This is a genomic window from Streptomyces sp. NPDC126497, from assembly GCF_040302425.1.
Lineage (GTDB): Bacteria > Actinomycetota > Actinomycetes > Streptomycetales > Streptomycetaceae > Streptomyces.
Map to the genome: position 1 here is coordinate 1 of NZ_JBEORT010000046.1, position 48,775 is coordinate 48,775.

Consider the following 48,775-nt stretch of genomic DNA (forward strand, 5'->3'; position numbering starts at 1 on the left):
CGCCCGGTTACATTCCGAACCCGGAAGCTAAGCCTTACAGCGCCGATGGTACTGCAGGGGGGACCCTGTGGGAGAGTAGGACGCCGCCGAACAATTCTTGAGGGAAACCCCGCACCTTTCGGTGCGGGGTTTCCTGCATTTCAGGACGGCTCCACCAGTTTCGTGTCGTACGCCAGGATCACCGCCTGGATGCGGTCCCGTGAGCCGGTCTTCGCGAGTATGCGGCCCACATGGGTCTTCACCGTGGACTCGGCGAGGTGGAGACGGGTGGCGATCTCCGTGTTGGTCCAGCCCTTGCCGATGACCGTGAGGATCTCGCGTTCGCGATCGGTGAGGGAGGACAGGCGGGGGTCGGCGTGCGGGACGGCCGGCGTGCCGGAGTCCGCGGTGGCCGCCGGCAGGTGCTGGACGTAGGCGTCGAGGAGGCGGCGGGTCAGACTGGGGGCGACGACCGCGTCCCCGGTGGCCACGGAACGGATGCCGGAGAGGAGCTCCTCGGGCTGGGCGTCCTTGATGAGGAAGCCGGAGGCGCCCGCGCGGAGGCCGGCGTAGGCGTACTCGTCCAGGTCGAACGTGGTGAGGATGAGGACGCGGGTGCGGTCGCCGGCGGCGACGATGCGACGGGTCGCCTCGATGCCGTCCAGACCGGGCATCCGGATGTCCATCAGGACCACGTCGGGGTGCAGCTCCGCCGTCATGCGGATCGCCTCGGCGCCGTTCGCCGCCTCGCCCAGGACGGTGAGGTCGTCCTGGCTCTCCAGGAGCATGCGGAAACCGAAGCGCTGGAGGGGCTGGTCGTCGGCGATGAGGACGGTGGTCACTGCGGGGATTCCTCCGGAAGGTGCAGACGGACGCGCCAGCCCTGCTCGGGCCGTGCTCGGGGGCCGGCCTCAAGTGTGCCGTCGTACAGAGCGGTTCGTTCCCGCATTCCGGGGAGACCGCGGCCGTCGGCGGGGGCGGCCGTCGCCGGGGCTCCCGTGTCGGTGACGGTGACCGTGACGGAGCCCCGGTCGCCGTGGACGAGGGCGATCTCCGCGGTCGCGTCGGGGCCGGCGTGCTTGAGGGTGTTGGTGAGGGCTTCCTGGACGACGCGGTAGACGGTGAGCTGGCGGCCCGGGGGAAGGGAGGACCGGCCCTCGACGGTGAGGCGCACGGGCAGGCCCGCGTTGCGGACGCCGCCGATGAGCCGGTCCAGGTCGGTGAGGGCGGGCTGGGGGGCCAACTCCGCGGACCCCGCCCCTTCGTCCTTCAGGACGTCCAGGAGGCGGCGCAGTTCGCCGAGGGCCTGACGGCTGGTGGCGGCTATGGCGTCCAGGGCCTGGGCGGCGCGTTCCGGGGACTTGCCGGCCGCGTACCTGCCACCGTCGGCGAGGCCCGTGATGACGGAGAGGTTGTGGCCGATGATGTCGTGCATCTCGCGGGCGATACGGGCGCGCTCGGCGGCGGCCGCCAGCCGGGCCTGCTGGTCGCGTTCGACCTCCAGGCGGCGGGCGCGGTCCTCCAGGGCCTCGGTGTAGTTCTGGCGGGTGCGGACCGTGACGCCGATGAGGACGGCCACGAGGACGGACGTCAGGTACGAGCCGATCTGCTGGCTCCATTCGCCCTCCCCGTACCGGGCCGCGGAGACCAGGACGGGGATGAGGAGCAGGACCGTCGCCCACCACAGGCTGCGCAGGGGCAGGCGCAGGACGATGTGGTAGAGGACGACGAGCTGGAGCAGCGCCGCCTGGAGCGCGGTCCCGGACCAGCTGTTGACCAGGGCGAACGAGGTCATGACGAGCAGGGCCGCGGCGGGGTGGGTACGGCGCCACAGGAGGGGGACGGACAGGCCGAGGCTCAGCGCGAGGAGGAGCGGGCCGGGGGCGTCCGGGTTGTGGGTGATGCTGCGCCAGCCGCCGCCGGTGTAGTCGATGAGGGCGGCGGTCACCCAGAAGCCGGTGAAGGTCGCGTCCCACAGCAGCGGACGGCGCCGGTCGAGGGCGTGCGCCCGCTGGTTGAGGCGCTGCACGTACGGGATGAGGGGCTCCGTCGTCCCCACCCCCGTCGATGGGGCCTCTCGGTCGTTCGTCACGGGGTTCATGGTGGTGGATCCGTCCGCCGTCGGGTGCCGTCCTCCCGCACCGATGATCGCCCGTGCGGGGGCGGCGGACGTCGTACCGCGGGCCGTAATCGGGGTGAGGGCGGTGGTACTCCGGTACTACGGTGGCGGGCATGAGTGCCAGTGCCATGCCCTTCGAGGACTGTGTGATCCGGTCGGTGCGCGCGGAGGAGTGGAAGGCGGTGAAGGAGCTGCGGCTCGCCGCGCTGCGGGATCCGGTCGCGCATCTCGCCTACCTGGACACGTACGAGGCGGCGGTGGCCCGGCCCGACTCGTTCTGGCAGGAGCGCACGGCGAACGGTGCGCGGCAGTTCATCGCCGAGACGGCGGACGGGAGCTGGGTCGGCAGCGTCGCCGTGCTGGTCGAGGAGGCCGGGTCGACGGACTGGGCCGGTTTCCCCGTCGAGCGGCGGCAGGGGCATCTGGTGGGGGTGTACGTGGCGCCCGGGTACCGGGGGAGCGGACTGACGAAGGCGTTGTTCGACGCCGCGGTGGAGTGGGTGCGGGGGCGCGGGGCGGAACGCGTGCGGCTCGTCGTGCACGAGGAGAACGCGCGGGCACGGGGTTTCTACCGCAAGGCCGGGTTCGTGGAGAGCGGGACGGTCGTGCCGCTGGCGGACCGGCCGGAGGAGCGGGAACTGGAGATGGTCCTCGAGCGCTGACCCGTCTACACCGGTAGCTCGGCGTGCGGCCAGCGGGTCCTGGCCTGCTCGCGGGAACGGAGCAGGGCCAGGGTGGGCAGACCGGTGTCCGTACCGGTGGCGAGCAGTTCCGGGAGCCGGGGGAGTGGGGCCACGGCCGCCACGTCGTCCAGGACGAGGGTGAGTGGTGGGTCGAGCCGACCGGAGGATGACCGTTCGGCCATGCGCCGGCCGCGCTCGACCACGTGTGAGACGAGGGCCGTCAGCAGGGGCATCGCGCCCGGGCTGGTGCGGGGGTCCTCGATGGATTCACCCACGACGTAAAGCGTTCCCCCTTCATGGATGAAGGAATCCAAGGCGAGGGCATCATTTCGGTGGGGAGTACAGGCCTCGCGGACGTTGACCGTGGAGAGCGCGGCCAGGGCGCGGGTGGTCAGCTGCTGGGCCATGTCCCGGCGCTCGGGGTGCGCCGTGAGGGCCGCCTCGAGTTCCCCGGCGGCGCCGGGGGCGGCCTTGGGGTGGGTACGGAGGACGCGTACGGCGTCGTGGACCTGGAGGCCCTGGGCCCAGCGGTGGACGTGGCGGATCGTACGGCCGTCGACGGCGGCGGCGTGCACGTAACTGCGGAGCAGGGTTTCCGCGGTGTCGCCGATCGCCTGGTCGAGGCGGGAGGTGGGGCGGACGGGACTGAGGAGGGCGGCCGCTCGGGACGTGGCCGTGTCCTTGTCCTCGCAGCCGGCTGTCGGGGACCAGTGGAGGCGGGCCGGGGTGTCGCAGAGGTGGGTGGGGTCGTAGAGGTGGGTGGGGCCGAGTTTGGCCCGGGCGTCCTTGGTGTCGTACCAGAGGGCGGGGTGGGAGGTGAGGACGAGGACGGGTCCCTCGGCGTCGCGCACGGCTTGGGTCGCGAGGGTGTGGCGGGTGGCCGGTGAGCCGTAGTGGAGCCCCGCGCCTTCGACGCGGGGGGCTTCCCGCCCGCTGGTCCGCTCACCGCCGGCCGCGGGCACGGAGGCTTCCCGCGTGGGGGCTTCCTGCTCAGGTGCTCTCGGGGCCGGTACCTCGTGGAGCTGCTTCGGCTCCGGTTCCGGTCGTCGTCCGGGTCGTCGTCCGGGTCGCCGTCCGGGCTGTGGTTCCGGGGCCCCGGCCGCCCGCTCCGCGCGGCGCCGTGCCCGTACCGCTCTCCAGCGGGCCACGGTGCCCATGACGAACACCGCCAGGACGGTCAGGATCATCAGCTGGCCGATGAACAGGCCCCAGAAGAGGCCGTAGCCCGAGAGGTCGGACGCGGGGGTGTCGGGCCAGGCGCCGGGGACGTCGTGCGGCCGGGCGACGAGGTGACGCATCGCCAGGGGCGTGCGGGTGAAGGTGACGTCGGACGGCCAGTGGCCGTGGGCGAAGAGGCCCGCGAGGCCCGTGGCCGTCCACACCATCGTGGTCATGCCGAGGAGGAACGCGAGGACGCCGATCAGCAGCCCGTCGGGGATGCCGCCCCGGCCGTCGGCCCGGCCGTGCTCACGGTGATCGTCCGGTCTCACGTGTGCTCCCCTACGCCACCGTCGATTCGGAGTCGCCGACGTGCTGCTCCACGAAGGCCGCCGCCCTCTCCTCCGCCTCCCGTTCGGCGGCGCGCAGGGCGTCGTCGGCGAGGTCGGCGGAGGACTCGGTCATCGCGCGGTCGGTGAAGACCAGCGGGCGCTCGGTCTCCGTGACCAGGTGCTTGACCACCTGGACGTTGCCGTTGACGTCCCACACCGCGATACCGGGCGTCAGCGTCGGAATGATCTCCACCGCCCATCTGGGCAGGCCGAGCACCCGGCCGGTCGCCCTCGCCTCGTCCGCCTTCTGGGCGTAGATGGTCCGGGTCGACGCCATCTTCAGGATGGCCGCGGCCTCCTTCGCCGCCGCTCCGTCCACCACGTCGGACAGGTGGTGGACGACCGCGACGAACGACAGGCCGAGCCGCCGTCCGAACTTCAGCAGCCGTTGGAACAGCTGGGCGACGAAGGGGCTGTTGATGATGTGCCAGGCCTCCTCGACCAGGAAGATGCGCTTCTTCCGGTCGGGGCGGATCCAGGTGTGCTCCAGCCACACGCCGACGATCGCCATCAGGATCGGCATGGCGATGGAGTTGCGGTCGATGTGGGACAGGTCGAAGACGATGAGCGGCGCGTCCAGGTCGATGCCGACGGTCGTGGGGCCGTCGAACATGCCGCGCAGGTCACCGTCGACCAGGCGGTCCAGGACCAGGGCGACGTCCAGGCCCCAGGCCCGCACGTCGTCTATGGCGACGTTCATCGCCTCCGCCGACTCCGGCTCGGGGTGGCGCAGGCGCTCGACGATGTCGGAGAGGACCGGCTGGCGTTCGACGACGGACTCGTTGACGTAGGCGTGCGCGACCTTGAGGGCGAAGCCGGACCGTTCGTCCAGGCCGTGCCCCATCGCGACCTCGATGATGGTCCGCAGCAGGGCGAGCTGGCCGGTCGTCGTGATCGACGGGTCGAGCGGGTTGAGCCGGATGCCGTGGTCCAGGGCGGCCATCGGGTCGAGGCGGATGGGGGTGATGCCCAGCTCCTGCGCGACGAGGTTCCACTCGCCGACGCCGTCCTCGCCCTGCGCGTCCAGGACGACGACCTGGCGGTCGCGGAAGCGCAGCTGGCGCAGGACGTACGTCTTCTCCAGGGCCGACTTGCCGTTGCCGGACTCGCCGAGGACCAGCCAGTGCGGGGCGGGGAGCTGCTGGCCGTAGAGCTGGAAGGGGTCGTAGATGTAGCCCTTGCCGGAGTAGACCTCGCGGCCGATGATGACGCCGGAGTCGCCGAGGCCGGGAGCGGCGGTCGGGAGGTAGACCGCCTGCGCCTGGCCGGTGGACGTGCGTACCGGCAGGCGTGTCGTCTCGACCTTCCCGAACAGGAAGGACGTGAAGGCGTCGGTGACGACGGACAGCGGATCCCGCATATCGGCTCAGCCCCTACCTTCGAATGCCGGTGGCGAACGGGAGTGTGTTCACGAACGCGCGGTGGTGCTCGCGGTCGCACCACTCCACCTTCAGGTACGACTTTCCGGCCGACGCCCGTATGGTCCGCTTGTCGCGGGCCAAGGCCTCGGGATTGCGGGAGGAGACGGTGATGTAGCCGACCAGGTTGACGCCGGCCGCGCCGCTGGCGAGGTCCTCGCCGCGCTGGTCGAGGCGGCCGTGGGCGGCGATGTCGCGCGGGTCGACGGTGCGGTTCATCTTGGCGGCGCGGGACGCCTCCGCCTCGTCGTTGGTCTTCTCGGTCAGCATCCGCTCGATGGCGACCTCGGTGGGTTCGAGGTCCATGGTGACGGCGACCGTGCGGATCACGTCCGGGGTGTGGACGAGCAGCGGGGCCAGGAAGTTCACGCCCACCGGGGTCATCGGCCACTCCTTGATCCACGCCGTGGCGTGGCACCAGGGGGCGCGGGTGGCGGACTCGCGGGTCTTGGCCTGCAGGTAGGTGGGCTCGGTGGCGTCCAGCTCGGCCGGCCAGGCGTTGCGCTGCGTCATCGCCTGGATGTGGTCGATCGGGTGGTCCGGGTCGTACATGGAGTGGATCAGGGAGGACAGTCTGCTCTGGCCGAGCGGCTGCCGTACGCGGATGTCGGCCTCCTGGAGCCGGGAGCAGATGTCGGTGAGCTCACGGGCCATGACGACGGCGAGCCCCGCGTCCCGGTCCACCTTGCCGCCGCCCTGGCTGCGCATCGCGCGGGCCATGGTGTGGGCCTCGGCGGCCAGGTCGCGCGTGTAGTGCATGCAGGCGACCAGGTAGGCGCGGTGCTGCTCGCTGCTGGTCGACACCATCGACTGGAGCTGGTCGTACGACTGCTGCAGCCACGCCGGCGAGGTGGCGTCCCCGCGGACGGCGACGTCCTTGGCGTGGGCGTCGGGGTCGGCGGGCAGGGTGCGGGCGAGCATCTGGATGCGGGTCACGAAGCCGTCGCCGTTGGCGACGTGCTTCAGCAGCGTGCCGAAGCGGTCGACGAGGGCTTCCTGGTCCTCGGAGTCGCGCAGGCCGACGCCCGGGCCCTCGATCTCGATGGCGGCGGTGACGGTCTTGCGGTCCGCGTGCAGCAGCACGGCGATCTCGTCCGGGCCGAAGGGGGCGGCGAGCCAGGTGATCCGCCCGATCCCGGGCGGCGGCCCGATCTCCACCTCGCGTCCGTCCAGCCGGGTGCCCGCCTCGACGGCACTGGAGCGGTAGGTGGCGTTCCGGCGCACGGTGCGCTTGTAGCTGCGGTTGATCTCGAACCACTTGTAGAAGGTGCGGCCCTTGTAGGGCACGTACACCGCGGCCAGCGCCAGCATCGGGAGACCCGCGAGCAGCACGATCCGCGCGGACAGGACGGGGACGAGCAGCCCGCACATCATGCCGAGGAAAGCGCCCACGACGATCAGCGCGATCTCGCCGGTCTCGCGATTGCGGCCGACGATCGCGTTCGGCCGGGCGCGGCCGATCAGATACGTACGGCGGGGCGTGACCGGATGGGACAAGTGGGCCTCGGTCGTCAACGCCCTTCACCTCCCGTGCTGTTGGTGCTGCTGTTGCGGGTGTTGCCGGCGTGGGGGGTGTTCACCGGGCTGCTCGAGCGGGGTGCCGGGGCGGTGGCCCCGCCGCTGTTCGACGGGCGCGAGCTGTGCGCGGCGACTCCGCCGGAGGCCGGGTTGGAGGGGCGGGGTCCGGTGGACTGGCCGCCGCCTCCGCGGTGGTTGTCGGTGCGGCTGCTGTGGGTCTTGATGCCCTGGGCGACCAGGGTCGCCGGGGAGCTCATGACGGCGGCGGCCTTGCCCTCGGCGCCCTGCATGAGGCGGTTGTTGCGGGAGTTGGCCAGTTCGTCGCCGAAGCCGGGGACGAAGCGGTAGATCATCGCCGAGGCGAAGATGGCGAGCAGGATGATCGACAGTCCGGAGACCACGGCGGAGAAGGCGCCGGGCCCGTCCTCGGCGGACAGCGCTCCGGCGAGGCCGAGCACGATCACGATGACGGGCTTCACGAGGATCACGGCGATCATGATGCCCGCCCAGCGGCGGACGTGGCCCCACAGGTTCTTGTCGACCAGGCCGGCGTAGACGACGGTGCCGAGGAGGGCGCCGACGTAGAGCAGGGCGGCGCGGATGACGAGTTCCAGCCACAGGACGCCGGCGGCGAGGATCGAGACGAGCGAGACGACGATCAGCATGATCGGGCCGCCGCCGATGTCGTCGCCCTTCTCGAGGGCGCCGGAGAACGTGCCGAAGAACGTGTCCGTCTGGTCGCCGGTCGCCTTCGCCAGCACGTCGGTGATGCCGTCGGTCGCCGAGACGACCGTGTAGAGGATCAGCGGGGTGAAGGCGGAGGCGAGGACGGTGAGCCAGAGGAAGCCGATCGCCTCGGAGAGGGCGGTGCTGAGGGGGACGCCCCGCACGGCGCGCTTGGCGACCGCGAGCAGCCAGAGGAGGAGGGTGAGGATCGTCGACGCGGCGAAGACGACGGCGTACTGCTGGAGGAACGTGTCGTTCGTGAAGTCGACGTTCGCGGTCTCCTGTACGGCGTCGCTGAGCTTGTCGACGGTCCAGGAGGCGGCGTCGGCGCAACCCTTGGCGAGGGAGGCGAGTGGGTCGAGGGTGGTGGTGGGGTCGTCGAGGGTGGAGGAGCCGCCGTTGCGGCTGCTTCGTTCGCCTTGTTCGCAGTAGTCCTTGGCGGGGCCGACGATGAGGTCGCAGTTGTCGTCCGACGGCGCGGGCGACGGGGTGGGTGCCGCCACGGCACGAGTCGCCAGCAGCAGGACAGAGGTCTGTACGACTGTGAGAGTAGCGGCGATCCTGAGTACGCGGCGCGGGCTACCGGGCATAGGTGAAGCCTCCGTACTCCTGGACGGCCTTGGCCATCTCTTCGGCGTTGGACGCCTTGTCATCTCCGGGGACGGGGGCGGGGCCGTCCTTCTGTGAGAAGCTGTCGACTTTCCAATCGTCGTCCGCCCAGTGCAGCTGGAGTGACATGGTGAACCAGTCGCTGGTGACCGGGTTGGTCGTCTTCTCGCCGGCTGTACCGAACACTCCCGTGCACCAGACTTCCACGGCGGCGGTGGTGTCCGAGTAGCTCGTGACCTTGGTGCCGATCGGCATGGTGCGTGAGACGTAGGGACTGTTCGCTGCCGCGTTGCCGTTCTCGTCGAGACCGAGGTTGCTCAGGAACTCCTTGGTGTACGCCTTGTCGAAGCGTTCCTCGAGGGAAGCCTGCTTGTCGGAGACGAAGACCTGCCGGACGATCTCCGTCCGCCGAGCGGTCTTGAGGATGTCGGCGGAGACCAGGACCACCGCGTAGTTCGCCGCCGCGCTCTCCGCTCCCTGTCGGTCGTGGGCGAAGCCCGAGGGGATGCCGGCCGCCTTCGCGTCCACCGGCTTCTCGCCCGAGGGAGCCGTCGCCGCCGACGTGGGGGAGGCGCCGGCGGCGCCTCCCTCCTCCGTGGCGGAATCGCCGCTTCCGCGGTTCGCGAAGGCGATCGCGGCGATCAGCAGGACCACCACGCCGACCACCGTCACCATGCTGCGCGAGGACGAGCGGCCGCCTCTGCGCGCGCCGCCGTACGGATCGCCGCCCCGCTCCGGCATGCGGGTGCGGGTCTGACCCGTGTCGTCTCCGAGACTCATACCCCGTACGCCCCCTCAGCGTCGTGCGGAAGCACCTCGTACCCCGCGTACTCCACGTACGACGGTAGCCGTGCTGGTCCCCGCGCGGACGCGGTGTGGTGACTGGACATCAGGGAAACGCAACCTCAGCCGGTGGGCGCGACGGGCGGGTGGGACGGAGGGAGTGCCGGGCGCACCCGGTCGGGAGCGGTGGGAGGGGCTACACGGCCATGCCGTACACGATGGTGAACAGCGTGCCGAGCGAACCGATGATGAAGACGCCCGTGAGCCCCGCGATGATGAGGCCCTTGCCCTGTTCGGCACTGAACGTGTCCCTCAACGCGGTCGCGCCGATGCGCTGCTTGGCCGCCCCCCAGATGGCGATGCCCAGGCAGAGGAGGATGGCGACGGCCATGACCACCTCGATCATCACCTTGGCCTCGTTGCCCAGGCTGCCGAAGGGGCCCCAGTCCGGGGCGATCCCGCCGATAATGGTGTTGATGTCTCCCTCGTCGGCCGCGAAGAACATGTAAGTCACCGCCCCTGTATGGGTAGTTCTGCACCCCCTGCGTTCTGCAGAGGTCAGGCCTCATTGTCGCCGAAAATGACGCTGTCGCATGTCGACTTGGCGTCATCCGTTGGCGGGTTTCGTACGAATAGCTTGCCACCGGCGCGCGCCGGACTACGGGAGAGGCGCGTTCCGACGGGTGAGAAGTCGTATCGTCACTCTGTGTATCACGCAGGGTGACGTAGGGCAATGATGTGCGTCTCCTTCCCGAGGGCGGGGAGGCGGAAGTGGAATGCGTCACGAATGGTGGCGGGCGCGGCTTGGCCGGGGCCGGCGGAGCCGGCTGTGACGACCTGGCGAACGGCGACCGGGCGTGATCGTCGGTCCGGAACGGCCCGGGGTGTGGACGGTGACGGAACCGCACGCGTGGGCGGTGTGGTGTTCGAGGGTGCCCACCGGGTTCGGCTCGGCGGCCGAGGAGCTGCCGGCCGACGCCCGTCAGCACACCGGCGGGCCGCGCGCGGCCCCGGTGCGGGGCCTCGCCGCGCCCGTGGCAACCGCGCCAAAGTCCCAAGTGATCATTCCGAAGGGCGGGCGCCGCCTCTACACTGACGTGCGGCGGTGGACTGCCGGACGGTGAGGGGCGGCTGACGGTGCGTAAGGCATGGGTCGTGACGGGGATCGTCGTCAGTTCCGCGCTCGCCTTCGTGATGCTGCTCGTCGTCGGGGTCTACGTCGTCGCCGGGAACCTCGTCAACGGGGGCGGCGGCGGGACGGCCAAGGCGCTGGCCAAGGGGAGCGTGCCGGCCGCGTACCGGACGCTCGTGCAGAAGTGGGGCAATCTCTGCCCGGCCATCAACCCGGCGCTGCTCGCCGCCCAGCTCTACCAGGAGAGCGGGTTCAATCCGAAGGCGCAGAGCCATGCGGCGGCGCAGGGCATCGCCCAGTTCATCCCCGGCACCTGGGCCACGCACGGGATCGACGGGGACGGGGACGGGGACCGTGACGTGTGGGACCCGAAGGACGCGATCCCGTCGGCGGCGACGTACGACTGCACGCTCGCGTCCTATGTGAAGGACGTCGGCGGGAACCTGACCGAAAACATGCTCGCCTCGTACAACGCGGGGGCGTACGCGGTGATCAAGTACGGGGGTGTTCCGCCGTACGCGGAGACGCGGAACTACGTCAAGCGGATCCGGGCACTGGAGGAGAGCTTCGCCGCGCCGGTGGGGCGGGTGGATCCGTCGAGGCAGGCGGCCGGGGCGATCGCGTACGCGCAGAAGAAGCTCGGCACGCTGTACCTGTGGGGCGGCAACGGCACGCCTGAGCAGGGCGGACGGTTCGACTGCTCGGGGCTGACCAAGGCGGCGTACGAGAGTGTGGGGATCACGCTGCCCCGGGTGGCGAACGACCAGTACAACGCGGGGCCGCACCCGGAGCGCGACGAACTGCTCCCGGGCGATCTGGTGTTCTTCTCGGACGACCTCACCAATTCCCGTGCCATCCGGCATGTGGGCATTTACGTCGGCGGCGGGTACATGATCGACGCGCCCCGGACCGGGGCCGTGATCCGATTCGACCCGATCGACACGCCTGACTACTTTGGTGCCACCCGTGTCACCGAAGATGGCGCGAAAGCGCTCCCCACCACGGTGTGAGCGGAGCGTTAACCCTCCCCCTGAGCTGCGGAGACGTATCTCTCTTCGATAACGTCTGCGTGATCATTCGGTGGAGTGTGGAACGTATCGACGGGGGCCGTGCGTTCCTGTTCTCGTAGCCGAGCGAGCGAGCGGATCTACACACCACGGGGGTGGCAGGAGCGGCGTGCGAAAGGTGCGCCGGGAGATATGACGAAGGGGCCGCAGCACCATGGCTGGACTCGCCGAATCCGGGTCGAACCCCGACGTCGACCTGCTCTATGACATCAACGGCCTGGCGAAGGCCGCACCGTCGTGGGTCGACCACCTCATGGAGTTCGTGGGCGAGTACGGCCTGCTGTTCGCGCTGCTGGCGCTGCTGGCGTGGTGCTGGTGGGGCGTCAGGCGGCGGGGCGGCGAGGACGCGGCCCCGACCGTGGCGGCCCTGGCGTGGGCCCCGCTCGCGGCGGGCGTCGCGGTCCTGGTGAACGTGCCGATCCGCGGGTTCGTGGAGAGACGCCGGCCCTTCCTCGACCACGAGGGGCTCGAGGTCCTGGTCGACGGCAAGGACGACTACTCGTTCGTCAGCGACCACGCGACGCTCTGCATGGCGCTGGCGGTGGGGCTGTTCCTGGTCAACCGGCGGCTCGGGATCGTGGGCCTGGTGCTGGGACTGCTGGGCGGGTTCATCCGGGTCTACATGGGCGTGCACTACCCGACGGACGTCGTGGGCGGGCTCGCGCTCGGCACGGCCGTCGCACTGCTGCTCTCGCCGCTCGCCATGGCGCTGCTGACGCCGCTGATGCGGGCGATCGAGCGGTCGCCGCGGGCGGGGTGGCTGGTGTCCGCGCGGCGGCGGGCCGAGCGCGGGCGGGTCGCTCCGGGCGTCGCGCGGAACGGGACGGCCGGTGCCGAGGAGCGGGACCTGGCGGCCTGACGCCGCTGTCCGCGGGCGCACCGCTTCCGCCGCCGGAGGGCGGGCGCGGGCCCGGAAGCTCCGGGACGTCTTCCCACCGCCGCCCGTGCCGCCCGGAGGCACGGGGGCCCGCGGCCTCCGTCACTCGCCGGCGTGGTTCCGGGCGTCCGTCCTGGCCTGGCTCCTGGCTCGTCTGGCCGGTCCTCGCCAGCCGCAGGTGCAGCGGGCCGCGCAGAAGGGACCCTGCTCGACGGTGGTCGTGGTGTGGGGGGCGGGGGTCTGCCCGTCGTCCTGGTGCGGCACGCCGACCACGGTAACGCCCCGCTCGCCGGCGTGACGGGGCCACTTACCGGTCGTTAACCGGGCATGGCTCGGATGCGCGGCGTGGTGGCTGGATTCGGGGTGGTGTGCTGTCTGGGGCTCGTTGGCGTGAGCTGCGCGGGGGACGACGCCGTGACCGGGGGCGCTCTCGCCGGGGATCCGGTACGGGTGCTGCGGGGAGCCGCCGACGCGCTGGTGGACGCCGGGAGTTCGAAGGCGACCACCTCCCTGGAGATGGCGACCGGCGGCACCCGGGTCACCATCCGCGGCCAGGGCGTCTACGACTACCGCAAGCGGCTCGGCCGGCTGAAGGTGCTGCTGCCGCGGGACCCGGCGGGGAAGGTCGTCCGGCGGCCCATCACCGAGCTGCTGGCTCCCGGGGCGCTGTTCATGAAGAACCGGGGGGCCGGGGTGCCCGCCGACAAGTGGGTGCGGGTGGACACCGGGACGCTGTCCGACGGGAACCTCGTCACCGGAGGGGCCACCGATCCGTTCGCCGCCGCCGAGGTGCTGCGCGGGACGCGGTCGGCGGCGTTCGTGGGGCGCACCGAGGTCGCCGGGACGAAGGTGCGCCACTACCGGGGGACCGCCGACCTGCGGCACGCCTCGCGGGACGCCTCGGAGGCGAACCGGGAGCCGCTGGGCGCGGCGGCGCAGGGGTTCGCCACCGCGCGGGTGCCGTTCGACGCCTACCTCGACGACGAGGGGCGGATCCGCAAGCTCCGGCACCGGTTCAGCTTCGTCAACGGCCGGCAGGACCGGCCCGTCGCGGTCGCCTCGACCACGCTGCTGTACGACTTCGGGGTCCCGGCCGACGTACGGCTGCCCGAGGACGAGGACATCTACGCGGGCCGGATCGCCGAGGAGTAGGCCGGGAGTGACCGGCCCGAACTAGCCCTTCCGTGCCATGCGCGGTGCGCGGGGCGCTCCCTACCCTAGGAAGCCGGTGACGACAGGGACGAGGTGAGGCGCGTGGCACCGCTCGGCGGTGGGACGGTTCCGGTACAGGACCACGTGGCGCTCGCCGAGATCGAACTCTGCGGGGAGCTGATCATCGCCGCGTCCAACGCCGAGGAGCGGCTCAGCCCGGAGAGCATCGACGAGGTGCTGCGCGTGGCCGAGGCGCGGGCCGAGTCCGCCGGACGCTGACGCCGGTCAGGTCCGGAGCATGCGGGCGATGGCCTGCGTCGCCTCCTTGACCTTCGCGTCGATCTCGTCGCCGCCCTTGACGGCCGCGTCCGCGACGCAGTGGCGCAGGTGCTCCTCCAGCAGCTGCAGCGCGAACGACTGCAGCGCCTTGGTGGAGGCGGAGACCTGGGTGAGTATGTCGATGCAGTAGACGTCCTCGTCGACCATGCGCTGCAGGCCTCGGATCTGGCCCTCGATGCGGCGCAGGCGCTTGAGGTGTTCCTGCTTCTGTTCGTGGTAGCCGTGGATGCCGCGGTCGTGGTCGGTCACGACGTCCGCCGCGCCGGCCGCCCGTGCCGCTTCCGTCACGTCCGTCATGTCCTGGGAGGAGGGCGCGCTCGCGCCGGTCCCGGTGGTCGTCATCGCGTCCTCCTGGTGCATTGACGGGCGATACATACCCCTGGTGGGTATATGGTAGCGAACTCTGCGGGGTATAGGCCTGTTGGCCGATCGGATGCGTCACGGCCGGAAGCGGACCACGGACCGCCCCCGTGCCCATCACTCTGCCTGATGGGCGACACTGGTGGACGGCCCGTTAGTCGTGGCCGGATGATGCGCCTAGCATCAGCCTGACCGAAACCGATGCTCACCGAGGACCCCACGTGCGCTTTCGTCTGACCCCCAGGGAGACGAGCTTCTACGACATGTTCGCCGCGTCCGCGGACAACATCGTCACGGGCTCGAAGCTCCTGATGGAACTGCTCGGGGCGGACCCTTCCGCCCGGGCCGAGATCGCAGAGCGTATGCGGGCCGCGGAACACGCAGGTGACGACGCCACGCATGCGATCTTCCACCAGCTGAACTCCTCGTTCATCACGCCGTTCGACCGTGAGGACATCTACTCCCTCGCGTCGTCCCTCGACGACATCATGGACTTCATGGAGGAGGCCGTCGACCTGGTCGTCCTCTACAACGTCGAGGAACTGCCCAAGGGCGTCGAGCAGCAGATCGAGGTCCTGGCGCGGGCGGCGGAGCTGACCGCGGAGGCCATGCCGCACCTGCGCACCATGGAGAACCTCACCGAGTACTGGATCGAGGTCAACCGTCTGGAGAACCAGGCCGACCAGATCCACCGCAAGCTGCTGGCGCACCTCTTCAACGGCAAGTACGACGCGATCGAGGTGCTGAAGCTCAAGCAGATCGTGGACGTACTGGAGGAGGCGGCCGACGCCTTCGAGCACGTGGCGAACACGGTGGAGACCATCGCCGTCAAGGAGTCCTGAGCTCTTCATGGACACCTTGGCTCTGGTCGTGACCATCGGCGTCGCGCTCTTCTTCACCTACACCAACGGCTTCCACGACTCGGCGAACGCGATCGCCACGTCCGTGTCGACGCGGGCGCTGACGCCCCGGGCCGCACTGGCGATGGCGGCCGTGATGAACCTGGCCGGCGCGTTCATGGGCTCCGGCGTCGCCAAGACCGTCAGCGAGGGCCTGATCCAGACGCCCGAGGGGTCGAAGGGGATGGGGATCCTCTTCGCCGCGCTGGTCGGGGCGATCGTCTGGAACCTGATCACCTGGTACTTCGGGCTGCCGTCGTCCTCGTCCCACGCCCTGTTCGGCGGCATGGTGGGGGCGGCGCTGGCCGGGGGCACGACGGTGTACTGGCACGGGGTGGTCGACAAGATCGTCATCCCGATGTTCGTGTCGCCGGTGGTGGGCCTGATCGCCGGTTACCTGGTGATGACCGCGATCCTCTGGATCTTCCGGCGGGCCAATCCGCACAAGGCGAAGCGGGGCTTCCGGATCGCCCAGACCGTTTCCGCGGCGGGCATGGCGCTGGGGCACGGTCTGCAGGACGCGCAGAAGACGATGGGCATCGTGGTGATGGCGCTGGTCATCGCGGATGTCGAGGACTACGGCGATCCGATCCCGGTGTGGGTGAAGATCGCTTGTGCGCTGATGCTGTCCGCGGGGACGTACGCCGGTGGGTGGCGGATCATGCGGACGCTGGGACGGAAGATCATCGAGCTGGATCCGCCCCAGGGGTTCGCCGCGGAGACGACGGGCGCGTCGATCATGTTCGGGTCCGCGTTCCTGTTCCACGCGCCCATCTCCACGACGCACGTGATCACCTCGGCGATCATGGGCGTGGGGGCGACGAAGCGGGTCAACGCCGTGCGGTGGGGGGTCGCCAAGAACATCGTTCTCGGGTGGTTCATCACCATGCCGGCGGCGGCCCTGGTGGCTGCGGCGTCGTTCGGGCTGGTGAACCTGCTGGTGCTGTAGCCGGTGCTGTCCGCAGTCGTGCGGCAGCCGTGACCGCCGTCGCGCGGGTACGGGAAGGGCCCGCCCCCGGGAGCCGGGGGCGGGCCCTTCCGGGCCTCGCGGTGGCACCGCCATGCAGCACCGCGAGGGGACCGGGTCAGCCGAAGCGGCCGGAGATGTAGTCCTCCGTGGCCTGGACCGACGGGTTGGAGAAGATGCGCTCCGTGTCGTCGATCTCGATCAGCTTGCCGGGCTGGCCGACGGCCGCCAGGTTGAAGAACGCCGTGCGGTCCGAGACGCGGGCCGCCTGCTGCATGTTGTGCGTCACGATGACGATCGTGAACTGCTCCTTCAGCTCGCCGATCAGGTCCTCGATGGCGAGGGTGGAGATCGGGTCCAGGGCGGAGCAGGGCTCGTCCATGAGGAGGACCTTCGGCTCGACCGCGATCGCGCGGGCGATGCACAGGCGCTGCTGCTGACCGCCGGAGAGGCCCGAGCCGGGCTTGTTCAGGCGGTCCTTCACCTCGTTCCAGAGGTTGGCGCCCCTGAGGGACTTCTCGACGACGTCGTCCAGCTGGGACTTCTTGTACGTGCCGTTCAGGCGCAGGCCCGCCGCCACGTTGTCGTACACCGACATCGTGGGGAACGGGTTGGGCCGCTGGAAGACCATGCCGACCTCGCGCCGCACCGCCACCGGGTCGATGCCGGCGCCGTACAGGTTCTCGTCGTCGAGCATGACCTTGCCCTCGACCCGGCCGCCGGGCGTCACCTCGTGCATGCGGTTGAGCGTGCGCAGGAAGGTGGACTTGCCGCAGCCGGACGGGCCGATGAAGGCGGTCACGGAACGGGGTTCGACGGTCATCGAGATGTCCTCGATGGCCAGGAAGGAGCCGTAGTAGGCGTTGAGGCCGCTGACGTCGATGCGCTTGGCCATGGTGATCACTTCTTTCGAGTCGGGGGAGGCCTCAGCGACCGGTCTTCGGGGCCTTCCAGCGGGCGATGCCGCGGGCCACGAGGTTGAGGATCATGATGAACGCGATGAGCGTCAGGGCCGCTGCCCAGGCACGGTCGTACGCGGGGTCGGAACCGGCGCCGAACTGCAGGTAGATGTACATCGGCAGTGATTCCTGCGGGTCCTGGAACGGGTTGGCGTTGATGAAGTCCGTGCCCCAGACCAGCAGCAGCACGGGGGCCGTCTCACCGGTGATGCGGGCGATCGCCAGCATGATGCCGGTGATGATGCCGCCGATCGACGTCGGCAGGACCACCTTCAGGATCGTGCGCCACTTCGGCACGCCGAGCGCCAGGGACGCCTCGCGCAGCTCGTTCGGGACGAGCTTGAGCATCTCCTCGGTGGAGCGGACGACGACCGGGATCATCAGAATCGACAGGGCCAGCGAACCGGCGAAGCCGGACGGGCCCATCTTCAGGATGAGGACCCACAGGCTCAGGATGAACAGACCCGCGACGATCGACGGGATGCCCGTCATGACGTCGACGAAGAAGGTGACGGCCTTGGCGAGCCTGCCGCGCCCGTACTCGACCAGGTAGATCGCGGTGAGCACGCCGACCGGCACGGAGATCAGGGCGGCGAGGCCGACCTGCTCCAGGGTGCCGAGGAGGGCGTGGTAGATGCCGCCGCCGGGCTCGGCGTCGGCGACCACGCCCATCGAGTGGGTGAGGAAGTAGCCGTCGAGGACCTTCACGCCGCGCTCGGCCGTCTCCCACAGGAGGGAGGCCAGCGGGGTCACGGCCAGCAGGAAGGCGACCCAGACCAGGCTGGTCGCGGTGCGGTCCTTGGCCTGGCGGGAGCCCTCGACCTTCGCGGAGACGGCGTAGGAGCCGACGACGAAGAGGACCGCGGCGATCAGCGCCCACTGGATGTCGCTGTCCAGGCCGGCCGCGGCGCTGATGCCGTAGCCCAGGGCGAGGGAGCCGGCGGCGACGGCCCAGGGGAACCACTTGGGCAGGGTCGCGCCGCGCAGCGAGCCGCGCTGGGGGGAAAGGGTTGCGTTGCTCATGCGTTGGCCCCCGAGTACTCCTTGCGGCGGGCGATGATCAGGCGGGCCGCGCCGTTGACCAGCAGGGTGATGACGAAGAGCACCATGCCGGAGGCGATCAGCGCGTCCTGGCCCATCACGGTGGCCTCGTTGAACTTGCTGGCGATGTTCTGGGCGAAGGTGCCGCCGCCGGCGTCGAGCAGGCTGGCGGAGATGTCGAAGGACGGCGAGAGCACCATGGCCACGGCCATCGTCTCGCCGAGCGCGCGGCCGAGGCCCAGCATCGAGGCGGAGATGACGCCGGAGCGGCCGAAGGGCAGCACCGACATGCGGATGACCTCCCAGCGCGTGGCGCCGAGGGCCAGGGCCGCCTCCTCGTGCATCCGCGGGACCTGGCGGAAGACCTCGCGGCTGACGTTGGTGATGATCGGGAGGATCATCAGGGCGAGCAGGACACCGACGGTGAGCAGCGAGCGTGCGGGGCCGCCCTCCCACGCGAAGAGGCCGGTCCAGCCGAGGTAGTCGTCGAGCCAGCCGTAGAGGCCGTCCATGTGCGGCACCAGGACGATGGCACCCCACAGGCCGTAGACGATGGACGGGACGGCGGCGAGCAGGTCGATCACGTACGCGACGGTGCCGCCGAGCCGGCGGGGGGCGTAGTGCGTGATGAACAGGGCGATGCCGACCGAGATGGGGACGGCGATGACCATGGCGATGACCGACGACACGACGGTGCCGAAGGCCAGGACCGCGATGCCGAACTCCGGCGGGACGCCGGTGGGGTTCCACTCGAAGGACGTGAAGAAGTTGGCCTCGTCCTTGCTGATGGCCAGCGCGGCGCGGTAGGTCAGGAAGGCCGCGATGGCGGCCATGAGGACGAGGACGAAGATGCCGGATCCGCGGGAGAGCCCGAGGAATATCCGGTCACCGGGGCGGGTGGCGCCGCGCGCGGTGCGCTCGTCCTCGGGCGCGGCCGGTCCGGGTACGGGGGGAGCGGCGGGTTTCTGTGTGGTGGTGTCCATCGGGTTCTCCGGTCTGCGGAGCCGCCGGGGCGGGCGGCTCGGTCGGAGCCACCGCGGTCCGGGGGCTCCTGTTGGCGGTGCACCGGACGGTGCGGGCCGGCCCCCGTGACCGGGGCCGGCCCGCACACTCGGGTCAGGCGAGGCCGGAGATGGTCTCGCGGACCTTGGTGATGATCTCCTCGGGCATCGGGGCGTAGCCGGCGTCCGCCAGCAGGCCCTGGCCGTCCTCGGAGGCGATGTAGTTCAGGAAGGACTTGGTGGCGGGCAGGGTGTCGGCCTTGTTGCCCTTGTCGCAGACGATCTCGTACGTGACGAGGACGAGCGGGTAGGCGCCGTTGGCCTCCGGGGTGTAGTCCAGCTCCAGCGCGAGGTCCTTGCCGGTGCCGACGATCTTGGCCGCGCCGATGGCGGCGGTGGCGTTCTCGACGGTGGCCTCGACCGGCTCGGCGGCCTCGGTCTTGAGGGAGACGGTCTTCATGCCGTCCTTGGCGTAGGACAGCTCCATGTAGGAGATCGCGCCCGAGGTCTGCTTCACCTGCTGGGCGACACCGGCGGACTGCGGGGCGGACTGGCCGCCCTTCGCCTGCCAGGCCTTGCCGCCCTCGTACTTCCAGTCGTCGGGCGCGGCGGCCTTCAGGTACTTGGTGAAGTTGTCCGTGGTGCCGGACTCGTCGGAGCGGTGGAAGGCCTGGATCTTCAGGTCGGGCAGCTTGGCGTCGGGGTTGAGCTTCGCGATCGCCTCGTCGTTCCAGTTGGTGATCTTGCTGTCGAAGATCTTGGCGAGGGTCGGGGCGTCCAGGACGAGGGTGTCGACGCCCGGGACGTTGTAACCGATCGCGATCGGGCCGCCGACCATCGGCAGGTCGATGCCCTGGCCGCCGGAGCAGATCTTCTTCGAGGCCTCGATCTCCTCGGGCTTCAGCGCGGAGTCCGAGCCGGCGAACGCGGTCTGGCCCTGGGTGAAGGCCGTGATGCCGGCGCCCGAACCGGTCGGGTTGTAGTTGACCTGCACGCCCTTGCACGCCGCGGCGTACTGCTTGACCCAGGCGTCGATGGCGTTCTTCTGGGCGGAGGAGCCGGAGGCCTGGAGCTGACCCTTGGCGTCGCCGCAGTCGATGTTGCCGGCCTGGGCGGTGGCGGAGGCGTCGCCGCCGTCGCCGCCGCCGGTGTCGTCGGAGCCGCACGCCGTGAGGGCCAGGGCGCCGGAGACGGCGAGAGCACCGAGAGCGAGGGCCCGCCGGTTCTTGCGCTGAAGCTTCACTTGAGTCCCTTCCAGTGGCCGCCGTCCTGAATTCGGCGGCGTGCGAAGCGTGGGTGACGCGGCCACCCACCTCTTCGGGCGATCCGCATCGTGCAAGGCCGAAAATAGGCAGATCAGGTGAAGTGGCCGATGGGCGTACATGAACGAGGGGTGAACCCCTGTGGACGGTGCGGTGAGGTAACGGAACGCTCACGTCGAGGACACGGGGGGATACCGGGCGGGAACGGGACGCTCAGTCCGCCGGGCGGAGGACGGCGAGGAGGGCGTCCACCAGATCGGCGTCCCGGGACTCGGTGAGGCGGGCGCGGGCGGCCCGAGGGGGGAGCCAGAGGATCCGGTCGACCTCGTCGTTCGGGGCGAAGGCGCCGGAGACGGCTTCGGCCGCCCAGTAGCGGACCCGTTTGGGGCGGCCGTTCGCGAGGTAGTGCGCGTCGGGCAGTTCGGCGGCCGGGACGGCGGTGTGGCCGGTCTCCTCGGCGACCTCGCGCAGGGCGCCGGCCAGTGCGTCCTCGCCGGGCCTGAGCTTGCCCTTGGGCCAGGACCAGTCGTCGTACTTGGGCCGGTGGACGAGACAGAGCTCGAGGTCGCCGGTCACGGGGGAGCGGCGCCACAGGACGCAGCCGGCGGCCTGCACGGTGAGGGTGCGGTGCTGCGCGGAGCCGGGGGTGTCCACCTGTGCCTCCCTACGACGAGCCGACGGCTTCCTTCCGCCAGGCCCGCTGGAACGCGTACCGCGCCGCCTCCACCTCATGCCGCTGGTCGGCGTGGAGCACGCCCAGCGCGTACGCCGTGGCCGGGGCGATCCGCGGGGTGCGGGCCGCCTGCGCGGCGTCGGCCGCGGCCTCGGAGGCGTCGCGGTGCCGGTCCAGCGCCTCGCCGGCGGCGCGGAGGCCCGGGTCCGGGCCGCCGTGCAGGACCTCCAGGGCGTAGCGGTGCAGGCGCAGGAGGAGCCGGACCTGGTGCCAGGGGGCGTCCTGCGGGTGCGGGGCGGGGTCCGGGGAGAGCCCGTGGACCAGCGCCTCGGCGTTGTAGGGGCTGCCCGCGGTGAGCAGGGGCAGCGCGGCGACGGCGTCGGTGAGCCGCTCGCGCGCGGCGTCGGCCAGCGGGCGCAGATCGGTGCGGGCCGCCGCCGGGGACAGCGGGACCTCGCTGGCGAGTACGGCCACCTTGTCGGCGATCGCGTGGAAGCGGGAGGAGCCGAGGGCCTGGAGGGCGGTGGAGTGCGCGCGGGTTCGTGCCAGGGTCAGCCGGCGGTCCAGCAGCGCGCCGGCCTTGGCGGCGCCGACGGTCAGGTTTCCCCGGTCCGGGGCGGGGACGACGGTCCTGTCGACGGAGTCGGGGAGGACACCGGTGGCGGCCGCGCCCCTGCCGCCGTGGGCACCGGGGCCGGTGCTCGCCGCTTCGGCGGCCAGGGCGGCCGGGGCACGGGGCGGGGTCGCGCCGCCCGGCGCCGACGGGGCGCCTCCCCCGGGGGCGGTGCCCCCGGCGCCCGCCCTCCCCCGCTCCCGGCCTCGCTCGAGCGGGGGGACCCCCATCGCCCCGGCGGCACGACTGCCCGCGGGCTGCGTGCGCGCGGGGTGCGGCAGAGCCGACAGGGGCGGTGCCCCCGACAGGCGGTGCAGGGCCAGCAGGAGGCGGTCCAGGCGGGACGCGCAGGCGTCCTCCAGGGCCAGGGTGGCGGAGATCCAGGCCAGTTCGGGGCGCATCGCCTCCGCCCACTCGGGGTCCAGGACCGGCTGGAAGGTGTGCAGGCCGGCGCTGACGCGGCGGGCCGCGCGGCGCAGGGCGCGGGCCGCCTCGACGGAGTCCTCCGGCGCGGCCGCGCCCGCGCCGGCCTCCCGGTGCAGGCGCAGCGCCCGGAGGAACTCGGTCGCCCGGTCCCGCAGGTAACGGGCCAGGGCGTCCGCCGGTACGGGGCCGGCCGTCGGGTCAAGGTGTCGCTGTGCCACGCCGGCGCCTCCGGGCGTCTATGAGCATCTCCTGGACGTTGCGCAGGGGCTGGCCGTCCGCGTCCGTGGCGTGCCGGGTCCACTCGCCGTCCGCGGCGAGGTGCCAGGACTGGGTGGCGTCCGACATGCCGGTCTCCAGCAGCCGGTTCAGGGCCGCCCGGTGAGCGGGGTCGGTGACCCGTACCAGCGCCTCTATCCGGCGGTCGAGGTTGCGGTGCATCATGTCCGCGCTGCCGATCCACACCTCGGGCTCGCCGCCGTTGCCGAAGGCGAACACCCGGGAGTGCTCGAGGAAGCGGCCGAGGACGGACCGCACCCGCACGTTCTCCGACAGGCCCGCCACGCCCGGCCGGATCGCGCAGATGCCGCGCACCCAGATGTCGACCGGGACGCCCGCCTGCGACGCCCGGTAGCAGGCGTCGATGACGGCCTCGTCGACCATCGAGTTGACCTTGATGCGGACGTAGGCGGGGCGCCCGGCGCGGTGGTGCTGGGCCTCCTTGTCGATGCGGGAGACCAGGCCGTCCCGCAGGGACTTGGGGGCGACGAGGAGGCGCCGGTAGGTCTCGCGGCGGGAGTAGCCGGAGAGCCGGTTGAACAGGTCGGAGAGGTCCGCGCCGACCTGCGGGTCCGCGGTGAGCAGCCCGAGGTCCTCGTAGAGGCGGGCCGTCTTCGGGTGGTAGTTGCCGGTGCCGACGTGGCTGTAGCGCCGTAGCGTCTCGCCCTCCTGACGGACCACCAGGGACAGCTTGCAGTGGGTCTTCAGGCCGACCAGGCCGTACACGACGTGGCAGCCGGCCTCCTCCAGCTTGCGCGCCCACTTGATGTTCGCGTGCTCGTCGAAGCGGGCCTTGATCTCGACCAGGACCAGCACCTGCTTGCCGGCCTCGGCGGCGTCGATGAGCGCGTCGACTATGGGGGAGTCGCCCGAGGTGCGGTACAGCGTCTGCTTGATGGCCAGCACGTCGGGGTCCTCGGCCGCCTGCTGCAGGAACGCCTGCACCGACGTGGAGAACGAGTCGTACGGGTGGTGCAGCAGCACGTCCCGGCTGCGCAGGGCGGCGAAGACGTCGGGCTGCGAGGCCGTCTCGACCTCCGCCAGGTCGCGGTGGGTGCCGGCGATGAACTTCGGGTACTTCAGCTCGGGCCGGTCCAGGCCGTGGATGCGGAACAGGCCGGTGAGGTCGAGCGGGCCCGGCAGCGGGTACACCTCCGCCTCGCCGATCTTCAGCTCCCGCACCAGCAGGTCCAGCACCTCGCGGTCGATGGACTCCTCGACCTCCAGGCGCACCGGCGGCCCGAAGCGGCGCCGCATGAGCTCCTTCTCCAGCGCCTGGAGCAGGTTCTCCGCGTCGTCCTCCTCGACCTCCAGGTCCTCGTTGCGGGTGAGCCGGAAGGCGTGGTGCTCCAGCACCTCCATGCCCGGGAACAGCTCCTCCAGGTGCGCGGCGATGACGTCCTCGAGGGGGACGTAGCGGCCGGGGGAGCTCTCCAGGAAGCGGGAGAGCAGCGGCGGCACCTTCACCCGGGCGAAGTGCTTGTGCCCGGTGACCGGGTTGCGCACGACCACGGCCAGGTTCAGCGACAGGCCCGAGATGTACGGGAAGGGGTGCGCGGGGTCGACCGCGAGCGGGGTGAGGACCGGGAAGACCTGGTGCCGGAAGAGGGTGAACAGGCGGGCCTGCTCCTTCTCCGCCAGCTCGTTCCAGCGGACCAGGTGGATGCCCTCCTCCGCGAGCGCGGGGGCGACGTCCTCGTGGTAGCAGGCGGCGTGCCGGGCCATCAGCTCGCGGGAGCGGGCCCAGATCATCTCCAGCACCTCGCGGGGCTGGAGGCCGGAGGCGGAGCGGGTGGCGACCCCGGTGGCGATGCGGCGCTTGAGGCCGGCCACGCGGACCATGAAGAACTCGTCCAGGTTGCTGGCGAAGATCGCCAGGAAGTTGGCGCGCTCCAGCAGGGGCGTGGCGGGGTCCTCGGCGAGTTCGAGGACGCGTTCGTTGAACGCGAGCCAGCTGCGCTCCCGGTCGAGGAAGCGGCCCTGGGGGAGCGGGGTGGCGCCGTCCGCCACCGACTCCTCGTAACCGTCGAGGTCCGCGTCGATGTCGGGTTCCAGGTCGGAGACCACTCCGGCCACGGTGTGCGGGCGGTGGGCGGCTATGGAGCCCACGGAGGGCTGGGGGTGCTGTGCCTGGGCGTTGGGCTGGCTCATGGCCCCATTGTTCCGCGCCGTCGGCGTCACGGGCGCGTCGGAACGCGCGGGTGGGAGCGGTGGTGGCCCTGGGGCGTTCCCGTTCCCCCCGTTCACCCTTCGGGGCGGTGCGGGCTCTGGCACGGCGGGATGCATTGGCCGAGCGTCGCAAGCCTGTCTGAATCGACGGTTACGGCGACATGACGTCCCGGATATCGGGCGGCGGCCCGCGGGGGTGCGGGTCCCGGCGCGGGGAGCCGTACGCCCCTCCCCGCCGGGAGGGGCGTACGGACACGGGCGTCAGGCCGTGCGGCGGCGCAGCAGCCGGAAGGCCGCGTAGGCCAGCAGCGCGGCGACGGCGAGCAGGGCGCCGGAGGCGACCAGCTGGAGCGGCCAGTAGTGGGCGGCGGGGTGGACGTCGCGGTAGAAGCCGACGGCGCCCATGTCGGACAGTGTCGACTCGCACCCGGGCATCATGCTGGTGTAGCAGGGGAGGTCCAGCCGGTCGCCGTCGGCGGTCACCACGCCTTGGCCGACCATGATGCCCAGCCCGGTGGGGCCGTCCCGCAGGCCGCTGGTCTCGGTGGCCGTGGGCCACAGGTGCGGCAGGGCGGTGTGGACGGCCGCCCACAGCGCCCCGAGCGCGACGGTGGCCGCGGCGAGCGCGCCCAGGGCGCGGCGCAGCAGCAGCCCCGCGAGGACGCCCGCGGCCAGCCCGGCGAGGGCCAGGGCCACCGGGACGGTGCCGTTGGCGTAGAACGTGGGGAAGTGGTCCCACGAATTGGTGGTGCCGACGCGGCCGTCGGCCGCCGTCCAGGCCAGGCGGTGCAGCCAGGCCAGCAGGCCGGTCGCGGCGGTGCTCAGCACGGCCGGGAGGGCGAGCCGGGAGGCCAGCCAGCGGGCCGGGGAGACGCTCTGGGTCCAGGCGAGGCGGGCCGTGCCGGACTCCATCTCGCGGCCGGTCAGCGAGCCGCCGGCCCAGGCGGCGACCAGGAACGGCACGGCGAGCACGGCGAAGTTCGTATAGGTGTAGACGTCCTTGTGGAGCAGGATCGAGTCCTGGTCGTAGCTGCATGTCGGGGTGGAGCCGCAGGCGTTGTACTGCTTCCAGGCCGCCGCCGAGGCGTCGGTGAGCGGGCCGCCGAGCCACAGCAGGGCCGCGCCGAGCAGCAGCACGACCGCCGCGCCGGTGAGGAGGGCCGGGCGGTGCAGCCGCAGCAGCCAGCGCAGTTGCCGGGGCGCGGGTGCGGGGCGGTCGGTGGTGGCCGGGGCGGTCAGGGCGGCGGTCATGCGGCAGCCTTCATGGGGTCGGCCGGGGCGGGGGCCTCGGGGTTGCGCAGGTAGGACAGGACGAGCTCCTCCAGGGACGGCGCGCCGGTGCGCCAGTCGCCGGGCAGCGGGCCGGACGGGCGGATCAGCGCGCTGAGCCGGCGGCCGGTGGTGCGGGACTCCACGACGTCGTGCGGGGCCAGGTCCGTCGTCGCCGGGGCGGAGACGCGGGTGTGGGCGGCCAGCAGGTCGTCGATCTCGCCGGCGAGGCGGACCCGGCCGCCGCCGATCAGCAGCAGGTGGTCGCAGGAGTCCTCCAGCTCGGCGACGACGTGCGAGGACATCACGATCGTCGTCCCGTGCGCGGCGGCCTGCCCCATCAGGACGCCCATCAGCTCGTGCCGGGCCAGCGGGTCGAGGTCGGCCATCGGCTCGTCGAGGAGCAGCAGTTCGGGCCGCTTGGCGAGGGCGAGCGCGAGGGCCACGCGGGTGCGCTGGCCGCCGGAGAGCGCGCGGATCCGCTTGCCCGGGTCCAGGCCGCCGCCGGCGACGACCCGGTCGGCGGTGTCGGCGTCCCAGCGGCCCGGGTTCAGGTCGGCGCCCATGCGCAGCGTCTCGGCGACGGTGAGCTGCGGGTACAGCGGCTTGTCCTGGTCGACGAAGCCGACCCGGGGGCGGGCCGTCGCCGGGCCGGCGCCGAGGACGGTGACCGTGCCCTCGGTGGGGGCGAGCAGCCCGGCGGTGATCGCGAGCAGTGTGGACTTGCCCGCGCCGTTGGGGCCGACGACGGCGCAGACGCGGCCGGCCGGCAGCCGGAAGGAACAGTCGCGCAGCGCCCACGCCGCGCGCCGGCCGAAGCGCTTGCCGAGCGCGTCCGCCTCGATGGCCGGAACGGTCATGACGGGTCTCCCTGAGGGGTCTTCGGATGTGCGGGGTCCGGCGTCCGTACCGGGTAGTGGGTTTCGAGCACGGCGGTGAAGAGCGCGGCCACGTCCTCCCGCTCCAGTCCGGACCCGCGGGCCCGGGACGCCCAGTCCTCCAGCTCCGCACGGAGCGGGGAGTCGGCGGGGGCGGCGCCCAGCGAGCGCCGTACGAAGGTGCCGAGGCCGCGCCGGGCCTCCACCAGCCCTTCGCGTTCCAGTTCCCGGTAGGCCTTCAGCACGGTGTTGGGGTTGACGGCGGTGGCTTCGACTACTTCACGGGCCGTGGGCAGCTTGTCGCCGGGTGCCAGCAGGCCGAGGCGCAGGGCCTGTTTGGTCTGCTGCACGATCTGGACGTAGGTGGCCACGCCGCTGTGCCGGTCGATGCGGTAGTCGATCACTCGACAACCACCCTTTCACTAATTGAGTAGTGAAAGGGTGGTGCAAGGGTGGTCGGAAAGTCAAGCGGTGTCGCCGTGCCTTCTGTGAACCGATCGGCCGGGCCCGGCAGATGAGAGGGCGACAGCGGAACGAGGAGCGACGGGGAGTCGCCGCGCGCCGCGGCCGGCCGCCCGGATGCGCGAGCCGGTGCGCCGGCGCGGGGATCGTCGACGGCGTCGTGCGGGAGGCGTCTACGCCCGCCGGCCGCCGGGATCGGCCTGGAGGCGGCGACGGTCCTCGCCCCGGCCGGGGCGGCCCTCGCGGCCCGCCGCGGGGACGGCGCCCGGCCGGGTCGGGCGGTCGCCGCGTCGCTGCTCGGCGGGTCGGTCCCGGCGGCCGCCGCCGGTCCCCGGGAGCCGGGCGCCGTCCACGGCCCCGGACGGCGCGACGGGAGCGGCGGCCCACGGCCGCCGGGCGGTGCTGCTGTGCGCGGCGGCGGTGGTGGGCGTGGTGTGCGCGGCGGAGCCGGGGCGCCGCCCCGCTCCTCGCGGGCTCAGGTCTCCGTCCGGTACATCAGGTCCGTCTCGTGCGTGACGAAGCCCAGCCGCTCGTAGACGGAGACCGCCGCCTCGTTGTCGGCGTCGACGTAGAGCATGGCCGTCGGCAGTCCCGCGGCCGCCAGGTGCCGCAGCCCGATCGTGGTGAGGGACTTGCCGAGGCCGCCGCCCTGGGCGTCGGGGCTCACCCCGAGGACGTACACCTCTCCGAGGCGCTCCGCCGCGTGCACCTTGGTCCAGTGGAAGCCGACGAGCCGGCCGTCCCGCTCCGCCAGGAAGAAGCCCTCGGGGTCGAACCACGCCTCGGCCTTGCGGTCGTCGAGGTCGCGCTGGGTGAGGGAGCCCTGCTCGGGGTGGTGGGCGAAGGCGGCGGCGTTCAGCGCGAGCCAGGCGGCGTCGTCCCGGCCGGGCACGAAGGTGCGCACGCCCACGCCCTCCGGCAGCACCGGGTCGGGCAGGTCCATCCCGGTCAACGGCCGCCGCATCTGCCGCAGCTCCCGGAACAGCGTCAGGCCGAGGACCTGCGCGAGGTGCCGGGCGGCGGTGTGGCCGCCGTGCGCCCACACCCGCAGCCGCTTCCCGGAGGCGGCGAGCAGCGCCGAACCGAGCGCCCGCCCGTGTCCGCAGCCCCGGTGCGCGGGGTGCACGACCAGCTCGGCGGCCGGCGGCTCCACCGGATCGGTCTCCTCCAGCTGGGCGTACCCGACGAGTTCGTCGCCCACGGAGAGCAACAGGTGCGAGACCCCCTCGCGCTCCCCGCCGCGCAGCTGCAGCCGCCCCTGCTCGGACACCGCCTGCTGCCCGTCGGCCCGGGCGGCCTCGGCGAGCAGGGCGAGCACCGCCTCGGTCTGCCCGGGGCCGAGCGCGGCGTACGTCTGGAGCGAGCGGGGGCGGCCGGGCCGTGCGAAGTCGTCGCTGGTCATGCGTACGAGATTAAGGGGAGGCGGCCGCGGAACGGGCCGTGGCGGTGTCGGCGAAAGTTAAACCAGGCCGTAACCCTGGAGCCCCTGTTGCGCTACGCGCGTTGACTCTAGGCTGCGCCGGTACCCACTCGGACCCACAGGGGGGCGCATGCCAGCCACATCCCCGGCGCACCACCAACGCCGCAGACGCCGTACCCACCGTCTCCTCGCGACCGCCGCCGGTGTGCTCACCACCGGCGCGCTGGCCGCCGCCGCCCTGCCCGGGGCGGCGAGCGCGGGCGAGGACCACGGCCACAAGGGCGAGAACGGCCGCCACGGCCGTTACCAGGACGTGCAACTGCTGTCCTTCAACGACCTGCACGGCAACCTGGAGCCGCCGTCCGGCTCCTCCGGCCGGGTCACCGAACTCCAGCCCGACGGCACGACGAAGACCGTCGACGCGGGTGGCGTGGAGTACCTCGCCACCCACCTGCGCGAGGCGCGCAAGGGCAACCGCTACTCCGTCACCGCCGCCGGCGGCGACATGGTCGGCGCGTCCCCGCTCCTGTCGGGCCTCTTCCACGACGAGCCCACCATCGAGGCGCTGAACAAGCTCGACCTCGACGTGACGAGCGTGGGCAACCACGAGTTCGACGAGGGCGCGAAGGAACTGGCCCGGCTCCAGAACGGCGGCTGCCACCCCACCGAGGGCTGCTACGCCGACAAGCGGTTCAAGGGCGCCGACTTCCCGTACCTGACGGCGAACGTCCTGGACGAGAGGACGAAGAAGCCCCTCCTCGAGCCGTACTGGGTGTGGAAGAAGCAGGGCGTCAAGGTCGGCTTCATCGGCGTGACCCTGGAGGGCACCCCGGACATCGTCTCGGCGGAGGGCGTGAAGGGCCTCGCCTTCGAGGACGAGGTCGAGACGATCAACAAGTACGCCGAGGAGCTGCAGCGCCAGGGCGTGAAGTCGATCGTGGCGCTGATCCACGAGGGCGGCTTCCCGGCCTCGTCCTCCTACAACTACGACTGCGACTCCCCGGGCGCCGGCGACGGCGTCTCCGGCCCGATCGCGGACATCGCGAAGAACGTCTCGCCGCAGGTGGACGCGCTGGTCACCGGCCACACCCACAACGCGTACGTGTGCACCATCCCCGACCCGGCGGGCAAGCCCCGCACGGTCACCTCGGCCGCGTCCTTCGGCCGCCTCTACACGGACACCACGCTGACCTACGACCGCGCGACGGGTGACATCGTCCGTACGGCCGTGAAGTCCGCGAACCACGTGGTGAGCCGGGACGTCCCCAAGGCGCCCGACATGACCCGCCTGATCGACAAGTGGAACACCCTCGCCGCCCCCATCGGCAACCGTCCGATCGGCTACATCTCCGGTGACGTCGTCAAGGACGGCACGGAGTCCCCGCTCGGCGACCTGATCGCCGACGCGCAGCTGGCGTACGGCAGGACGCTGGACGCGGAGACCGACCTGGCGCTGATGAACCCCGGCGGCATCCGCGCGTCCCTCACCCACGCGGCCTCCGGCGCGGAGGGCGACGGCGTGGTGACCTTCGCCGAGGCCTTCACCGTCCAGCCGTTCGCCAACACGGTCAACCTCCAGGACTTCACCGGGGCGCAGCTCGTCCAGGCCCTGAAGGAGCAGGTCAGCGGCCCGAACGAGGCGGCCCCGAAGATCCTCCAGGTCTCGGGCGGGCTCACCTACACCCTGGACCTGACGAAGACCGGCGCGGACCGCGTGGTCACGGACTCGATCCGGCTCGACGGCTCGCCCATCGACCCCTCCGCCACCTACCGCGTCGCGACGAACAGCTTCCTCGCGGGCGGCGGCGACGGCTTCCCGACCCTGGGCCAGGGCACGAACGACCTGGTCGGCGAGGACGACCTGACGGCCCTGGAGCGGTACCTGACGGCCAACTCGACGCCCACGACCCCGATCGCCCCGCCGAAGGCGGACCGCATCACCATCGTGCGGTAGGCGTCGTCGGGGGCCGGTACGGGGCGGTGAACACGCCCCGTACCGGCCCCGACGCGCGTCCGTGCCCCTACCCGGGCCACACGACCGCCTGCGCGACGATCACCCGCTCACCGTCGAAGGTGACGGCAGGCCCTTCGTGCAGCCTGTACCCCAGCTCCAGCGCCTCGCTCACCCGGCGGCAGAAGGCGGGGTCGTCGGGACCGGTCAGTACGCGGTAGACGGGCAGTCCGTCCGGTGGTGTCGACATACCCGGAAGCGTGTCACACCCCCTCTTTCGGGTGGCGGTATGCACAGGGAGGGCCGGGGCGGCACCGACACCTGTCACGCCCTCCACATCGCCACCCCGCACATGGAGACCGGGGGCATGCCGATCATCCTGACCGGCAGGGAGGACGACTACCCGCCCGGTGTCCTCACGGTCGACATCGACTCCCCCGGCATGCTCGGCTTCCACTGAGACGCCCGGCCCCACGCCGAGGAGGACGCGGGACCGGACACGAGGGGGTCAGGAGGCCGAGGGCGTCCAGCCCGCCAGCCAGTCGGCGACCTCCTGGTCGGCCGCCTGGGCGTCGGTCAGGTGGGGGCGGTCGGAGCTCGCCGAACCGGACCCCGCGCCGGTGTTCCTGTACTCGGCGAAGCGGTCGTCCCTCCAGGAGAAGCCGCTCATGTCGGTCCAGGGCGTGGTGCGGATCGCGGCGCTGAGGCTGGTGTTGCGGACCGTGGTCTGCGGGTCCAGGGAGGCGTCGCCGCCGGCGTGCCAGGGACGGCCGAGGTGGAAGGTGCGGTCGGAGACGCCGCCGCCCACCGTCGAGTTGGCGATGAGGATGCCCTTGCGGTTCGCGGCCGTGCTCGGGGCCGTGACGTAGCCGGCGGAGGAGCCGTCCCAGCGCTTCTTCAGGGTGATGACCGAGCGGTCGATCACCGCGGTGGCCCGGCCGAAGATGAAGTCGACGTTCCCGACGACGTAGGAGTTGGTGACGTAGACCCGGCCCGGCTTGTCCTTGGCGGCCGTGTCGAGCAGGAGGGTGTCCTGGTCGCCCTCGACGATCACGCCGTCCAGGAAGACCTTGTCGGCCGCCGTGCGCAGGGCGACCGCCTGGTGGCCGGAGAGGGACTGGTTGGCGCCCTCGTCGAAGTCGTTGGAGACCGTCAGGTTGCGGGCCTGGAAGTCGTCGGCCTCCACGGCGACCGTGGCGCTGCCGGAGGTGCCGTAGGTGCCCGAGCCGTCCGGCTTCCGGGTGCCGGCCGCGTTGTTGTAGACGATCACCGTGTCCTTGCGGCTGCCGCCGGTGCCCTGGAAGGTGACGTGCGGCTTGTTGGACGGGACCTTGACCGTCTCGCGGTACGTGCCCGGCTTGATGGAGATCACCACGCGGGAGGCGTTGTTCGCGGGGACGGCGTTCACCGCCGCCTGGACCGTCCTGTACTGGCCGGTGCCGTCCTTGGCGACGGTGAGCGTGGTGGCCGCCGCGGCCTTCGCGGCCCTCGTGGAGACCTCCGCCGCCGTCGTGCCGATGGCCGTGCGCGGGCCCGTGCCCGACGTCAGCAGCGACGGCACGTCCGCCGCCTCGTCCAGCGTGTACGCGTAGTACGTCTTCGGGTCGAACGCCGTACCGCCGCTCTCGTTCCGTCCCGACGTGCCCGAGAAGACGTTGCCGCGCTGCACGACCGTCGCCGTCGCGTCCTTGACGACCGGGTTCCTCATGCCCTGGAAGTAGCTGTTCTCCAGGACCATCCGGGTGCCGCCGCGCGAGTAGTTGCCGTACGAGGAGGTGATGCCCGTGTTCGCGACGTCCTCGAGGAAGTTGTTGTAGAGGTGCGCGTGGGCGGCGTTGTCCGTGGAGGGGTTGCGCTGCTCGGTCTCGCGGAACCAGTTGTGGTGGATCGTGATGTCCGTGGTGACGTTCTCGGTCCAGCCGATGCCGAAGGTCTTGTTGTTCCGGCTCAGCCTGTTCCAGGAGACCGTCACGTACGTGCTGTCCTTGCGGACGTCGATCAGGCCGTCCGCCATGTTCCGCAGGTCGTTGTGGTCGATCCAGACGTGGTGGGCGCCGTCCATCTGGATCGCGTCGAAGTCGTGCTCCTTGTCGTTCCAGACGCCCTGGTAGGCGTCCCGGATCGTCAGGTTGCGGATGATCACGTTGTGCACGCCCCGGCCGAGGAGGAAGCCCCCGCCGACGATGTGCCCGGACGTGCCGGAGCCCACGATCGTCTTGTCGGAGGCGACCTTGATCTCCTTGCCGACCGGGTTCATCGTGATCGTCCCGGCCACGACGATGACGTACGGCTCGGCGGCCGTGGCGTACTTCTCCAGGTCCGCCTGCGTCCGCACGGTGACGGTCCTGCCGTCCCGGCCGCCGTACGTGCCGTCCTGGCCGAGCGCGTCGACGGAGGCGAAGCCGTCGGCGGTGGCGGTGGCCCAGGCGGGGGCGGCCGCCGCCGCGGCGGACGCCTCCTGCTGGGGGAGGAGGCCGCTGCCGTGGACCAGGAGCCCGGCGGTGGCCAGGGCCACGGGGAGGCCGACGGTCAGGAGCTTCCTGGACCTGCGGTGCCGGGCCGTGCTGCGGTGCTCGCTCATGCGGCGATCCGTTCCGTGTGGGGAGGGGGACGCCGATCGGTCGCCGCCCGGCACGGAAAGGTTGCCGCCGAACGCGGCTAGGGCACCTCGGGCGGCGGGGTCGGGGCGCCCGGCAGGCGGACCGTGGCCGTGGTGCCGCCGCCGTCCGCCCGGGTCAGGGACACCTCGCCGCCCGCCTGCTGCACCGTGCGGGCCACGATGGACAGGCCGAGGCCGGAGCCCGGCAGGGAGCGGGCGCCGGGGGAGCGCCAGAACCGGTCGAAGACGTACGGGAGTTCGTCGGCGGTGATGCCCGGGCCGTGGTCGCGGACGGTGAGGACGCCGTCGGCCAGGCGCACGTCGATCGTGCCGCCCTCCGGGCTGAACTTCACCGCGTTGTCCAGGATGTTGACCACCGCCCGCTCCAGCGCGGACGGCTCCGCCCGTACGTACCACGGGTGGACGTCCGCCGTGATGGTCAGTTCGGGGCCGCGCAGCCGGGCACGGCGCAGGGCCGACTCGACGACGTCCTGCCAGGCGACGATCTGGGCACGGTCCGCGTGCTGGCCGGTGTCGGGACGGGACAGCTCCTGCAGGTCGCCGATGAGCGCGGCCAGCTCCGTCATCTGCGCCTTCACGGAGGCGAGCAGGGCCTTGCGGTCGGCCTCCGGGATCGGGCGGCCCGTCTCCTCGCTGCGGGTGAGGAGCTCGATGTTGGTGCGCAGCGAGGTGAGCGGGGTGCGCAGCTCGTGGCCGGCGTCCGCGATCAGCTGCTGCTGGAGGTCGCGGGAGCTGGCGAGGGCCGAGGTCATGGAGTTGAAGGAGCGGGAGAGGCGGGCGATCTCGTCCTCGTCGGCGTCGTCGACGGGGATGCGGACGGCGAGGTCCTCGGTGCGGGCCACGTGCTCCACCGCCCGGGTCAGTTCGTCCACGGGGCGCAGGGCGGTCCGGGCCACCCAGAGTCCGGCGGCGGCGGCGCCCACGACCCCCGCGCCCGCGACGAAGACCAGGACCAGCGCCAGGTTGTTGAGGGAGTCGTCCACCTCGCTCAGCGGGCGCGCGGCGGAGACGGCGACGTCCCGCAGGCCGGGCACGGCGTAGGTGAAGACCCGGTACCGCCCGCCGTCGGAGCCCGTCGCGTCGTGCAGCGCGTCGGTGGACGCGCCCTCGGCGACGGCGCGGTCGGCGCCGGTGAGCGGGACCTCCTCCGTGCCGATGATGAGGCAGCTCCCGCCCTCGCTGTCCACGAGCTGTACGGACGAGCCGAAGGGGTTCTCCTCGTGGGTGACGGGGTCGTGGGCGCACAGGCCGGTGCGCAGGTCGAGGTACTTGCTCACCTGCTGCCCGTTCATGCGGTTCGCCTTCAGGGCCTCGTCCAGCGAGTTCACCAGCACGCTCTTCACCACGAACCAGCACGCCGCCGCCACCACCGCCACCGCGAACGCCACCGCCGCCGCCACCAGCAGTGACAGCCGGGCCCTGAGGGGCAGGGCGCGGACGCGGCGGACCAGCCCGCTCACTCCGCGCCGCCCTGCCGCAGCACGTACCCCACCCCCCGCACCGTGTGCACCAGGCGCGGCTCGCCGCCCGCCTCGGTCTTGCGGCGCAGGTACATGACGTACACGTCGAGCGAGTTGGACGAGGGCTCGAAGTCGAAGCCCCAGACCGCCTTCAGGATCTGCTCGCGGGTGAGCACCTGGCGCGGGTGGGCCATGAACATCTCGAGGAGGGTGAACTCCGTGCGGGTCAGCTCCACCCGTCGGGCGCCGCGCGTGACCTCGCGGGTCGCCAGGTCCATGCGCAGGTCGGCGAAGGCGAGCACGTCGTCGGACGCGGCGGAGGCGTTCACCGCCGCCGCGTACGAGCTGCGGCGCAGCAGCGCGCGGATCCGGGCGAACAGCTCGTCCAGCTCGAACGGCTTGACCAGGTAGTCGTCCGCCCCCGCGTCCAGGCCGGTCACCCGGTCGCCGACGGTGTCGCGGGCGGTCAGCATCAGGATGGGCGTGGTGTCGCCGGTGGCGCGGATGCGGCGGGCGGCGGTCAGGCCGTCCATGCGGGGCATCTGGATGTCCAGGACGAGCAGGTCGGGCCGGCAGGCCGCCGCCTTCTCCAGGGCGTCCGCACCGTCGACGGCGACCTCGGTGGCGTACCCCTCGAAGGCCAGGCTGCGCTGGAGCGCTTCGCGCACCGCCGGCTCGTCGTCGACGATCAGGATGCGCCGGGGGTCACGGTCGCCTTCTGCGGGGCTCATGGGCTCGGGTTCCTCACGGCTCTCTACGGGGTCGGACCTTCAGCCTTGCACGGTACGCGGGGCGGCGGGTCAGGTCGTCGAGCCGGAGCGCAGCGCCGACAGGTCCGTCTTGACGGTGTTCACCGGGATGGCGAAGCCCAGGCCCACGCTGCCCGCGTCGGAGGAGGACGAGTCGCTGCCGCTCGCCGCGTAGATCGCCGAGTTGATGCCGATGACGTCGCCGTTCATGTCGATCAGCGCGCCGCCGGAGTTGCCCGGGTTCAGGGAGGCGTCGGTCTGGATCGCCTGGTACGTCGTCGTGGAGCCGCCCGTGTCGCCGTTGAACTCCCGGCCGCCGTACTCGAACGGCCAGCCGCCGCCCTGCTGCCGCTGCTGCTGCCCCTGGCTCTCGTCCGTGGAGACCGTCACGTCGCGGTCGAGGGCCGAGACGATGCCGCTGGTCACCGTCCCGGTCAGGCCCTCCGGGGAGCCGATCGCCACGACCTGGTCGCCGACCCGCACGCCGTCGGAGTCGCCGAGGGTGGCCGCCCGCAGGCCGGAGGCGTCCTCCAGCTCGATCAGGGCGAGGTCCTTGCTGCTGTCGGTGCCGACGACGTCCGCCGGGTACGTCGTGCCGTCGCTGGTCCGCACCGTGACCGAGGAGGCCCCGGACACGACGTGGTTGTTGGTGACGATCTCGCCGTCGGACGTGATGATCACGCCGGAGCCGGTGGAGGAGCCCTCGTTGGAGGTGGCGCTGATCTCGACGATGCTCGGGGCGACCGCCTCGGCCACGCCGGCCACCGTGCCCCTCTGGCTCGACGGGACGACGTGGGTGCCGGTCGAGCCGGCGGCCGCGGTGTCGCCGCCGGCCAGCTCCTGGATGCCGTAGGCGGTGCCGCCGCCCACGGCCGCCGCGACGATCGCCACGGCGGCGAGCAGGGCCGCCGGGCCGCGGGCGCGCCTCCTGCGCGCGGGCTGCGGTGCGGGTTCCCGCGGGAACCCCTGGGCGGACTCCGGCGCGGGCTGCCGGGGCGGCGCGTACGCCGGCGGGGGCGGCCACTCGGGGGTCACCGGGGCGGGGCTTCCGTACTCGCCGCTGGGGCGGAGGCTCTCGGTCATGGTTCCGAGCCTCGCGCCCGACGATGAGAGCGGGCTGAGTGTGTGCTGAGAAGCCCGGCAGAACCTCGTATGCCCGATATAAGGAGCGCGGGCCCGGTCGCGGGAGCCGGTTACGCGCAGCCGCAGGAGTGGCGGACCACCAGGCGGGACGGGTACACCTTCAGCCGCTCGCGGCGCGAGCCCGCCACCCGCACACCGTCGTCCAGGACGAGGTCGACCGCAGAGCGGGCCATCGCCGAACGGTCGGAGGCGACCGTGGTCAGCGGCGGGTCCGCGAGCGCGGCCTCCTTGATGTCGTCGAACCCGGCGACCGCCAGCTCGCCCGGCACGTCGATCCGCAGCTCCCGCGCGGCGCGCAGGATGCCGATCGCCTGGTCGTCGGTGGAGCAGAAGACCGCGGGCGGGCGGTCCGGGCCGGAGAGGATGTCCAGACCGACACGGTAGGCGTCGTAGCGGTTGTACGGGGCCTCGAAGAGGCGGCCCTCGGTGGGGATGCCGGCCTCCTCCATCGCGCGCCGCCAGCCCTCGACGTGGTCGGAGACCGGGTCGCCGACGGCGGGGGTCTCCGCGGTGCCGCCGACGCAGGCCACGTACGCGTTGCCGTGTTCCAGCAGGTGGCGCACGGCGAGCTGGGCGCCGCCGAGGTCGTCGGTGACGACGGCGACGTCGTCGATCGCCTCCGGGCGCTCGTGCAGCAGCACGACCCGGGCGTCCCACGCCTCGATCTCCGCGGCCGCCTGGTCGTTGAGCGCGTGGCTGACCAGGATCAGGCCGGAGACCCGCATCCCGAGGAAGGCCCGCAGATAGTGGACCTCGCGCTCGGCGATGTAGTCGGTGTTGCCGACGAGCACCATCTTCCCGCGCTCGGAGGCGGCCTGCTCGACCGCGTGCGCCATCTCGCCGAAGAACGGCTGACGGGCGTCCGGGATGATCAGGCCTATGAGGTCCGTGCGCCGCGAGGCCATCGCCTGGGCGACCCGGTCCGGCCGGTACCCCAGCTCCTTGATCGCGGCGAGGACGCGCTCGCGCGTGGCCGGGGCGACCGGCCGGGGTCCGTTGTTGATGACATAGCTGACGACGGCGGTGGACGTCCCCGCCAGCCGCGCCACGTCATCCCTGGTTACCTTGGCCACGCGCGGAGTCTACGCGGATATACCCGGTACGGGCAGGGCGTATCACACCTTGGATGAGGCCGCTTCCGCGGTGTCCGTCCTCTCCTCGGCCCGGGGCTCCTCCGCGGCGCGCGCCGGCTTCTCGGGCTTCTCGGGGGTGACGAACCGGTAGCCGACGTTGCGGACGGTGCCGATCAGCGACTCGTGCTCGGGACCGAGTTTGGCGCGCAGCCGCCGTACGTGGACGTCGACCGTGCGGGTGCCGCCGAAGTAGTCGTAGCCCCAGACCTCCTGCAGCAGCTGGGCGCGGGTGAAGACCCGGCCGGGGTGCTGCGCGAGGTATTTGAGCAGTTCGAATTCCTTGAAGGTCAGGTCGAGGACCCGGCCCTTGAGTTTCGCGGAATACGTCGCCTCGTCGACCGACAGATCGCCGTTGCGGATCTCCATCGGGGAATCGTCGTTGACGATCTGCTGGCGGCCCATGGCGAGGCGCAGGCGGGCCTCCACCTCGGCCGGGCCCGCGGTGTCCAGGAGGACGTCGTCGATGCCCCAGTCCGCGGTGACGGCGGCCAGGCCGCCCTCGGTCACGACCAGGACGAGGGGGCAGCCGGGGCCGGTGGAGCGCAGCAGCTGACACAGGCTGCGGACCTGCGGGAGGTCGCGGCGGCCGTCGATCAGGATCACGTCGGCGCCGGGGGTGTCGACGAGGGCGGGGCCCTCCGCGGGGGCCACGCGCACGTTGTGCAGCAGCAGACCGAGGGCGGGGAGCACCTCCGTCGACGGCTGGAGGGCGTTGGTCAGGAGCAGCAGAGAGCTCATCGCACCCCACCGGCCCCGGTCGTCGTTCGCTCGTGCACGGTTCGCTCGCCCATAACGTCTGGTTCCTCCTCGGTCCCTGCGAGGACGTTTACGGCATTGCTGCGTGCGTTCGACGGCCCGTACACCGGCGGTTTCCCGCCTTCGTATACAACGCTCCCGAAAGCACAAAAGGACCCGGGGGCTTCACTGCCCGAGTCCTCTTCGCAGCAGAATAGCCGACATGAGCACCGGTCGGGCAGGTCATGTGGCGCGATCCACCGCGCGATCCACCATTCGTCCGTATTCCGAGACGGCTGACGTAACGCGGGACCGGGCGCCTTTGCGGACGTTCCTGCGCACCGCGGACGGGGTGGCGATCGATTCCGTATACGAACCGGGGGACGCCCCTTCCGCTGATCTCGTTTTCGTGATCGCGCACGGGTTCACCGGGGACGCGGACCGGCCGCACGTGCGGCGGGTGGCGCGGGTCCTCGCGCGGTACGGGGGCGTCGTGACGTTCTCCTTCCGGGGGCACGGGGCGTCGGGCGGGCGGTCGACCGTGGGGGACCGGGAGGTGCTCGATCTCGCGGCGGTGGTGGGGTGGGCGCGCGAGCTGGGGTACGCGCGGGTGGCCACCGTCGGGTTCTCCATGGGGGGCTCGGTGGTGCTGCGGCATGCCGCGGGGGGTGCGGGCGGTACGGGGGGTGCCGGCGGTACGGGGGGTGCGGGCGGCACGGGGGGTGCGGGCGCCGGGGTCGACGCCGTCGTCTCGGTGAGCGCGCCCGCGCGGTGGTTCTACCGGGGGACCGCGCCCATGCGGCGGCTGCACTGGCTGGTGACCCGGCCGTCCGGGCGGCTGGTGGGGCGGTACGGGCTGCGGACGCGGATCCACCACCGGCAGTGGGACCCGGTGCCGGTCTCGCCCGTCGAGGCGGTGCCGCGGATCGCGCCCACGCCGCTGCTGATCGTGCACGGGGACCAGGACGGCTACTTCCCGCTCGACCACCCGCGGACGCTGGCGGCCGCCGCCGGGGAGCACGGGGAACTGTGGGTCGAGCACGGCATGGGACACGCGGAGAACGCGGCGCCGGAGGAGCTGCTGGGGCGGATCGGGGACTGGGTGGTGGACAGGGCGGGCTAGCCTGACGGTGTTCACCGTCAACCTCATGAGGAATCAGCAGATGGCAAAGGTCACGGTGCGGTACTGGGCCGCAGCCAAGGCCGCGGCCGGGGTGGCCGAGGAGGCGTACGAGGCGGGCACGCTCGCCGAGGCGCTCGACGCGGTGCGCGGGCGGCACTCCGGCGAACTCGCGCGCGTGCTGCTGCGGTGCTCGTTCCTCGTCGACGGTGATCCCGTGGGAAAGCGCGCGCATGAGACGGTACGGCTGGCCGACGGTGGCACGGTCGAGGTGCTTCCGCCGTTCGCAGGAGGATGAGCGATGACGAACCAGCCGTACGGGGCCTACGACCCGTACCAGGATCCGCAGGCTCAGGGCGGCTGGCCGTCCGGGCAGCAGGGGTATCCGGAGGCGTACGGGGAGCCGTACGCGGACCAGCAGTACACACAGCAGTGGCAGGGGCAGACGTGGGAGACGCAGATGCAGCCGCCGGTGGCGGCTCCTGCGGCCCCTGCGGCTTCCGCGGTGCCGGTGACTCCGGAGGCTCCGGCCGGGCCGGCGGCTGCTGAGCCCGAGTACGGGCCGGCCACGCTGGGCGGGAACACGCGGGTCACCGACGCGCAGCGGGCGCGGGCCGAGGGGCGGTCGCCGATCATCGAGCCCGGGGTGCAGCCGGCGGTGCTCACCGCGCTGCTGGGGCTGTTGCTGGCCGGCGGGGCGGCGCTGGGGACGTACGCGCTGCTGGTGCCGTTGGTGGTGCTCCAGGGGCTCACGGCGGCGGGCTGGTTCCGGCTGAACGGGATGTGGCCCGCGCGGCAGGGGATCGCGCTCGGGTTCCTCGGCGCGCTGGCCGCGGACGTGGCGCTGCTGGCGTCCGGCCGGTCGCCGGCGGCGATCCTGGGGACGCTGGGGGTGTGGGTGCTGCTGTCGCTGGTGCTGCAGCTGCGGTCGCACGCGGATCCCGACGAGCGGATGTACGGCCTGACGGCCACGGTGGTGGCGGCGGCGCTGGCGATCGCGGCGAGCGGGTACCTGGCGGCGGACGCGTCCGCGGTGACCGCGGGTGCGGTGTCCGTGGCGGCGGGGGTGGTGGTGCGGGCGCTGCCGTTGCCGACGCCGGTGTCCGTGGTGGTCGCGCTGCTGGCGGCGGCGGGGGCGGGGTTCGCCGTCGACGGTTCGACGGGGGCGGTGCTCGGGGCGGGCGCGGCGGTCTGTGCGCTGGTCGGCCACCGGGTGGCCGCCTACGACTACCCGTCCCGCTTCGTCCACTTCACGGCGGGCGTGGCGCTGCCCCTGGCCGCCGCCGCTCCCGCGGTCTACACCCTGCCCCGCCTCCTCGCCTGACGGGGACGCCTGCGGGTGCGGTGCCTGCGGGTGCGGTGCCTGCGGCCGGTGGGTGGGTCGGGGCCGGGCCGGGGGTGTCCGTCCTCGGACCGGCGCGGATCACGCGTGCTGGAAGAGGTGCGGGGTGCGGACGCGCCGGCCGCTGCGGGCGGCCACCCCCGCCCCACCCCCTCCGCGCCGCGGGCGCCGTCCCCGCGGGCAGTCGTGCCTCCCCCAGAGCCCGAAAGGGCCTGGGAGGTGCCCCCCAGGGCGGCACGGGTGGGCCGCGCGAACAACCCCCCCCGGCCCGAACCGGCGCCGGGCACCCGGTGACGAACAGGGCCGCGCAGCCCCCTGTCACAAGTGATCCACAATCCCCGGCCCCCACCCCCCGCGGCGCTACCCTCGCGGGACGACGTCGTCGAGAACGCCGGGTGAGGGACACCGCATGCGCGCACTGCGAATACTGCTCGTCATCACAGCGATCCTCGGCGCCCTCTTCGTCGTCGTCGACCGCGTGGCCGTCAACATCGCCGAGGGCGAGGCCGCCGACCGCCTGAAGGCGACCGAGGACCTGGCGGACACGCCCGACGTGTCGATCAGCGGCTTCCCGTTCCTGACCCAGCTCGCCGACGGCACCCTCGACGAGGTGCGGGTGGGCATCCACGACTACGAGGCCGGCACCGGCGACGACGCCCGGACGATCCGCATCGCCGACCTCCGCGCGGACCTGCGCGGCGTCGACTTCTCCGCCGACTTCGGCTCCGCGGTCGCCGACAGCGCCACCGGCACGGCCACCATCGCCTACGGCGAGCTGCTCAAGAGCGTCACGTCCGAGCCCGGCCGGGTGGGTCCCGGCGTCACCGCCCGGGTCGTCGGCCTGTCCGACGGCGGCAACGGGAAGATCGAGGTCGCGGTGGAGATCGCCGTGCTGGGCGCCGAACTGCCCGAGCCGGTGCCCGTGCTGAGTTCCGTGACGGTCGTGGACGGCGAGACCGTGCGGGTGAGGGCCGACGCGGTACCGGCGCTCAGCGGGGTCGCGATCGTCGAGGCCAGCGTGCGGCGGATCATCGACTTCGAGCAGCGGATCGACGGACTGCCCGGCGGCATCCGGCTGGACAGGGTCGAGGCCGCGGAGGACGGGGTGGAGATCACGGTGAAGGGGTCCGACGTCCGGCTGGCCGGGTGAGGAGGGCACTGTCCGAGAGGTGAGACGGGCGTGTCCGCAGGGCAGGTGCGGTCGCGTCCGTCCGGGCGGACGGGGCGCGGGAACCGCGGTTTCCGGGAGGTCGCGTCCCGTATTGCGGACGATCGCGTCTCATCATGCGACACGCCGGTGACATGCGTACCCGTCCGTCCTTACGATCGGACCCATGCAGTGTCAGACGAGCGTCCTCCGGTCGAGGGGACAGGCGGATCTCACGAAGCGGCGGGCAGTGGACCTGTGCCGTGTCGCCGCCATGCTCTGTCGCACTTTCTGATGAGCGGGCGCTCCGCCGTCCGTATCCCCGTCCCGCCCCGCTGAGGGCGCCCGTGCGCCGGCCCGCCGAGTTCGCGCGCACCCTCTCACCCGCACGCCCCGCCGCAACTGCCCCGGAGGAGAACAAGCATGAGCCGCAGCGACGTCCTGGTCGACGCCGACTGGGTCCAGGAGCACCTGGACGACCCGACCGTCGTCATCGTCGAGGTGGACGAGGACACCACCGCCTACGAGAAGAACCACATCAAGAACGCCGTCCGGATCGACTGGACCAAGGACCTGCAGGACCCGGTCCGCCGTGACTTCGTCGACCAGGAGGGCTTCGAGAAGCTCCTGTCGGACAAGGGCATCGCCAACGACCACACGGTCGTCCTCTACGGCGGCAACAACAACTGGTTCGCCTCGTACGCCTACTGGTACTTCAAGCTGTACGGCCACGAGAGCGTCAAGCTCCTCGACGGCGGCCGCAAGAAGTGGGAGCTGGACGCCCGCGAGCTGGTCCCCGGCGACGAGGTGCCGGAGCGTCCGAAGACCGACTACAAGGCCAAGCCGCAGGACGCGTCCATCCGCGCCTTCCGCGACGACGTCGTGGCCGCGATCGGCAACCAGAACCTGGTCGACGTGCGCTCGCCCGACGAGTTCTCCGGCAAGCTGCTCGCCCCGGCCCACCTGCCGCAGGAGCAGTCGCAGCGCCCGGGCCACGTCCCGACCGCCGCGAACATCCCGTGGTCGAAGAACGCCAACGACGACGGCACCTTCAAGTCCGACGACGAGCTCAAGGCGCTCTACGAGGCCGAGCAGGTCGACCTGTCCAAGGACACCATCGCCTACTGCCGCATCGGTGAGCGTTCCGCGCTGACCTGGTTCGTGCTGCACGAGCTGCTCGGTGTGGAGAACGTCAAGAACTACGACGGCTCCTGGACCGAGTACGGCTCCCTCGTCGGCGTGCCGATCGAGCTCGGCTCCGGCAAGTAACCCCTCCCGACCGACCTCTTCAGGAGTAAGACATGTGCGGTGCGAAGGCCGGCGGCCCGGACGCCTCGACGATCAAGCCCGGTGAGACCACCATCCAGGGTCAGGTGACCCGCGACGGGGAGCCGGTGACGGGCTACGTCCGTCTGCTGGACTCGACCGGCGAGTTCACCGCGGAGGTCCCGACCTCCGCCACCGGACAGTTCCGCTTCTACGCGGCGGAGGGCACCTGGACCGTCCGCGCCCTGGTGCCCGGCGGCACCGCCGACCGCACGGTCGTCGCCCAGCAGGGCGGCCTGGCCGAGGTCGCGATCGCGGTCTGAGGACACGGGAACGGCCGGAGGGCCGCACCCCGCGGGTTGGACGCCCGGGGTGCGGCCCTCCGGTGCGACCGGACCTACGCTGGAGGCATGTACGCGCGCAGGCGGCACACCTACTTCGCCATGATGGGAACCTGCGTCGGGCTGTTCGTCCTGGCCTGGGGCGTCGTACGGCTGTGGTCGGTGCCGGCGGCCGTGGGCATGTGCCTCGTGGCCATGGTCATCCCGCCGGTCGCCGCGATGATCGCCAACCGGCGCGGGCCGGAGGACCGCTGGTGGGACGATCCGTCCGGTGACCCGGAGTCCGACGAGTGGTGGGACGAGCTGGACGGGAGGAAACCGCCCCGGTAGGGCCCTTCAGTAGACGAGTGCCTGCGTCCCGTCCGCCATCGCCTCCTGGACGAAGACCTGCGCGCCCGCGATCCGCACGCCCTCGACGACGTCCTCCTCCGTGATGTCGCGGCGGGCCGCGCACTGCGTGCAGAGGGTGACCCGGCCGGTCGCGAGGATCGAGTCCAGCAGATCGGGCAGCGGGGCGGAGTGCGGCAGTTCGAACTCGGCGGCACGGCCCGGCAGGGCGAACCAGGCGGACTCGCCGGTGAGCCACAGGGAGACCTCGACGCCGCTGGCCGCGGCCACCGCGGCCACCGTGAACGCCTGCGAGCAGCGCTCGGGCGCGTCGGTTCCCGCAGTCACCTTGATCACAAGCTTCTTCGCCATGACCGCATCGTAGTCGTGGTCCGCGGCTCCGGCCGGTGGCCGCGGGCCTCCCGCACCACAGGGGCGGGACCCGGCCGCGTAAGCTGGGGTCCGGCCCCGTGCACACCACCGCACCCCGCTCAAGGAGCACCTCGTGGAACTCTTCTTCGAAATCCTGTTGGTCCTGGTTGCCGTCGGCGTCCTCGCCTTCGCCGGGCTGACCGTGAAGAAGCTGTACCAGGGCCAGCGCTGATCACCGACGCCAGGAAGTTCCGCTCATGATCGAGATCCCGTCCGACCTGCACAAGGACCTCGTCCCGCTCGCCTTCCTGCTCGGCAACTGGGCCGGCGCGGGCGTGCACGACTTCCCCGGTGCCGAGAAGTGCAACTTCGGCCAGGAGGTCACCTTCACCCACGACGGCCGGGACTTCCTGGAGTACGGCTCCCGCACCTGGGTGCTGGACGGCGACGGCAACAAGGTCCGCCCGCTGGAGTCGGAGCACGGCTTCTGGCGGATCGACGCGGACCGCAAGGTCGAGGTGACGATGACCCGCGACGACGGCGTCATCGAGATCTGGTACGGCGAGCTGGCCGACCAGAAGCCGCAGATCGACCTGGTGACGGACGCGGTCGCGCGCACCGCCGCCTCGCGGCCCTACAGCGGCGGCAAGCGGCTGTACGGCTACGTCAAGAGCGACCTGATGTGGGTCGGCGAGAAGCAGACCCCCGAGGTCGAGCTGCGCCCCTACATGTCGGCGCACCTGAAGAAGGTCGTCACCCCGGAGGAGGTCGAGCGCTGGGCCAAGGCCCTGCCCGACGACATGCCGGACGACGGGATCGCCTTCTTCAAGTAGGTCCTTCCCGGGCGGGGCGCGGGCCGCTCCGGGGCCCGCGACCCCGGCAGGATCCGAACGGCACCCCCTAGACTCGTGGGTGTGGTGAGCACCGACTGGAAGAGCGACCTCAGGCAGCGCGGTTACCGGCTGACCCCGCAACGGCAGCTGGTCCTCGAAGCCGTGGACACCCTCGAACACGCGACCCCCGACGACATCCTCGGTGAAGTGAGGAAGACGGCGTCGGGGGTCAACATTTCCACCGTGTACCGCACGCTGGAGCTCCTGGAGGAGCTGGGTCTGGTCAGCCACGCCCACCTCGGGCACGGGGCGCCGACGTACCACCTGGCCGACCGGCACCACCACATCCACCTGGTCTGCCGGGACTGCACGAACGTGATCGAGGCCGACCTCTCGGTGGCCGCCGAGTTCACCGCCAAGCTGCGCGAGCAGTTCGGCTTCGACACCGACATGAAGCACTTCGCGATCTTCGGCCGGTGCGAGGACTGCTCCCTGAAGTCTTCAAGTACCGAGTCGTAGGCTAGGCGTATGAAGAGCCCCCTGCTGACCCTGCCCGGCGCCGTCCCCGCCGAGGGCGTGGACGAAGGCGTGGCCGCCCACTACGGCGACCTGTTCCGCGAGCAGCGTGCCCTCGCCGACGGCACCGGTCTCGTCGACCTGTCCCACCGCGGGGTCGTCACCGTCTCCGGTCCGGAGCGGCTGACCTGGCTGCACCTGCTGCTCACCCAGCACGTCAGCGAGCTGCCGCCGCACCGGGCCACCGAGGCGCTGATACTTTCCGCCAACGGCCACATCGAGCACGCGCTCTACCTGGTCGACGACGGGGAGACGGTCTGGGCGCACGTGGAACCCGGCACCCGGGAGGCGCTGATCGCGTACCTGGAGTCGATGAAGTTCTTCTACCGGGTCGAGGTCGCCGACCGCACCGCCGACACCGCGGTGGTGCACCTGCCGGCCGGGTCCATCGCCCGGGTGCCCGAGGGGGCCGTGGTCCGCGAGACGCCGTACGGGCGGGACCTGTTCCTGCCGCGCGGCGACCTGGAGGCGTACGCCGGGGAGGCGGGGCCCCCCGCCGGGATCCTCGCGTACGAGGCGCTGCGGGTCGAGCAGCACCGGCCGCGGCTCGGCTTCGAGACCGACCACCGCACCATCCCGCACGAGCTGGGCTGGATCGGTACCGCCGTGCACCTGCAGAAGGGCTGCTACCGGGGGCAGGAGACGGTGGCCCGGGTGCAGAACCTGGGGAAGCCGCCGCGCCGGCTGGTCTTCCTGCACCTGGACGGCAGCGAGGTCCACCTGCCGCCGGCGGGCACGGAGATCAGGCTCGCGGACGACGGCCCCGAGGGGCGGAGGATCGGGTTCGTCACGACGTCCGTGCGCCACCACGAACTGGGACCCGTCGCGCTGGCCCTGGTGAAGCGGAACGTGCCCGTGGACGCCCGGCTGATCGCCGGGGACACGGCCGCCGCGCAGGAGACCGTCGTCGAACCCTGAGTCCTGCGGCTCAGACCTCCAGCAGGACGGTGAACGGGCCGTCGTTGGTCAGCGACACCCGCATCCTCGCGCCGAAGCGGCCCGTCGCCACCGTCGCGCCCAGCGCGCGCAGCCGCGTCACCACCTCGTCGACCAGCGGCTCGGCGACGTCGCCGGGGGCGGCGGCGCTCCAGGTGGGGCGGCGGCCCTTGCGGGCGTCCCCGTACAGGGTGAACTGGCTGATCACCAGCAGCGGGGCGCCGGTGTCGCTGCACGACCTCTCGTCCTGGAGCATCCGCACCGACCAGAGCTTGCGGGCGAGCTGCGCCGCCTTCTCCTCGGTGTCCTCGTGGGTGACGCCGACGAGGACGCACAGGCCCTCGCCCTCGATCGCCCCCACCGTCTCGCCGTCCACGACCACGCTCGCGCCGTCGACCCTCTGCACCACTGCTCGCATACGGCCATCATGCCGGTCGGCGAACAGGCGGCCGACGGCGGCCCGCGGAGGCCTCCGAGCGGGCTATTTTTACTCCTTAACGCCCATCTGGGGCGGATCGGGGGCACTCGCTCACAATGTGGCCGCCCGGGGTGGCACGATGCTGGCACACGCCGGTCGAGGGGACGGTTGAGGCACATGAGCACACCGGGGATCGGGCAGCCGCAAGGGGCTGTCCCGTCGACCCACGCGGGAGTCGGGGAGCGGGAGTTCCGCCGACCGCCCACACAGCGCACGGACAGCCCGGTGCTGCCCGAGGACCGGGGGACGCACGATCTGGTCCTGCTCGGTCTGGAGGAGCTGCGGACGGTGCGCCGTGAGGCGCAGTGCGCCGAGGCCGACCTCAGTTACGTGCGGCGGCTGCTGCAGGGGCGGATCGACATCCTGCGGGCCGAGCTGGCCCGGCGCCGGCCGGAGGGCGCGCCCTCGGCCGCCGCGCCCGGGGAGGCGTCGGTCGTCGAGCGGCTGGGGGAGATCCTGCGGGACACCCCGGCCCGGCACCGTTCCTCCGCCCGGCACGTGACGCTGGGGACGCCGCGGAGCGAGGAGTACCGGCGGCTGGCGGCCGAGATGCTCGCCGAGGTGGAGCTGTCCGACCTGGGCGCGCGCACGGACGGGGAGCTGAACACCGCGATGGGTCGGCTGGTGCGGTACGAGCAGCAGGTGTCCCGGCGGCGGCAGCGGCTGCAGCGCACGGCCGACGAGTGCGGCGCGGAGATCGCGCGCCGGTACCGGGACGGGGAGGCGCAGGTCGACGACCTGCTCGGCTGAGCGGGGGCCGGGTCCGGGAAGAACGAGCGGGCGCCGCCCGTCGGGCGGCGCCCTGCTGCGTACGTCCGGGCGGCCGTGGTGCCCGGACGCGTTCCGGGCGCGGTCGTTCCCGCGCCCCTGCCGCCTGCCTCCTTCCGCCGGTGACGGGTGGGTCCTCGTCCGTAGCGAGCTGTTCGGTTGTGGTGGTCGTGCGGGTGGTGCCCGTCGACAGGGCTCCCGGCTCCCCTCCGGAGAGGAACCCGGCCGGCGGTCCGTGCGGTGTGCTGTCAGCCGGACTGGGCGAGCAGCATCACGAGGACGACCGCGCCGATGCCGCCGATCACGGTGTTGCGTGCCTTGATGCCCACGGTGAGGGCGAAGAAGGCGATGATTCCCATCGGCCCGTACTTCCACTGGACGAGTTGCTCGAACCCGATGGCCAGGGCTGCGAGGACGATGGCGATGAGCGGCATGACGGTCCCCCTCGTGTGTGCGGCTTCCCTCCCTTTACCTGAGGACCAACCCTTGGGGCGGTCAACCAGGTCATGAGAGTTGGTTACCAACTTGCTTCTAGTTATAGCCACTTGGGGGAGCCCTGTAACCATCCTCCGGTGAACTCCCCCAGGATGGCGGGAAGTTGTGGTGTCCGGCCGTGGATCCGGAACCCGCCTCCGGCGACGGACGGACGAAGCCCCCGTGGCCACGGAGGACACCGCGCGAGGTGGCCGACGAACTGCGCGCCCGGATCGGGTCCGGGGCGCTGCGGCCGGGCCGGCGCATGCCCACCCGGGCCCGGCCCGCCGCCGAGTCCGGCGTGGAGCGCCAGGCGCTGCGCATCCTGCAGTCCGAGCGGCTGCTCACCAACGTCTCCACGGGGGCCCCGGCGGCCG

The 48,775-nt window shown here is 72.0% G+C and carries 53 protein-coding genes and 1 rRNA gene; 23 read left to right on the forward strand and 31 right to left on the reverse strand.

The window, feature by feature from the left end; genetic code table 11:
• Positions 1–92 (forward strand): 5S ribosomal RNA (rrf, locus tag ABTY20_RS19990); the annotation flags it as partial.
• 48 nt (positions 93–140) lie between these two features.
• On the opposite strand, the gene ABTY20_RS19995 is transcribed toward rrf, so the two are convergent.
• The gene (locus tag ABTY20_RS19995) at positions 141–821 is read right to left on the reverse strand and encodes a response regulator (protein ID WP_351998345.1); all 681 of its coding nucleotides are present in this window, start codon (positions 819–821) and stop codon (positions 141–143) included.
• A complete protein-coding gene (locus ABTY20_RS20000) occupies positions 818–2,080 on the reverse strand; it encodes a sensor histidine kinase (RefSeq protein WP_351998346.1) in 1,263 nt (420 codons plus the stop codon). Before ABTY20_RS20000 ends, ABTY20_RS19995 begins: the two co-directional genes overlap by 4 nt.
• Positions 2,081–2,211: 131 nt before the next feature.
• Between ABTY20_RS20000 and ABTY20_RS20005 the strand changes: the two genes are divergently transcribed.
• Positions 2,212–2,760 (forward strand): GNAT family N-acetyltransferase, encoded by a 549-nt coding sequence (locus tag ABTY20_RS20005; RefSeq protein WP_351998347.1) that lies wholly within the window; start codon positions 2,212–2,214, stop codon positions 2,758–2,760.
• A gap of 5 nt (positions 2,761–2,765) precedes the next feature.
• On the opposite strand, the gene ABTY20_RS20010 is transcribed toward ABTY20_RS20005, so the two are convergent.
• From ABTY20_RS20010 to ABTY20_RS20035, 6 genes are all read right to left on the reverse strand, one after another.
• Positions 2,766–4,271, reverse strand: a complete 1,506-nt coding sequence (locus tag ABTY20_RS20010) for a type IV secretory system conjugative DNA transfer family protein (RefSeq protein ID WP_351998348.1) — start codon at positions 4,269–4,271, stop codon at positions 2,766–2,768.
• A 10-nt stretch (positions 4,272–4,281) separates the two neighbouring features.
• Positions 4,282–5,691, reverse strand: coding sequence for an ATP-binding protein (locus ABTY20_RS20015; RefSeq protein ID WP_351998349.1), 1,410 nt, complete (start codon positions 5,689–5,691; stop codon positions 4,282–4,284).
• Positions 5,692–5,704: 13 nt separating this feature from the next.
• Positions 5,705–7,264 (reverse strand): SCO6880 family protein, encoded by a 1,560-nt coding sequence (locus tag ABTY20_RS20020; protein WP_351998350.1) that lies wholly within the window; start codon positions 7,262–7,264, stop codon positions 5,705–5,707.
• Positions 7,261–8,583, reverse strand: coding sequence for a hypothetical protein (locus ABTY20_RS20025; protein WP_351998351.1), 1,323 nt, complete (start codon positions 8,581–8,583; stop codon positions 7,261–7,263). Before ABTY20_RS20025 ends, ABTY20_RS20020 begins: the two co-directional genes overlap by 4 nt.
• On the reverse strand, positions 8,573–9,382 hold the full coding sequence (locus ABTY20_RS20030) for a DUF8175 domain-containg protein (RefSeq protein ID WP_351998352.1): 810 nt from the start codon (positions 9,380–9,382) through the stop codon (positions 8,573–8,575). Before ABTY20_RS20030 ends, ABTY20_RS20025 begins: the two co-directional genes overlap by 11 nt.
• A gap of 199 nt (positions 9,383–9,581) precedes the next feature.
• Positions 9,582–9,890: a DUF8827 family protein gene (locus ABTY20_RS20035; protein ID WP_095752152.1), complete on the reverse strand. Its 309-nt coding sequence runs from the start codon at positions 9,888–9,890 to the stop codon at positions 9,582–9,584.
• A 689-nt stretch (positions 9,891–10,579) separates the two neighbouring features.
• Between ABTY20_RS20035 and ABTY20_RS20040 the strand changes: the two genes are divergently transcribed.
• Positions 10,580–11,527, forward strand: a complete 948-nt coding sequence (locus ABTY20_RS20040; protein WP_502991849.1) for a bifunctional lytic transglycosylase/C40 family peptidase — start codon at positions 10,580–10,582, stop codon at positions 11,525–11,527.
• A 211-nt stretch (positions 11,528–11,738) separates the two neighbouring features.
• Complete coding sequence (locus tag ABTY20_RS20045) at positions 11,739–12,443, forward strand: phosphatase PAP2 family protein (protein WP_351998354.1); 705 nt, start codon at positions 11,739–11,741, stop codon at positions 12,441–12,443.
• Between the two features lie 120 nt (positions 12,444–12,563).
• On the opposite strand, the gene ABTY20_RS20050 is transcribed toward ABTY20_RS20045, so the two are convergent.
• Positions 12,564–12,725 (reverse strand): hypothetical protein, encoded by a 162-nt coding sequence (locus ABTY20_RS20050; RefSeq protein ID WP_351998355.1) that lies wholly within the window; start codon positions 12,723–12,725, stop codon positions 12,564–12,566.
• Positions 12,726–12,788: 63 nt separating this feature from the next.
• Between ABTY20_RS20050 and ABTY20_RS20055 the strand changes: the two genes are divergently transcribed.
• Both ABTY20_RS20055 and ABTY20_RS20060 read left to right on the forward strand, forming a co-directional pair.
• Positions 12,789–13,613, forward strand: coding sequence for a hypothetical protein (locus tag ABTY20_RS20055; RefSeq protein WP_502991846.1), 825 nt, complete (start codon positions 12,789–12,791; stop codon positions 13,611–13,613).
• Between the two features lie 102 nt (positions 13,614–13,715).
• Positions 13,716–13,892: a hypothetical protein gene (locus ABTY20_RS20060; protein ID WP_351998356.1), complete on the forward strand. Its 177-nt coding sequence runs from the start codon at positions 13,716–13,718 to the stop codon at positions 13,890–13,892.
• Positions 13,893–13,898: 6 nt separating this feature from the next.
• On the opposite strand, the gene ABTY20_RS20065 is transcribed toward ABTY20_RS20060, so the two are convergent.
• Positions 13,899–14,294 carry a metal-sensitive transcriptional regulator gene (locus tag ABTY20_RS20065; RefSeq protein WP_351998357.1) on the reverse strand — a complete coding sequence of 132 codons (396 nt, stop codon included), beginning with the start codon at positions 14,292–14,294 and terminating at the stop codon, positions 13,899–13,901.
• Between the two features lie 239 nt (positions 14,295–14,533).
• Here ABTY20_RS20065 and ABTY20_RS20070 point away from each other — a divergent pair, with 239 nt between their 5' ends.
• Positions 14,534–15,154: a DUF47 domain-containing protein gene (locus ABTY20_RS20070; protein ID WP_006136311.1), complete on the forward strand. Its 621-nt coding sequence runs from the start codon at positions 14,534–14,536 to the stop codon at positions 15,152–15,154.
• Between the two features lie 7 nt (positions 15,155–15,161).
• Positions 15,162–16,160 (forward strand): low-affinity phosphate transporter PitH, encoded by a 999-nt coding sequence (gene pitH / locus ABTY20_RS20075; protein ID WP_351998358.1) that lies wholly within the window; start codon positions 15,162–15,164, stop codon positions 16,158–16,160.
• Positions 16,161–16,296: 136 nt separating this feature from the next.
• On the opposite strand, the gene pstB is transcribed toward pitH, so the two are convergent.
• From pstB to mshD, 11 genes are all read right to left on the reverse strand, one after another.
• Complete coding sequence (pstB, locus tag ABTY20_RS20080; RefSeq protein ID WP_351998359.1) at positions 16,297–17,073, reverse strand: phosphate ABC transporter ATP-binding protein PstB; 777 nt, start codon at positions 17,071–17,073, stop codon at positions 16,297–16,299.
• A gap of 31 nt (positions 17,074–17,104) precedes the next feature.
• Positions 17,105–18,160, reverse strand: a complete 1,056-nt coding sequence (pstA, locus tag ABTY20_RS20085) for a phosphate ABC transporter permease PstA (RefSeq protein ID WP_351998360.1) — start codon at positions 18,158–18,160, stop codon at positions 17,105–17,107.
• Positions 18,157–19,161, reverse strand: coding sequence for a phosphate ABC transporter permease subunit PstC (gene pstC, locus ABTY20_RS20090; protein ID WP_351998361.1), 1,005 nt, complete (start codon positions 19,159–19,161; stop codon positions 18,157–18,159). Before pstC ends, pstA begins: the two co-directional genes overlap by 4 nt.
• 133 nt (positions 19,162–19,294) lie before the next feature.
• Positions 19,295–20,422 (reverse strand): phosphate ABC transporter substrate-binding protein PstS, encoded by a 1,128-nt coding sequence (gene pstS, locus ABTY20_RS20095; RefSeq protein ID WP_351998362.1) that lies wholly within the window; start codon positions 20,420–20,422, stop codon positions 19,295–19,297.
• A gap of 232 nt (positions 20,423–20,654) precedes the next feature.
• Entirely contained in the window at positions 20,655–21,095 is a 441-nt protein-coding gene (locus ABTY20_RS20100; protein WP_351998363.1) for an NUDIX hydrolase, read from the reverse strand.
• A gap of 10 nt (positions 21,096–21,105) precedes the next feature.
• Positions 21,106–22,371 (reverse strand): CHAD domain-containing protein, encoded by a 1,266-nt coding sequence (locus tag ABTY20_RS20105; protein WP_351998364.1) that lies wholly within the window; start codon positions 22,369–22,371, stop codon positions 21,106–21,108.
• Positions 22,352–24,715 (reverse strand): RNA degradosome polyphosphate kinase, encoded by a 2,364-nt coding sequence (locus tag ABTY20_RS20110; RefSeq protein WP_351998365.1) that lies wholly within the window; start codon positions 24,713–24,715, stop codon positions 22,352–22,354. The genes ABTY20_RS20105 and ABTY20_RS20110 overlap by 20 nt, the downstream gene beginning before the upstream one ends.
• A 144-nt stretch (positions 24,716–24,859) precedes the next feature.
• The gene (locus ABTY20_RS20115; RefSeq protein WP_351998366.1) at positions 24,860–25,849 is read right to left on the reverse strand and encodes an ABC-2 membrane transporter-related protein; all 990 of its coding nucleotides are present in this window, start codon (positions 25,847–25,849) and stop codon (positions 24,860–24,862) included.
• Positions 25,846–26,727: an ABC transporter ATP-binding protein gene (locus tag ABTY20_RS20120; RefSeq protein WP_351998367.1), complete on the reverse strand. Its 882-nt coding sequence runs from the start codon at positions 26,725–26,727 to the stop codon at positions 25,846–25,848. Before ABTY20_RS20120 ends, ABTY20_RS20115 begins: the two co-directional genes overlap by 4 nt.
• Positions 26,724–27,149 (reverse strand): GntR family transcriptional regulator, encoded by a 426-nt coding sequence (locus tag ABTY20_RS20125; protein ID WP_351998368.1) that lies wholly within the window; start codon positions 27,147–27,149, stop codon positions 26,724–26,726. The genes ABTY20_RS20120 and ABTY20_RS20125 overlap by 4 nt, the downstream gene beginning before the upstream one ends.
• Positions 27,150–27,682: 533 nt before the next feature.
• Positions 27,683–28,609: a mycothiol synthase gene (gene mshD / locus ABTY20_RS20130; RefSeq protein ID WP_351998369.1), complete on the reverse strand. Its 927-nt coding sequence runs from the start codon at positions 28,607–28,609 to the stop codon at positions 27,683–27,685.
• Positions 28,610–28,757: 148 nt separating this feature from the next.
• Between mshD and ABTY20_RS20135 the strand changes: the two genes are divergently transcribed.
• Positions 28,758–30,581, forward strand: coding sequence for a bifunctional metallophosphatase/5'-nucleotidase (locus tag ABTY20_RS20135; protein WP_351998370.1), 1,824 nt, complete (start codon positions 28,758–28,760; stop codon positions 30,579–30,581).
• Between the two features lie 67 nt (positions 30,582–30,648).
• On the opposite strand, the gene ABTY20_RS20140 is transcribed toward ABTY20_RS20135, so the two are convergent.
• Positions 30,649–30,828, reverse strand: a complete 180-nt coding sequence (locus ABTY20_RS20140) for a DUF1737 domain-containing protein (protein ID WP_351998371.1) — start codon at positions 30,826–30,828, stop codon at positions 30,649–30,651.
• Positions 30,829–30,867: 39 nt separating this feature from the next.
• Between ABTY20_RS20140 and ABTY20_RS20145 the strand changes: the two genes are divergently transcribed.
• A complete protein-coding gene (locus tag ABTY20_RS20145; protein ID WP_351998372.1) occupies positions 30,868–31,038 on the forward strand; it encodes a hypothetical protein in 171 nt (56 codons plus the stop codon).
• A gap of 48 nt (positions 31,039–31,086) precedes the next feature.
• On the opposite strand, the gene ABTY20_RS20150 is transcribed toward ABTY20_RS20145, so the two are convergent.
• The 6 genes from ABTY20_RS20150 to ABTY20_RS20175 all read right to left on the reverse strand — a co-directional run bounded on the left by ABTY20_RS20150 (position 31,087) and on the right by ABTY20_RS20175 (position 38,421).
• On the reverse strand, positions 31,087–33,159 hold the full coding sequence (locus ABTY20_RS20150; protein WP_351998373.1) for a pectinesterase family protein: 2,073 nt from the start codon (positions 33,157–33,159) through the stop codon (positions 31,087–31,089).
• 77 nt (positions 33,160–33,236) lie between these two features.
• Positions 33,237–34,658 (reverse strand): sensor histidine kinase, encoded by a 1,422-nt coding sequence (locus tag ABTY20_RS20155; RefSeq protein WP_351998374.1) that lies wholly within the window; start codon positions 34,656–34,658, stop codon positions 33,237–33,239.
• Positions 34,655–35,389: a response regulator transcription factor gene (locus tag ABTY20_RS20160; RefSeq protein ID WP_351998375.1), complete on the reverse strand. Its 735-nt coding sequence runs from the start codon at positions 35,387–35,389 to the stop codon at positions 34,655–34,657. The genes ABTY20_RS20155 and ABTY20_RS20160 overlap by 4 nt, the downstream gene beginning before the upstream one ends.
• A 69-nt stretch (positions 35,390–35,458) precedes the next feature.
• On the reverse strand, positions 35,459–36,490 hold the full coding sequence (locus tag ABTY20_RS20165; protein ID WP_351998376.1) for a S1C family serine protease: 1,032 nt from the start codon (positions 36,488–36,490) through the stop codon (positions 35,459–35,461).
• A 110-nt stretch (positions 36,491–36,600) separates the two neighbouring features.
• Complete coding sequence (locus ABTY20_RS20170; RefSeq protein ID WP_351998377.1) at positions 36,601–37,623, reverse strand: LacI family DNA-binding transcriptional regulator; 1,023 nt, start codon at positions 37,621–37,623, stop codon at positions 36,601–36,603.
• A 42-nt stretch (positions 37,624–37,665) separates the two neighbouring features.
• Positions 37,666–38,421, reverse strand: a complete 756-nt coding sequence (locus ABTY20_RS20175) for a response regulator transcription factor (RefSeq protein ID WP_351998378.1) — start codon at positions 38,419–38,421, stop codon at positions 37,666–37,668.
• A gap of 220 nt (positions 38,422–38,641) precedes the next feature.
• On the opposite strand from ABTY20_RS20175, the gene ABTY20_RS20180 reads away from it, so the two are divergent.
• The 8 genes from ABTY20_RS20180 (at position 38,642) to ABTY20_RS20215 (ending at position 43,964) form a co-directional block, all read left to right on the forward strand.
• Entirely contained in the window at positions 38,642–39,541 is a 900-nt protein-coding gene (locus ABTY20_RS20180) for an alpha/beta hydrolase (RefSeq protein ID WP_351998379.1), read from the forward strand.
• A gap of 40 nt (positions 39,542–39,581) precedes the next feature.
• A complete protein-coding gene (locus ABTY20_RS20185; RefSeq protein WP_351998380.1) occupies positions 39,582–39,836 on the forward strand; it encodes a MoaD/ThiS family protein in 255 nt (84 codons plus the stop codon).
• A gap of 3 nt (positions 39,837–39,839) precedes the next feature.
• Positions 39,840–40,862, forward strand: a complete 1,023-nt coding sequence (locus ABTY20_RS20190; RefSeq protein WP_351998381.1) for a hypothetical protein — start codon at positions 39,840–39,842, stop codon at positions 40,860–40,862.
• Between the two features lie 427 nt (positions 40,863–41,289).
• Positions 41,290–42,030, forward strand: a complete 741-nt coding sequence (locus tag ABTY20_RS20195; protein WP_351998382.1) for an LmeA family phospholipid-binding protein — start codon at positions 41,290–41,292, stop codon at positions 42,028–42,030.
• Between the two features lie 184 nt (positions 42,031–42,214).
• The gene (locus tag ABTY20_RS20200) at positions 42,215–42,322 is read left to right on the forward strand and encodes a putative leader peptide (RefSeq protein ID WP_351998383.1); all 108 of its coding nucleotides are present in this window, start codon (positions 42,215–42,217) and stop codon (positions 42,320–42,322) included.
• A gap of 128 nt (positions 42,323–42,450) precedes the next feature.
• Positions 42,451–43,296 (forward strand): sulfurtransferase, encoded by an 846-nt coding sequence (locus ABTY20_RS20205; protein WP_351998384.1) that lies wholly within the window; start codon positions 42,451–42,453, stop codon positions 43,294–43,296.
• Between the two features lie 32 nt (positions 43,297–43,328).
• On the forward strand, positions 43,329–43,616 hold the full coding sequence (locus ABTY20_RS20210; RefSeq protein ID WP_004986406.1) for a DUF1416 domain-containing protein: 288 nt from the start codon (positions 43,329–43,331) through the stop codon (positions 43,614–43,616).
• A gap of 87 nt (positions 43,617–43,703) precedes the next feature.
• Positions 43,704–43,964, forward strand: a complete 261-nt coding sequence (locus tag ABTY20_RS20215) for a DUF3099 domain-containing protein (protein ID WP_351998385.1) — start codon at positions 43,704–43,706, stop codon at positions 43,962–43,964.
• A gap of 6 nt (positions 43,965–43,970) precedes the next feature.
• Here the strand turns inward: ABTY20_RS20215 and ABTY20_RS20220 are convergent, their stop codons facing one another.
• Positions 43,971–44,333, reverse strand: a complete 363-nt coding sequence (locus ABTY20_RS20220; RefSeq protein ID WP_351998386.1) for a DsrE family protein — start codon at positions 44,331–44,333, stop codon at positions 43,971–43,973.
• A gap of 257 nt (positions 44,334–44,590) precedes the next feature.
• Here ABTY20_RS20220 and ABTY20_RS20225 point away from each other — a divergent pair, with 257 nt between their 5' ends.
• The 3 genes from ABTY20_RS20225 to ygfZ all read left to right on the forward strand — a co-directional run bounded on the left by ABTY20_RS20225 (position 44,591) and on the right by ygfZ (position 46,660).
• On the forward strand, positions 44,591–45,166 hold the full coding sequence (locus ABTY20_RS20225; RefSeq protein ID WP_351998387.1) for a heme-binding beta-barrel domain-containing protein: 576 nt from the start codon (positions 44,591–44,593) through the stop codon (positions 45,164–45,166).
• Positions 45,167–45,247: 81 nt separating this feature from the next.
• Positions 45,248–45,685, forward strand: coding sequence for a Fur family transcriptional regulator (locus ABTY20_RS20230; protein WP_351998388.1), 438 nt, complete (start codon positions 45,248–45,250; stop codon positions 45,683–45,685).
• A gap of 9 nt (positions 45,686–45,694) precedes the next feature.
• Complete coding sequence (gene ygfZ / locus ABTY20_RS20235) at positions 45,695–46,660, forward strand: CAF17-like 4Fe-4S cluster assembly/insertion protein YgfZ (protein ID WP_351998389.1); 966 nt, start codon at positions 45,695–45,697, stop codon at positions 46,658–46,660.
• A gap of 10 nt (positions 46,661–46,670) precedes the next feature.
• On the opposite strand, the gene dtd is transcribed toward ygfZ, so the two are convergent.
• The gene (gene dtd, locus ABTY20_RS20240) at positions 46,671–47,096 is read right to left on the reverse strand and encodes a D-aminoacyl-tRNA deacylase (protein WP_351998390.1); all 426 of its coding nucleotides are present in this window, start codon (positions 47,094–47,096) and stop codon (positions 46,671–46,673) included.
• A 177-nt stretch (positions 47,097–47,273) separates the two neighbouring features.
• On the opposite strand from dtd, the gene ABTY20_RS20245 reads away from it, so the two are divergent.
• Complete coding sequence (locus ABTY20_RS20245; RefSeq protein WP_351998391.1) at positions 47,274–47,906, forward strand: RsiG family protein; 633 nt, start codon at positions 47,274–47,276, stop codon at positions 47,904–47,906.
• Between the two features lie 266 nt (positions 47,907–48,172).
• Here ABTY20_RS20245 and ABTY20_RS20250 read toward each other — a convergent pair whose 3' ends face one another.
• Positions 48,173–48,358, reverse strand: coding sequence for a hypothetical protein (locus ABTY20_RS20250; protein WP_351998392.1), 186 nt, complete (start codon positions 48,356–48,358; stop codon positions 48,173–48,175).
• A gap of 179 nt (positions 48,359–48,537) precedes the next feature.
• On the opposite strand from ABTY20_RS20250, the gene ABTY20_RS20255 reads away from it, so the two are divergent.
• Positions 48,538–48,775, forward strand: a 238-nt coding sequence (locus ABTY20_RS20255) for a GntR family transcriptional regulator (protein ID WP_502991847.1), incomplete at its 3' end; no start/stop codon positions are given.

Excerpts from the sequence above, each read along its gene's own strand:
- ABTY20_RS20150 (WP_351998373.1), bottom strand. The coding sequence starts at position 33,159 with ATGAGCGAGCACCGCAGCACGGCCCGGCACCGCAGGTCCAGGAAGCTC.
- ABTY20_RS20015 (WP_351998349.1), bottom strand. The coding sequence starts at position 5,691 with ATGCGGGATCCGCTGTCCGTCGTCACCGACGCCTTCACGTCCTTCCTG.
- ABTY20_RS20055 (WP_502991846.1), top strand. The coding sequence starts at position 12,789 with ATGGCTCGGATGCGCGGCGTGGTGGCTGGATTCGGGGTGGTGTGCTGT.
- ABTY20_RS20000 (WP_351998346.1), bottom strand. The coding sequence starts at position 2,080 with ATGAACCCCGTGACGAACGACCGAGAGGCCCCATCGACGGGGGTGGGG.
- ABTY20_RS20045 (WP_351998354.1), top strand. The coding sequence starts at position 11,739 with ATGGCTGGACTCGCCGAATCCGGGTCGAACCCCGACGTCGACCTGCTC.
- ABTY20_RS20065 (WP_351998357.1), bottom strand. The coding sequence starts at position 14,294 with ATGACGACCACCGGGACCGGCGCGAGCGCGCCCTCCTCCCAGGACATG.
- pitH (WP_351998358.1), top strand. The coding sequence starts at position 15,162 with ATGGACACCTTGGCTCTGGTCGTGACCATCGGCGTCGCGCTCTTCTTC.
- ABTY20_RS20210 (WP_004986406.1), top strand. The coding sequence starts at position 43,329 with ATGTGCGGTGCGAAGGCCGGCGGCCCGGACGCCTCGACGATCAAGCCC.
- ABTY20_RS20140 (WP_351998371.1), bottom strand. The coding sequence starts at position 30,828 with ATGTCGACACCACCGGACGGACTGCCCGTCTACCGCGTACTGACCGGT.
- ABTY20_RS20185 (WP_351998380.1), top strand. The coding sequence starts at position 39,582 with ATGGCAAAGGTCACGGTGCGGTACTGGGCCGCAGCCAAGGCCGCGGCC.
- mshD (WP_351998369.1), bottom strand. The coding sequence starts at position 28,609 with ATGACCAGCGACGACTTCGCACGGCCCGGCCGCCCCCGCTCGCTCCAG.
- ABTY20_RS20135 (WP_351998370.1), top strand. The coding sequence starts at position 28,758 with ATGCCAGCCACATCCCCGGCGCACCACCAACGCCGCAGACGCCGTACC.
- ABTY20_RS20110 (WP_351998365.1), bottom strand. The coding sequence starts at position 24,715 with ATGCATCCCGCCGTGCCAGAGCCCGCACCGCCCCGAAGGGTGAACGGG.
- ABTY20_RS20215 (WP_351998385.1), top strand. The coding sequence starts at position 43,704 with ATGTACGCGCGCAGGCGGCACACCTACTTCGCCATGATGGGAACCTGC.
- ABTY20_RS20250 (WP_351998392.1), bottom strand. The coding sequence starts at position 48,358 with ATGCCGCTCATCGCCATCGTCCTCGCAGCCCTGGCCATCGGGTTCGAG.
- ABTY20_RS20190 (WP_351998381.1), top strand. The coding sequence starts at position 39,840 with ATGACGAACCAGCCGTACGGGGCCTACGACCCGTACCAGGATCCGCAG.
- ABTY20_RS20005 (WP_351998347.1), top strand. The coding sequence starts at position 2,212 with ATGAGTGCCAGTGCCATGCCCTTCGAGGACTGTGTGATCCGGTCGGTG.
- pstB (WP_351998359.1), bottom strand. The coding sequence starts at position 17,073 with ATGGCCAAGCGCATCGACGTCAGCGGCCTCAACGCCTACTACGGCTCC.
- ABTY20_RS20160 (WP_351998375.1), bottom strand. The coding sequence starts at position 35,389 with ATGAGCCCCGCAGAAGGCGACCGTGACCCCCGGCGCATCCTGATCGTC.
- ABTY20_RS20195 (WP_351998382.1), top strand. The coding sequence starts at position 41,290 with ATGCGCGCACTGCGAATACTGCTCGTCATCACAGCGATCCTCGGCGCC.
- ABTY20_RS20120 (WP_351998367.1), bottom strand. The coding sequence starts at position 26,727 with ATGACCGTTCCGGCCATCGAGGCGGACGCGCTCGGCAAGCGCTTCGGC.
- ABTY20_RS20025 (WP_351998351.1), bottom strand. The coding sequence starts at position 8,583 with ATGCCCGGTAGCCCGCGCCGCGTACTCAGGATCGCCGCTACTCTCACA.
- ABTY20_RS20115 (WP_351998366.1), bottom strand. The coding sequence starts at position 25,849 with ATGACCGCCGCCCTGACCGCCCCGGCCACCACCGACCGCCCCGCACCC.
- ABTY20_RS20200 (WP_351998383.1), top strand. The coding sequence starts at position 42,215 with ATGCAGTGTCAGACGAGCGTCCTCCGGTCGAGGGGACAGGCGGATCTC.
- ABTY20_RS20145 (WP_351998372.1), top strand. The coding sequence starts at position 30,868 with ATGCACAGGGAGGGCCGGGGCGGCACCGACACCTGTCACGCCCTCCAC.
- ABTY20_RS20035 (WP_095752152.1), bottom strand. The coding sequence starts at position 9,890 with ATGTTCTTCGCGGCCGACGAGGGAGACATCAACACCATTATCGGCGGG.
- ygfZ (WP_351998389.1), top strand. The coding sequence starts at position 45,695 with ATGAAGAGCCCCCTGCTGACCCTGCCCGGCGCCGTCCCCGCCGAGGGC.
- pstA (WP_351998360.1), bottom strand. The coding sequence starts at position 18,160 with ATGAGCAACGCAACCCTTTCCCCCCAGCGCGGCTCGCTGCGCGGCGCG.
- ABTY20_RS20205 (WP_351998384.1), top strand. The coding sequence starts at position 42,451 with ATGAGCCGCAGCGACGTCCTGGTCGACGCCGACTGGGTCCAGGAGCAC.
- dtd (WP_351998390.1), bottom strand. The coding sequence starts at position 47,096 with ATGCGAGCAGTGGTGCAGAGGGTCGACGGCGCGAGCGTGGTCGTGGAC.
- ABTY20_RS20220 (WP_351998386.1), bottom strand. The coding sequence starts at position 44,333 with ATGGCGAAGAAGCTTGTGATCAAGGTGACTGCGGGAACCGACGCGCCC.
- ABTY20_RS20165 (WP_351998376.1), bottom strand. The coding sequence starts at position 36,490 with ATGACCGAGAGCCTCCGCCCCAGCGGCGAGTACGGAAGCCCCGCCCCG.
- ABTY20_RS20225 (WP_351998387.1), top strand. The coding sequence starts at position 44,591 with ATGATCGAGATCCCGTCCGACCTGCACAAGGACCTCGTCCCGCTCGCC.
- ABTY20_RS20245 (WP_351998391.1), top strand. The coding sequence starts at position 47,274 with ATGAGCACACCGGGGATCGGGCAGCCGCAAGGGGCTGTCCCGTCGACC.
- ABTY20_RS20180 (WP_351998379.1), top strand. The coding sequence starts at position 38,642 with ATGAGCACCGGTCGGGCAGGTCATGTGGCGCGATCCACCGCGCGATCC.
- pstC (WP_351998361.1), bottom strand. The coding sequence starts at position 19,161 with ATGGACACCACCACACAGAAACCCGCCGCTCCCCCCGTACCCGGACCG.
- ABTY20_RS20040 (WP_502991849.1), top strand. The coding sequence starts at position 10,580 with ATGCTGCTCGTCGTCGGGGTCTACGTCGTCGCCGGGAACCTCGTCAAC.
- ABTY20_RS20175 (WP_351998378.1), bottom strand. The coding sequence starts at position 38,421 with ATGAGCTCTCTGCTGCTCCTGACCAACGCCCTCCAGCCGTCGACGGAG.
- ABTY20_RS20030 (WP_351998352.1), bottom strand. The coding sequence starts at position 9,382 with ATGAGTCTCGGAGACGACACGGGTCAGACCCGCACCCGCATGCCGGAG.